Here is a 48,870-nt window from a genome sequence, read left to right as displayed (position 1 = left end):
GAACAGCCGGATCAGCGAGCTATTACCCTACGCCGAAAACAGCTTCAGTTAATGTCTGCTAGCTTATTACATTATTTTAATCACACAACGCGAGTTCGCCGTTCGGTTACGACGATGCCGGTTCATCATGCAATCTGGCGGGTTGGGGAGAATCCCCAACCGCTAACTATCAGCAAACTCGCCAGCGAGCAACTGCTGGAGAAGATGATTTTAAACGACCCCACTATCCTCTCTGACCAGTGGATGATCATCGGCCATCAGGAAAATACCCTCGATAAAGGGCGTATCGATCTGCTGGCGATTGCGCCGGATGCCTCACTGATCCTGATTGAGCTTAAGCGCGACCGCACGCCGCGCGAGGTGGTCGCGCAGGCGCTGGATTACGCCTCCTGGGTGGATGACTTAACCGCCGATCGCCTGTCGCAGATTTACGAAAAATTCTCCGGCGGTGGCAATTTGGGTGAGGCATTTAAACAACGCTTTAATACCGAACTGGAAGAAGAGTCTCTCAACAAGTCGCATCAAATCATTATCGTGGCGGCGGAGCTGGATCCCTCCACCGAGCGTATCGTCGATTATCTGAGCAAGAACGGCATCTCGATTAACGTCCTGTTCTTTAAGGTATTCCAGCACGGTGATGAGCAATTCTTAAGCCGCGCCTGGCTGATCGACCCGAGTGAGACGCAAACCAATGCCGCACAGGCCACCGCAAGCACAAGCGCCAATGCAAAAGAACCCTGGAACGGTGAGTTTTATGTCTCGTTTGGCGACCCGCACAGCCGCAATTGGGAAGAGGCTCGCCGCTACGATTTTATTAGCGCCGGTGGTGGTAGTTGGTACAGCCAAACGTTAAAACAACTTCAGCCTGGCGATCGTGTGTGGGTAAAAATCCCGGCAACGGGTTACGTCGGCGTCGGGATAGTGCAGAGCGCCATTGAGCCTGCTAGTAGCTTCACCATTAACACCGAACAAGGGGAAAAGTTGGCGATGGAGGTGCTTAAGTACGGTGATCTTTATCAGGAGAATGCGGATGACCCCGATAAGTCGGAGTATTTTGTCTCGGTGAAATGGCTGGAAACCCGCAGTGAACAAGAAGCAGTTAACGAAGTCGGTTTCTTCGGCAACCAAAATACGGTCTGTAAGCCTACAACCCCGAAATGGCGGCACACTGTAGATAAATTAAAGCGTTATTTCGGAAATTGGAACACAGAATTGTAATGCCCTGGTGATGATTTTTTCCATATATACAAGAGACTGCATAAAAAAATACACACCCCAAGTAAAGTGCAAAAAAAGAAAAGGAGAGATAAAGCTCAGCCCTTGACGGGCCGAGCACTTATTTCGTTGTGTTTACACTTTCCAGGCTGTCGATATAGTTGGCATACCACTGCATCATCTCCCGCCTACCTTCCAGATACTGCGCATGGTTGTAGGCCCCGCGAATCGCATTCTTATCCACATGGGCAAGCTGAGTCTCAATCCAAGCCGAGTTATAGCCCTTTTCATGTAAAATCGTGCTCATCGTGTGGCGGAAGCCGTGTCCCGTCAGCCTTCCCTTATACCCAAGCAGCTCAATCACCTGGTTAACACTTTCCTTTGAAATCGGCTTCGTCCGGTCATTTCGCCCAATGAACACCAATGGATACGCACCCGTAATAGGTTTCAGTGACAAAAACAGATTCACCACCTGCTCAGACAACGGAACTATGTGGGGCCGCTTCATCTTCATCACTTCGGGGGGAATTTCCCAAAGCCTTTTCTCAAAGTCGATATCCTGCCAACGAGCAAAACGCAGCTCCTGGGTACGAACCGCTGTCAGCATGATGATTTGCGTTGCGGTTTTGGTGATGATGCTGCCGGTATAGCCTGCCAGATCTCGCAAAAAGTAAGGCAGTTCTTCAACGCTAAGAAAAGGGAAATGTACTTTTGTCGGTGTAGCCAATGCTGTCGCCAAATCAGGCGCGGGATTGTATTCAGCACGCCCGGTAACAATGGCATAGCGGAAAACCTCCCCACAGCGTTGCCGTACCTTACGCATTTTCTCCAGTGCCCCACGTTTTTCCATGCGTCGTAAGGTTTCCAGCAACTCCATCGGCTTGATTTCCGCAATAGGGCGTTTGCCGATATACGGGAAAACGTCTTTCTCAAAGGTGTCGATGATTTCCTCACGGTAGCGCAACGACCAACGGTCGGCCTTATGCTGATGCCACTCGCGTGCGATGGCTTCGAATGTGTTCGCGATAGAAAGCTTTTGTGACAGCTTTTCAGTCTTCTTTACTTCACCAGGGTCACCACCTGAGGCTAACGTTTTGCGTGCCTCATCTCTGATTTGTCGCGCATCGGCCAATGAAATATCGGGATACACGCCGATAGAAAGCATCTTTTCTTTACCAACAAAGCGGTATTTCAAACGCCAGTATTTTGAACCATTGGGTTTAACCAGCAGATACATACCACCGCCGTCAGTCAACTTGTAGGCCTTCTCCATCGGTTTGGCTGTTTTCACTTTTATGTCCGTTAGCGGCATAGCATCTCCATTGATAAATATGAGCAGCATCTTCAAGCAAGGTACTGCCAGACCAGATAGAACGGGGTTACAACATAGCTCAGGGGGTGCCAAAAAATAGCATACATTTTGGAACCCCCTAAAGCACCCCCATTTATCACTTGATATGGGTTGAGCTCTGTTGAATCCTGTAGACAGAGTTGTGGCTTAAAGCCAGTATACACGGGGTTTTAGTTGAGTTCAGGAGAGTTTAACAGACATCGAATGGCGGAAGATCACAGGAGTCGAACCTGCCCAGGACCGCTGGCGGCCCCAACTGGATTTGAAGTCCAGCCGCCCCACCGGGGACGATGATCTTCCTCTAAAAAACGGAAGCAAGTGGCGGATTATAGCGCGAATCCCCCCTGGTGCTAAGCGCGAAATCGTGTTTCCGCGATCCTCTTCTTACACTTGGCCTCCCGGCCAAGATTTCCGCCGCTTATCTGCTAACCTGATAGGGCCCGGGTTATTCACCCGTCCATTGCTGGAGATGCTATGACCAAGAAAGTTGCCGTCCTGCTAAGCGAAGGATTTGAAGAGGCTGAGGCGGTTATTGTGATCGACGTATTGCGTCGTCTGAAGATTGATGTGGAACTGCTGTCCTGTCAGGATCGGCTGGAACTCCGCAGCTATAACAAGATGCGTATGTTCGCCGATGCTCTGTTGGAGCGCCGTATGGATGTCCTGTACGACGCCGTGGTAATCCCTGGTGGGCCGCAGGCAACTGCCAACATGGCGGATAATTCGATGGCCGTGGAGTTTATCCGCCGTCACGATGAAGCCGACAAGTTGATTTGCCCACAGTGTTCCGCTGCTGCTCGCGTGCTGGCCGTCAACCGGTTGCTACAAGGGCGCCGTTATGTCTGCTCTGGTGAACTGCATCGCGAAGTGGCAGATGGCACCTATGTGGCAGAAAAAGTGGTTGAAGACGGTAACCTGATCAGTGGCAAAGGGCCGGGGGCTGCATTTGATTTTGCTTTCACCGTCGCCTATCGCCTCACCGGCGATTATGCCACCACGCAAGAGCAGGCTGAGCACATCTATCACGAAAACTGGCAAGTACCACAACAAGCAGTGCCTGCATAAACGCTGAACACTGCTGCTATCTGGGCGCGGCACAGCTAGCGCTTTCTGGCCTGACGCCGGGAGTGAGACTGTTACCGCGCTTTCTGTTGTTAAACCCTCAGTCATGCCTGCATATTCAGCAAAGTAAACGCGTCCCCCTACCGTATTGCCTATCGACGTTCGCAAACTGTTCACCTTCCCAATAAGCAGTTTTAAAGGTCTCAATACCCCACCTCCCCATAGCGATCGCGATGCTCTTTGGGCGTCATGTCATAGCCTTTCTTAAACACCGAATAGAAGTACTGTAGCGACGGGTAGCCGCACATCTGTGAGATCTCATTGATCGACAGCGACGTGGCGGTGAGCAGGTTGCGGGCGCGATCGAGCTTCTCTTCGTGGATCACGTTATGGATGGTCTGGCCGGTTTCGTCTTTAAAGCGTTTTTCCAGGTTGGAGCGGGACATGCCGATCGCGTCCAGCACCTGTTCCACCTTGATCCCTTTGCAGGCATGGTGGCGAATGTAATGCATGGCCTGAATCACCGCCGGGTCGCGCAGCGAGCGGAAATCGGTCGAGCGGCGCTCAATCACCTTCACCGGCGGCACCAGAATGCGTTGCAGCGGCAACTCACGCCGATCGAGCAACTGGTGCAGCAGCTTGGCGGCGCGATAGCCCATCTGGCGCGTGCCCTGCGCCACCGAGGATAATGCAACGCGTGAAAGATAGCGGGTTAACTCTTCGTTATCGATACCGATCACGCACAGCTTTTCAGGCACCGGGATATCCAGGTGCTCGCACACCTGCAACAGGTGGCGCGCCCGCGCGTCGGTCACGGCAATAATCCCGGTCTGCTGCGGCAGCGTCTGTATCCAATCCGCCAAGCGGTTTTGCGCGTATTGCCAGTTTTCCGGCGCGGTGGCCATCCCTTGGTACACCACGCCCTGATACTGCTCCTCGGCCACCAGTTGGCGGAAGGCCTGCTCGCGCTCCTGCGCCCAACGTTTACCGCCTTCCACCGGCAGGCCATAAAACGCAAAACGGTTCAGCCCCTTTTCCTTCAGGTGCATAAACGCCGCCTCCACCAGCGCGTGGTTATCGGTGGCGATGTAATGCACCGGTGGGTAATCTTCTTCGCGGTGGTAGGAACCGCCGACGCCGACAATCGGTACGTTGACGTTATGCAGCAAGCGTTCAATGTCCCGATCGTCGAAATCGGCAATCACGCCATCGCCCAGCCAGTCTTTGATGTTATCGATACGGCAGCGGAAATCCTCTTCAATAAAGATGTCCCAGTCACTCTGCGAAGCCTGCAGATACTCACCCACGCCTTCCACCACCTGGCGGTCATACACTTTATTGGCGTTGAACAGCAAGGTAATACGGTAGCGCTTTTCGAACATGGGGGGCCTCCTGAATAAAAACCGCTCTGTGGATTTTGCGTCGCCGCCAGGCTCCCCCATCAGCATGGTTACACCCGGCGCTTGGTGGCGGAATCCATCCACACCGCCAGCAGCAGAATGGCACCTTTGACGATGTACTGCCAGAAGGTCGGCACGTCCAGCATGCTCATGCCGTTATCCAACGACGCCATGATAAACGCCCCCATCACCGCCCCGGCCACGCTGCCGACCCCACCTGCCAGGCTGGTGCCGCCGATCAAGCAGGCGGCGATGGCGTCCAGTTCGGCAATGTTCCCCGCCGAAGGTGAACCCGCCCCCAGGCGCGAACTGAGGATCAGCCCGGCAATCGCCACCATCAGGCCGTTGATGGCAAACACCGCCAGCTTGGTGCGCTCCACGTTCACCCCGGAAAGCCGCGCAGCGTCAATGTTACCGCCGATCGCATAGATACGGCGGCCAAAAGCGGTGCGCGTCGCCATAAAAATCCCCGCCAGCATCAGCGCAGTGAGGATCAATACCGGCGTCGGCACGCCACGGTAATCATTCAGCAAGTAAATAGCACCCAGCACCAGAATAGCCAGAATACTTTGTCGGGTAACGTCCCCGCCCGGTGCCGCCACCGGCAAGCCAAGCTGGGCGCGCTTGCTGCGCTGCCGCCACTGCCAGGCCACAAACAGCATCAGGCCAACGGCACCCATGCCAAAACCCAGCCCGTTCGGCAGGTAGCTCTGGCCAATCTGCGACATGGCGCTGCTGGTGGGTGACACCGTGGTGCCGTTGGTCATGCCGATCAGGATGCCGCGAAACGCCAGCATGCCCGCCAGCGTTACGATAAACGAAGGCACTTTGCGATACGCCACCCACCAGCCGTTCCAGGCCCCGAGCAGCAGCCCCGCCAGCAGCGTGACCACGATGGTCAGCGGCAGCGGCCAGCCGAGCCAGACGTCGAATATCGCCGCCGCGCCGCCCAGCAAGCCCATCATCGAACCCACGGAAAGGTCGATCTCCGCCGAAATAATCACGAACACCATGCCCACCGCCAGAATGCCGGTGATCGCCGTCTGGCGCAGCAGGTTGGAGATATTACGGGCGCTGAGATAGGCCCCTTCGGTGGTAAAGGTGAAGAACAGCATGATGACGACGATCGCCGCCAACATCACGAACACCTGCAAGTTGACGGATTTTAGCCCCGGCAACGGCTTTTTCTGCACCACGGGCGGCAGGCTTACTTCAGATTGCGTGTTTTTCAACATGGGTTTCACTCCTCAATGCCGCTTCCATTACCTGTTCCTGGGTCAGACCACGGTTGATTAAATCGGCCTTGATGCGCCCCTGATGCATCACCAGCACCCGATCGCTCAGCCCCAGCACTTCCGGCAGTTCGGAAGACACCACAATCACCGCAATCCCTTGCTGCACCAGTTGGTTAATTAACTTGTAGATTTCATGTTTGGCACCGATATCGATCCCGCGCGTGGGTTCATCCAGGATCAGGATTTTCGGGTTCAGCAGCAGGCACTTCGCCAGAATCGCTTTCTGCTGGTTGCCGCCGCTCAACCGGCCAATCGCCAGCTCCGGCGAAGAGGTTTTCACCTTCAGGCGCGCCAGCGATTGCTGAATGGTCGCCTGCTCCTGCGCGCTATCCAGCACCGTCAGCGGGCCGCTGAAATCCCCCAGCGCCGCCAGCGTCATGTTCGAACCAACGCTCATTACCGGCACAATGCCGTCGCGCTTGCGGTCTTCCGGCACCATGGCGATGCCATACTGCATCGCTTGGCGGCAGGTGGTGATGGTGGCGGGCTGCCCGTCGATGCGGATGCTGCCTTGCCAGCGCCCGGCATAAGCGCCGAACAGGCACTGCATGGTTTCGGTGCGCCCGGAACCCACCAGCCCGGCCACGCCAAGGATCTCGCCGCGCCGTAGCCGGAAGGAAACATCGTCCACCCGGCGAATATGCCGGTTAACCGGGTGCCAGGCGGTGAGGTTTTCCACCTGCAGGATCACCTCGCCGATAGCGTGCTGTTCCTGCGGATACAGCTCGGTCAGTTCACGCCCCACCATCATGGCGATAATGTCGTCTTCGCTCATGCCCGCCGCTGGCTGGGTGCCGATGTGCTTGCCGTCGCGGATCACGCAGATCAGATCCGAGATCGCTTTCACCTCGTTCAGCTTGTGCGAAATGTAGATGCAGGCAATGCCGTGATCGCGCAGATCCGCGATGATCGCCAGCAGCGTGGCGGTTTCACTCTCCGTCAGCGAAGCGGTGGGTTCATCCAGCACCAGCAGACGCACCTGCTTGTTTAAGGCTTTGGCGATCTCCACCAGTTGCTGCTGGCCCAGCCCCAGTTCACCGACGCGAGTATGCGGATCCACCTCCAGTTTGACCTGCGCCAGCATGCGCTGGCAGCGCAGGTACATATTGTCGTAATCCATCAGCCCAAAGCGGCCCCACTCGTTGCCGAGAAACATGTTCTCCAGCACCGTCATCTGCTTCACCAGCGCCAGTTCCTGGTGAATGATGGCAATGCCCTTCTGTTCAGTATCACGAATGGTTTTTGCCGTAATAAGGTCGCCAGAAAAATAGATCTCCCCCTGATAACTGCCGTGCGGATATATTCCGCACAGCACTTTCATCAGCGTTGATTTCCCTGAACCATTTTCACCGCACAAGGATAATACCTGCCCAGCCTCTAATTGCAGGCTGACATTATCCACGGCTTTTACCACGCCGAATTGTTTAGTGATATTTCTCATTTCTAACAGGCAGGGCATTATTCCCTCCAAAGAGCTTCGCGAGAATTAATTAAGATCGGATTTCTTATGGAAGCCATCGGCAATAATGGTGCTGTCGATATTCGATTTATCCACCTGAACCGGGGTTAATAACCAGGCAGAGACCTCTTTACTGCCGTTATTTAATTTGGCATTGGATTTTGGCTGTTCGCCTTTACCCAGCTGCACTGCAATATCTGCCGCTTCATCGGCCAATTTGCTGATCGGTTTATACACCGTCATGGTTTGGGTGCCCGCCACAATGCGTTTCACCGCCGCCAAGTCGGCATCCTGGCCGGAGATCGCCACTTTGCCCGCCAACCCTTGCGCCGCCAGCGCCTGGATCGCCCCACCGGCGGTGGCATCGTTGGAAGCGACGACCGCATCGATATGGTTGTTATTGGCCGTAAGGGCGTTTTCCATAATCTTCAGCGCGTTTTCCGGCAGCCAGCCATCGGCCCACTGATCGCCCACCACTTTAATCTTGCCGCTGTTGATCAACGGCTGCAGCACGGTCATCTGCCCTTTGCGGAACAGCTTGGCGTTGTTGTCCACCGGTGAGCCGCCCATCAGGAAGTAATTACCCTGCGGCACACGCTCTACCAGGCTTTGCGCCTGCATTTCGCCCACTTTTTCGTTATCGAACGAGATGTAGAAATCAATGTCGGCGTTGTTGATCATGCGGTCATAGGCCAGCACCTTAATGCCTTCACGTTTCGCTTCGCTGATCACGTTGCTCAGCACCTGGCCGTTATAAGGAATAATCACCAGCACATCGACGCCGCGGTTGATCATATTTTCAATCTGCGACATCTGGGTTTCTTCATTACCGTTGGCAGACTGCACAAACACGTTCGCCCCCAGCGATTCGGCTTTTTTCACAAAAATATCGCGATCTTTCTGCCAGCGCTCTAAACGCAGGTCGTCGATAGCCATACCGATTTTAATTTCTTTACTGAACCCTGATTGGCTGGCCAGCAGCAAAAGGGCGCAGGCGGAGAGGAGAATAGGTTTAATTTTCATCTTATAACCCTTTTCAGTGTAGTGTATATGGGTAATATGAATCACGAAACGTCCAGCCGATTGTTGACACTTATTTTTCATTCGGCAATTGCAGATTTTTACCGGCGAATTATGATTTTTGGTTTAATGTTAATTTTATGATAGCGATCATGTTTTATAACCATGCCGCTAATGAGGTTGAATAAACGTTAATATGAGATCCCGCGCACATTTAATAATTCTGTGAATTTAAGTGTGAAATAACGTAATTGAGCATCAGCCCGCTAACTCCGAAGATAAATCTAACCCACTATCCCCAGTTATTCAGGAGTTCGCTAATGCAATCCTATTTTGATCAGATCGAGCAGGTTCGCTATGAAGGCACCGGTAGCAATAATCCGCTGGCCTTCCGCCATTACAATCCCGATGAAATCATTCTTGGTAAACGGATGGCCGATCACCTGCGCTTTGCCGCCTGCTACTGGCATACCTTCTGCTGGAACGGTGCAGACATGTTTGGCGTGGGGGCTTTCGATCGCCCATGGCAGCAGCCGGGTGATGCGTTGGCGTTGGCCAAACGCAAGGCCGACGTGGCCTTTGAGTTTTTCCACAAGCTGAACGTGCCTTATTACTGCTTCCACGACATCGACGTCGCGCCAGAAGGTGCAACGCTGAAAGAGTATCTGAACAATTTCGCCGCCATGGCCGAGGTGCTGGCCGAGAAACAGCAGAGCAGCGGCGTAAAGCTGCTGTGGGGCACCGCCAACTGCTTTACCAATCCGCGCTATGCCGCCGGTGCGGCCACCAACCCGAACCCGGAAGTGTTCAGTTGGGCCGCCACCCAAGTGTTTACCGCCATGAATGCCACACACCAGTTGGGCGGTGAAAACTATGTGCTGTGGGGCGGGCGCGAGGGTTATGAAACCCTGCTCAATACCGATCTGCGCCAGGAGCGCGAGCAGATTGGCCGCTTTATGCAGATGGTGGTGGAGCACAAGCACAAAATCGGTTTCCAGGGCACGCTGCTGATCGAACCTAAACCGCAGGAACCCACCAAGCACCAGTATGATTACGACGTTGCCACCGTGTACGGCTTCCTCAAGCAGTTCGGGCTGGAAAAAGAGATCAAGGTGAATATCGAAGCCAACCACGCGACGCTGGCCGGGCATTCGTTCCATCACGAAATCGCCACCGCCATTGCGCTGGGTATTTTCGGTTCGGTCGACGCCAACCGTGGCGATCCGCAACTGGGCTGGGATACCGATCAGTTCCCGAACAGCGTGGAGGAGAACGCACTGGTAATGTTCGAAATACTCAAAGCGGGCGGTTTCACCACCGGCGGCCTGAACTTTGATGCCAAAGTGCGCCGCCAGAGCACCGATAAATATGACCTGTTCTACGGCCATATTGGCGCGATGGATACCATGGCACTGGCGCTGAAAGTGGCGGCGCGCATGATCGAGGATGGCAAGCTGCATCAGCAGGTGGCCAAGCGTTACGCCGGGTGGAACGGCGAGCTGGGCCAGCAAATCCTGCAAGGGAAGCTGTCGCTCGAAGCGCTGGCACAGTACGCTGAGCAGCAGGCTTTGGCTCCGCAACATGCGAGCGGGCATCAGGAGCATGTTGAAAATCTGGTTAACCGTTATCTATTTGGCTAACTCCGCCTCTGGCTCCTTTGGGGGAAAGTTGAGTGAGGGGTACATTGGCGAAGGCCCCTCACCCCGGCCCTCTCCCACAGGGAGAGGGGGCGATACGCCGAGCATGCTGCTCGATTGAACAGCATCGCGGCTGCCTGCAAGTTTGCACCGTACCTCCCTTCTCCCTTAGGGTGAAGGCTAGGACGAGGAGATACCGCTCACCAATGCCCTCACCCCGGCCCTCTCCCACAGGGAGAGGGGGCGATACGCCGAGCATTATGCTCGATTGAACAGCATCGCGGCTGCCTGCAAGTTTGCACCGTACCTCCCTTCTCCCTTAGGGAGAAGGCTAGGATGAGGGGAAAAAACCTCCCCTCAGGTGAAGGGGCTATATGACATATTAAAGGAACTGCACCCATGTACATCGGTATCGATCTTGGCACTTCCGGCGTAAAGGTCATCCTGCTCGGCGAACAGGGCCAACTGCTCGCCAGCCACGGTGAACCTTTGCCCATCTCGCGCCCACACCCTTTGTGGTCTGAACAAGCGCCTCAGGACTGGTGGCAGGCCACCGATCGCGCCATGCTGGCCTTGGGCAAGCAGCACGATCTGCAAGCGGTGAAAGCCATCGGCCTCACCGGCCAGATGCACGGCGCAACGCTGCTGGATAAGCAGCAACGAGTGCTGCGTCCGGCAATTTTGTGGAACGACGGCCGCAGCTTTGCGCAGTGCCAGGCATTGGAGCAAAGCGTACCCAACTCGCGGGAAATCACCGGCAACCTGATGATGCCGGGCTTTACCGCCCCCAAACTGCTGTGGGTTCAACAGCATGAACCGCAGGTTTTCCGCCAAATCGACAAGGTGTTATTACCAAAAGATTATCTGCGCTGGTGCATTACCGGCGAGTTCGCCAGCGATATGTCCGATGCGGCAGGCACCCTATGGCTGAACGTGGCGCAGCGTGACTGGAGCGACGCGATGCTGGCCGCCTGCGGGCTAACGCGCGATCAGATGCCTGCGCTGTTTGAGGGGAATCAGATCACCGGGCAGGTGCAGGCTGAACTGGCCAAGCTCTGGGGTATCGCCCCGGTGCCGGTGGTGGCCGGTGGCGGCGACAACGCGGCGGGAGCCATCGGCGTGGGTTTGTATCAGGCCGGGCAGGCGATGCTCTCCCTTGGCACCTCCGGTGTGTACTTCGCGGTCAGCGACGGCTTTCTCAGCAACCCAACCAGCGCGGTGCACAGCTTCTGCCATGCGCTGCCGCACACCTGGCACCTGATGTCGGTGATGCTCAGTGCCGCCTCCTGCCTGGACTGGGCCTGCCAGTTGACCAACGTCGACAGCGTTGCCACCCTGCTGCGCAATGTCGAACAGGCCACACCGGCGGATGCTCCGTTATGGTTCTTGCCTTATCTTTCCGGCGAGCGCACGCCGCACAATAACCCGAATGCCAAAGGCGCTTTCTGGGGCTTTACCCATCAGCATGGGCCGAACGAACTGGCACGCGCGGTGTTGGAAGGGGTCGGCTTCGCACTGGCAGACGGCATGGATGTGCTGCACGCCAGCGGCCTGCAACCTTCTGCCATTACGCTGATTGGCGGCGGCGCACGTAGCGCGTTCTGGCGCCAGATGCTGGCAGACATCAGCGGCCAGCGGCTGGAATACCGCACCGGTGGCGACGTCGGCCCGGCGCTGGGAGCGGCACGGTTGGCGCAGATTGCGTTGAACCCTGGCCAGCCGCTAAGCGATTTACTGCCCGCATTGCCGCTGGAGCAGGTGCACGAGCCAGATGCCGAGCGACATCAGCAGTACGCCGAACGGCGCAGCACCTTCCGCGAGCTATATCGTTGCCTGCGGCCGCTGATGTGATTCCCCCTTTAAAGACGGGTTAACAGGTTATTTCAACGCTACAATCAGACCTGTTAATCAGTCTTTTTATTAGGTAAATATGACCAACATTATTTTGAGTGACACGAGCGCCAGCGTCAGCGAGCTGAAAAAAAACCGATGACACCGGTCAATGCGGGGCGGGCATCGCAGCAGCCTGATCCCTGAAGCGCCCCAGCGGCAGCAGGCCCAACACGGTAAGTTCCAGATGTTGATTGCCAAGAGTAACAATTGGCGGCAAAATAACCGCTTCGACTCGCTCAGATTGCGCTTCCCGCCCCTGGCAGTTCCTTATTTTTCTTTGCTATCAGTAGTATAAATATGAAAACAACATTACCCCCTGTGGCACGCTTGGGCCGACAGGCGCTGTTATTCCCGCTTTGTCTGGTGCTGTTCGAATTTGCCACCTATATCGGCAACGATATGATCCAACCCGGTATGCTGGCTGTGGTAGCTGATTTTAACGCTGGCGAGGAGTGGGTGCCGACCTCAATGACCGCCTATCTGGCTGGCGGTATCTTTCTGCAGTGGCTGCTGGGCCCGCTGTCGGATCGGCGCGGCCGCCGCCCGGTGATGCTGGCCGGGGTTGCCTTCTTTATCGTCGCCTGTCTGGCAATCTTGCTGGTGACCAGCATTGAGCAGTTTATCTTTATGCGCTTCCTGCAAGGGATCGGCCTGTGCTTTATCGGCGCAGTAGGCTATGCCACCATTCAGGAGTCTTTTGAAGAGTCGGTGTGTATCAAAATCACCGCGCTGATGGCCAACGTGGCGCTGATCGCCCCACTGCTCGGGCCGCTGGCTGGTGCTGCCCTGATCCAGATTGCGCCATGGCAAAGCATGTTCGTGATCTTTGCCGCTCTGGCAGCCATTGCCTTCGTCGGCCTGTGGAAAGCGATGCCGGAAACCGCCACGCTGCAGGGGGAAGCCTTTTCCGCAGCCAACCTGCGGCGCGACTATCGCCAGGTACTGATTAACCGCCGCTTTATCTGCGGGGCACTGGCGATCGGCTTTGCCAGCCTGCCTCTGCTGGCGTGGATTGCTCAGTCGCCGGTGATCCTGATCAGCGGCGAGTCGCTCTCCACCATGGATTATGGCCTGCTGCAAATCCCGGTATTCGGTGCGCTGATCCTCGGCAACCTGACGCTGGCCCGTCTGACCGGTAAAAACAGCGTTGAGCGCCTGATCAAGCTAGGTGCTGGCCCCATGATTGTGGGGTTGCTGATCGCTGCGCTGGCAACGGTGTTCTCCGAGCATGCTTATCTGTGGATGACCGCCGGGCTGAGCCTGTATGCCTTCGGTATCGGGCTGGCGAACGCTGGGTTATATCGTTTGACGCTGTTTTCCAGCGATGTCAGTAAAGGCACCGTTTCTGCCACCATGGGGATGTTGAGCATGGCGGTATTCACCGTAGGTATCGAGCTGGCTAAAGTCGCCTATGTTTGGGGCGGGAGCGGATGGTTTAACCTGTTCAACCTGCTAAGCGGCCTGTGCTGGCTGGCGCTGGTGGCGGTGTTCCTCGCCAAACGCGGTGGCGTAGCCTCAACGCCGACGGAAGCAGTCTAAGGTTCGGGCACCATTTTAAATCGGGTGCGCAGATGGCACCCGATTCTTCAACCACCAAACAGCCCGCTGTCGCGCAGCAGATGATGGTTGCCCTTGCGGCGGGTGAAACCACTGCGATCGAAAAACTCCAACACCTGAATCGCCAGTTTGCGGCCAACGCCCAGCCGATCGCGGAAATCACCGGCATTGGTGCTGCCTTGCGTGGCGTCTAACTCACGGATCAGCGCCGCAAACTGCTCAATGCGCTGGCTGCGATAGTAACGATCCACCACCACCGCGGTCACATGGCCAAGCTGGGCGGCTTTGCGCAGCGTGGCACGAACGTTGCCTTCGTCTTCGCCCAATGCTGTTGCCAGATCGCGCACCCACCAGGCTTCATCACCCAGTTGCGGTTCAATACGCGCCCACAGCACCTGCTGCTCGGCGCTGAACGCCAGACCATGCTCGGGCAGATGCAGCCAGCCGCGCGTATTGCGCAGCACACCGGCCGCCAGCAGCCGATCGATCATCATAAACACCAGCGCTTCATCCAGCACCGGCAACGCCATGCGCCGCAAACGCGCGCGCCCCAGCCCCAGCTGATCGCCATGCTGTTGGTGATACTCGGCCAGCACCTGCAGTAAACGCTGTTCGCCCTGTTGCACGTTGGCCTGCGCCAGCGCCACTTCACCCGCAATCAGCAGATCGCGCCCGGCCAGCAGCTGCGCCAGCCCGCTGTGGGTCAACTGCCGTGCCCAGGCAAAGGCCGCCAGATCCAGCGCCCCGCCAGGCAAGCGTAAATCGAGCACCTGTTCGTCACTCTGCGCCTCGGCCAGCGCCGCCAGCCAGGCCAGATAGTCTGGCTGACGCTTACCGCGCTTCGGTGCAGCCAACACCAGCACACGCGCAGCGCCCAAGGTGTGGCGCGCGCCGATATCCCGCAGCACCAGGCGATCGTTTTCCGCCAACCACAGCGGGCGATCGAGAATTAACTCCGCCAAGTTGCCGGTTAACAGCGCAATACGGCCGGTAATATGGCTGGCAGCGTGGTGCAGGTGCAGCGGTTGCCAGTGCTGCAACGGCGCATCCGCCTCTATCGCCACCAGAATACGCTCCGCAGCCAGCGGCGGTTGCCGTTCCAGCAGCCAGTCACCGCGCGCCAGTTGTTCCTTGCTGACGTCGCCACTGATGTTCAGCGCAATACGTTGCCCGGCAAACGCCTGCTCTGCGGGTTGGTTTTGGGCATGCAGGCCGCGCACCCGCACCGGTGCATCGGCACCGGTCAGCCACAGGGTATCCCCCACCTTAACGCTGCCACCCAATGCGGTGCCGGTCACCACCAGCCCCGCGCCTTTTACGCTGAAGGCGCGATCCACCGCCAGCCGGAAGCAGCGCATCTGTGCATGCTCGCCAGGCTGCAGCGCCAGAAGATGCTGGCGCAAAGCGTCAATCCCCCCTCCCTGCGCCGCTGCCGTAACAAACAACGGCGTATCACGCCAACCCTGTTGCGCCAACTCGGCCACCACCTGTGCACGTACTTCGGCAACGCGCGCTTCATCCACGCGATCGGCCTTGGTCAGCGCCACCGTCAGTTGCGGGTGCCCACTCAGGCGCAAAATCGCCAGGTGCTCGCGGGTTTGCGCCATCACGCCGTCGTCGCACGCCACTACCAGCAAGGCATGATCGATACCGCCGATCCCCGCCAGCATGTTGCCAAGGAATTTCTCATGGCCGGGAACGTCAATAAAGCCCAGCACGCCCCCGTCCGGCTGCGGCCAATAGGCGTAGCCGAGATCGATAGTCATGCCACGGCGTTTTTCCTCCGGCAGGCGATCGGCATTGATGCCGGTAAGCGCTTGCAACAGCGTGGTTTTGCCGTGATCGACGTGGCCAGCGGTGGCAATAATCATGGGTTCAGCACCTCAAGCAGTGCACTCTCTTGCTCCAGGCAGCGCAGATCGAGCCACAGCCGCCCATCGTGGATCCGGCCAATCACCGGCTGTGGCAAACTGCGCCAATGTTGCGCCAGTAACTCCAGCGTGGCACCGCGGCCATCGAGCGGGGCAAAGGTCAGGGCATAGCTTGGCAGACGATCAACCGGCAGCGAGCCGCTGCCAATCTGCGACCAACAGGGCTCAGCACGCAGCGCGAAACGATCGGCAAAACGCGCCGCCAACTGGCTCAATAACCGTTCGGCGGCCTGCTGCATCGCCTGCTGTGGGCGCGTCAGCAAGCGCAACGTCGGCAAATGTTCTGCCAACAGTTCCGGCTGCTGATACAGCCGCAGCGTGGCTTCGAGCGCCGCCAGCGTCATTTTGCCAACGCGCAGCGCACGTTTCAGCGGGTGCTGCTGCAGGCGGGCGATCAGATCTTTTTTACCGACAATAATGCCTGCCTGCGGCCCGCCCAGCAGTTTATCGCCGGAGAAGGTCACCAAATCCACCCCTGCGGCAATCAAGCGCTGTGGCATCGGCTCTGCCGGCAAGCCGTATTGCGTCATGTCGATCAGCGCACCGCTGCCCAGATCGGTGGCGGTCGGGATGCCCTGTTCGCGGCCCAGCATCGCCAACTCCGCTTCATCCACCGCAGCAGTAAACCCTTGAATACAGTAATTACTGGTATGCACCTTCATCAACAGACCGGTCTGCTCGTTGATGGCGGCACGATAATCTTTCAGATGAGTACGGTTGGTGGTGCCCACTTCCACCAGTTCACAACCGGCCTGGCGCATCACGTCGGGGATGCGGAACGCGCCGCCAATCTCCACCAGTTCACCACGCGAGACCACCACCTGCCGGCCCGGAGCCACCGCCGCCAGCATCAGCAAAACCGCTGCGGCGTTGTTGTTGACGATGCAGGCGTCCTCTGCCCCAGTGAGCTGGCACAGCAAATCCGCAATGGCCCGATCGCGGTGGCCACGCCCGGCACCGTCCAGATCGTATTCCAGCGTGACGGCGCTGCCCATTGCCTGCACCACCGCGTCGATCGCCGGTTGCGCCAGCAGCGCGCGGCCAAGATTGGTGTGCAGCACGGTGCCGCTGAGGTTGAACACCGGTTGCAGCGCCGGGCGTTGCTGCTGGCTCAGGCGCTCAAGCAGCGCCTGCGGCCAATCGTGGCACCACGGCGGCAATTGCTGGCAGGTTTTAATCGCTTCACGCGCCTGTGCCTGCATCTGGCGCAGCAGATCGCTAATCAACGTCTGCCCGTGCTTTGCCACCAACGGTTCAACGGCGGGATCGCGCAGCAAACGGTCGATGGCGGGTAGCTGGCTGTAAAGTTGCTGAGATTCAGTGCTCATGAGCGCTCGGTTTTCAATTTTTAATGGTATCGGCAGAGTGGGGCGGCATGGTACGGGTAAAGCTTTCGCGGGCGAACAAGCGTTCCGCCAGTTTGATCAGCGCAGGGCGATCAACACACCAGTTGGGCACAATGCGGCGGAAATTCAGGTAGCCCAACGCACAACCGGTGGCGATATCCGCCAGAGTCAGTTGTTCCGCGTTCAGTAACGCCCGTTGCTGTGCCAGCTTCTCCAGTGCGTCTAAACCATGCAGCACCTTTTGGCGCTGGCGCAGTATCCAGGCTTCGTCCTGCTTTTCCGGCGCGCGTTTGCTTTCGCGAAACAGCGTAGCCGCGGCTTCGGTCACACCATCCGCCAGCGCTTCAACCTGGCGGATACGCAGCGCGGCCTGGCGATCTGCCGGCAAAAAGGCCGGGGCCAGCGCCTGTAATTCGAGATATTCGGCAATCACCCGCGAATCGTAAAACACCTCGCCGTCATCGGCGATCAGCACCGGCACTTTACCGAGCGGATTGTATTCCACCACCCGGCTGCCTGGCTCAAACGGCGGGTCGTTGACAAACTCAAACTCCCGCCCTTTTTCCAGCAGCATCACCGCAATCTTGCGTACAAAAGGGCTGGTCTCACTGCCAATCAGCTTCATCAATCATTCCCCCTTAGCGCCGCTATTTCACCGCCAGCGTATCGATAATCCGCTGCACCAGTGCCTGATGCGCTTCCGGCGTTTTACCCGGTGACAACATCTGCAATGTCACCACCCGTTTATTGAACACCGTCAGCACAATAGTGGAAACCACTTTCTGCCCATTTACCGTTTGCTCGGTATCCAAACGATGAAATTTCTGTTTACCGACGGTGAAATTCTGTTCTTTGGTTTTCTTGATGTTCTGATAACGATCGCCCAATTCGGTCATCATGCTTTGCGTCAGATCTTTCAGCATCGCATCGCTGGTATTGAGCTTCATGCCGGCTGGCGGGATCACTTCAGATGTTACGGTACGCTGGCGCGCTTTACCGTCGAGGAACAGTTGGATAATGGATTTATCGTCGTTGACGATGCCGCTCAGCTTGGTTTGATCGCTAAACCCCGCAGGCAATTCGAAGGTGATTTTGCCCTTTTGCAGCGCAACGCGTAAACCGGGCGGAGGGGAAGGTTTGGTTTCTGCCGCGGGCGGAGGGGCTGGGGGAGCAGGCTGGGTGACAACCGGCTTCGGCTGCGGCTTGGGGACTTCCGGCTTTTTGGTATCCTGGTTATCGCAGGCCACCAGCCCGGTCAGTAAAGCAGCAAATACTATCAATCTGACAATCATCTTCAGCATCATCCCTTTCCCTATACTCGTCGTGGCGTAACCGTAGCAACTCACTCCCGCGTTTGCTAGATGCCCAAGCCAAAATTAGCGGTTCGCCCCAGCTCTCCCACAGGGAGAGGGAGCCAACCGGTGCTCTCAATGAGTCATGGGTATCAGCAATGTTCCCTCTCTTTCGGGGAGAGAGTTAGGGTGAGGGGGAGCAACTGACATCGCGTTAAAGCCTCTCACCCCCACTCCCGAGAAGAACGCCGCGGGTGTTACTCGCCAGGGAACAGGAACGGGTTGATACTGCTGCGGGCAAAGCCTTCCTCTTCCATCTTGGCATCAAGCACTAATGACGCCAGATCGTCGGCCACCGCTTCCACCTGCGGGTCTTTTTCCTGATAGAGAAGCTTCAGGTAAGTGCCGCAATCGCCACAGCTTTCCGCTTTGATCGCCGCCTGCTCACTGTCCAGTGACCAGTAGTTGAGATCGCGCGTTTGCTCGCAGTTAGTGCATTTCACCCGCACCACGTGCCATTCGCTTTCACACAGGTTGCAATGCAGATAACGCAGGCCGTTCACCGTGCCGATGTGCACCATACCGGATACCGGCATACTGCCGCACACCGGGCAAAACTGGCGGTGCTCACCGTATTCGGCTCGCGCCTTACCGGGGATCTGGCTAGCCATCTGCGCCCAATACAGCGACAGGGCAGCCCAGATAAACGGCGCTTTATCGCTGCCCACTTTGGCAAACTCATGGTTCAGCAACGCACTGGCCATCAGCTCCAGCTCATGGGCGGAGGCTTTTTCCAGGTTTTCCAGCACCGGAACCACGTGTTCTGGTGCCTGTGGGCGCAATTCGGCGATCAGCGATGCCAGCAGTTTGTGCCAGTGTTCACTGCGCGGGTAAACGCTCACATCCAGCGGCGGTTTGCCGTTGGCGGCCCCCTGCACCAAGGCGGCAGTGAGATCGAGCACCAGCGGATTATCGTGGCACGCATTGTTCTGCGCGGCCGCGATACTGGCAGCAAAGTTAAGGTAATCGCCCAGCGGATGGTCTGTGGCCAATTGGCGCAGACGTTCAGCTCGGCGGGTATACAGGCTTTTCAGATTAGCGAAAAGTAACGGCGGAATGGTTTCCGCCGTTGTGGACTTCTCGCGCTGTGCCCCTAACTGCTCTTTAGGAACGATGCGGATACTCATCAGGGTTTATCTTCCTGTTGTTTCTCGCGGACCTCACGGTACCAGCGCGGATGGTGTTTCTTGGCCCAGGCCGCCGGAACAGTGCCTTCCACCATCGCGGTAATGGTGCCTTTTATCCACAGAGCGGCATAAATGTGCACCATAATCGTGATGATCAAGCCCACCGCAGCCAGCGAATGCACCAGCAACGCCAAACGGATCAGCGGGATAGGGAAGGCATGGGCGAAGTACGGCCGCCAGATGACGATGCCGCTGGCCAGCAACAGCACCAGACTGATGATCGCCACCCAGAATACGCATTTCTGCCCGAAATTATAACGCCCGGTGTCATCCCCCTCCACTTCCTCATTCAACGTGATTCTGTGGATGTTTTTGGCCCAAACCAGATCGTTGCGGTTGAACAGGTTATATTTCCAGTAGCGCAGGAACATGATCATGAACGCAGCGAACATAATCACCCCGGCAAAGGGGTGCAGAATGCGCGCCAGCTGTGGCGTTCCGAAAATGTTCATCAGCCAGTTGAAGGAGGGGAAGAAGAACCCCAGCCCGCTGATGGCTGCCAGAATAAAGCAGAACGCTACAACCCAGTGGTTCATCCGCTCCAGCGCGTTATAACGCTGAATTGGCTTTTCCTTCCTCATTTGCGCGTCTCCTCATCGTGTGGCTTGTCGTCATCTTCCTCTTCTTCGACGCGGTTTGGACCGACACCGATGTAGTGGAACACGCTAGCCGCAAAGGTGGCAGCAAAACCGACGGCTGCCAGCGGTTTCCAGATCCCTTTCCAGAAGGTCACCGCCGGGCTGATGGTCGGGTTGTCCGGCAAACCGTGATAAAGCTGCGGTTTGTCGGCGTGATGCAGCACGTACATCACGTGGGTACCGCCCACGCCCGCCGGATCGTACAGACCGGCGTTCTCGTAGCCACGGGTTTTCAGTTCACCGACACGCTCCGCGGCGATATCCTTCATCGCCTCTTTGGTGCCAAAGTGGATCGCCCCGGTCGGGCAGGTTTTCACACAGGCCGGTTCTTGGCCGACATCAACGCGGTCAACGCACAGGGTGCATTTGTACACCCGGTTGTCTTCCTTGTTCATGCGCGGCACGTCGAACGGGCAACCGGCGATGCAGTAACCGCAGCCGATACAGTGCTCAGACTGGAAATCGACGATGCCGTTGGCGTACTGGATAATCGCCCCTTCCGCCGGGCAGGACTTCAGGCAGCCAGGATCGGCGCAGTGCATGCAGCCGTCTTTGCGGATCAGCCACTCCAGTTTGCCGTGCTCCTCCACTTCAGAGAAGCGCATCACCGTCCAGGATTTGGCGGTCAGATCGGCGGGGTTATCATAAACCCCGACGTTGTACCCCACTTCATCGCGGATGTCGTTCCATTCAGAACACGCCACCTGACAGGCCTTGCAGCCGATACAGGTGGTCACATCAATCAGCTTGGCCACTTCTTCCTGGTGGTCACGGGCACGCGGGGCCGGTGTTAAACCATTGGTCGCGGATTTACGAATGATGTCTTGAGATTGCATTGCCATAACTCGTCTCCGTTACACCTTTTCCACGTTAACCAGGAACGCCTTGAACTCTGGCGTTTGCGTATTGGCATCGCCAACAAACGGCGTCAACGTATTGGCGATAAAGCCTTTCCGCGCCACACCCAGGTAACCCCAGTGGATCGGGATACCGATGGTGTCGACATCCTGCCCGTTCACCTGCAACGTGCGGATACGCTTGGTGACTACCGCCTTCGCCTTGATAAAGCCACGGTTGGAACTGACTTTCACCAGATCGCCGTTCTTGATGCCTTTCTTCTCGGCCAGCTTTTCACCGATCTCCACGAACTGCTGCGGCTGCGTGATCGCGTTAATCAGCGAGTGCTTGGTCCAGTAGTGGAAATGCTCGGTCAGACGATAAGTGGTGCCGACATACGGGAACTTGTCAGCTTTGCCCATCGCGGCCAGATCGTCTTTAAACACGCGCGCCGCCGGGTTGGACACCACGTTCGGGTGCAGTGGGTTAGTGCCAAGCGGCGTTTCAAACGGCTCGTAGTGCTCAGGGAACGGCCCTTCCGCCATTTTATCAATGGCAAACAGGCGGCCCATGCCTTCCGGCTGCATGATAAACGGCCCAACGTCGCTGCCTGGCGGTGCGGCGCTGTAGTCCGGGATATCAATCCCACTCCACTTGGTGCCATCCCACTCGATCAACTGACGTTTGGCATCCCACGGTTTACCGGCAGGATCGGCAGAAGCACGGTTATACAGAATGCGGCGGTTGAGCGGCCACGCCCAGGCCCAGCCCAGCGTGTTGCCAAGGCCGGATGGATCGGCGTTATCACGGCGCGCCATCTGGTTACCCGCAGGCGTCCAGCTACCGGCAAAGATCCAGCAACCGCTCGCCGTCGTACCGTCATCACGCAGATGCGCGAAGGTGCTGAGCTGTTCGCCTTTTTTCGCCAGCACTTTGCCTTCCGGATCGAGCACGTCCGCCAGCGCTTTGCCGTTGTTTTCCATCGCCACTTCTTCTGGTGCCGGAGCATCTGGAATCAGGTAGTTCCAGCTCATGTTCAGCACCTGCTCAGGCAATGCACCGCCTTCACGGCCGTACATCTCGCGCAGGCGCAAGAACAGCCCAGACAGAATTTCACCGTCTCCCAGCGCTTCGCCCGGAGCATCAGCCCCTTTCCAGTGCCATTGCAGCCAGCGGCCGGAGTTGACGATCGAACCGTTCTCTTCGGCAAAGCAGGTGGATGGCAGGCGGAACACTTCGGTCATAATCTTCGAAGGATCAACGTCATTCGATTCGCCGTGGTTCTGCCAGAAAGTGGCCGTCTCGGTATTCAACGGATCGATGGTCACCAGGAATTTCAGCTTGGAGAGCGCATCGACCACTTTGTGCTTGTTCGGGAACGATGCAACCGGGTTGAAGCCCTGGCAGAGGTAGCCGTTAACCTTGCCCTGCGACATCATTTCGAAGTACTGCAGCACGTCGTAGCCTTTGTCCCACTTCGGCAACCAGTCAAAGCCCCAGTTGTTTTCTTTCTGTGCTTTGTCGCCGTAGAAGCTCTTCATCAGGCTGACGAAGAATTTCGGGTAGTTGCTCCAGTAGTTCACCTGGCCCGGCAACAGCGTTTTCGGCGTGTTGGCCTTCAGGTAGGTGTCCAGATCCGGCTGTTTCTCGGAAGGCAGCGTCAGGTAGCCCGGCAGGCTTTGTGACAACAGGCCGAGATCGGTCAGGCCCTGGATGTTGGAGTGGCCGCGCAGGGCGTTCACACCACCGCCTGCCATCCCCATATTGCCGAGCAGCAACTGGATCATCGCCATGGTACGGATGTTCTGTGCGCCGACCGTGTGCTGTGTCCAGCCCAGGGCGTACAGGAACGAGGCGGTTTTGTCGTTGGCGCTGGTTTCGGCGATATATTCGCAAACCTTGATAAAGTCTTCGGTTGGCGTACCACAGATATTGTTTACCACTTCTGGCGTATAGCGGCTAACGTGCTGTTTCAGCAGGTTCCACACGCAACGCGGATCTTGCAGGGTGACGTCACGCTTGGCAAAGCCGTTCTCATCAAGCTGGTAGTTCCAGGTGGTTTTATCGTACTTGTGGTTTTCCGCGTCGTAGCCGCTGAACAGGCCATCGTCAAAGCTGAAGTCTTCGCGCACCAGCAGGCTGGCGTTGGTATAGGCTTCAACGTATTCACGGTTGATCTTGTTGTTGGTGATCAGGTACAGCAAGACGCCCGACAAGAAGGCAATGTCGGTGCCAGAACGGATAGGCGTGTAAAAATCCGCCACCGATGCGGTACGGGTAAAGCGCGGATCGATGACGATCAGCTTGGCTTTATTATGAATTTTTGCTTCCATCGCCCAGCGGAAACCCACTGGATGCGCTTCTGCCGCATTACCGCCCATGACGATAATTAAGTTCGCGTTCTTGATATCAACCCAGTGGTTGGTCATCGCACCGCGACCAAATGTTGGAGCAAGACTTGCTACCGTTGGTCCGTGTCAGACACGCGCCTGGTTGTCTACGGCAAGCATGCCGAGAGCGCGACTAAATTTTTGTGTCAGGTATCCGGTTTCGTTGCTGGAGGCCGAGGCACACAGCATACCGGTGGTCAGCCAACGGTTGACGGTGACGCCTTTATCGTTGGTTTTTACAAAGTTGGCATCGCGGTCTTCTTTCATCAGCTTGGCGATGCGGGTAAAGGCATCATCCCAACTGATTCTCTGCCATTTGTCAGAACCTGGCGCGCGATATTCCGGGTATTGCAGGCGGCTTTCGCTGTGGATGAAATCCACCAGACCGGCGCCTTTCGGGCAAAGCGCACCGCGGTTTACCGGATGATCCGGATCCCCTTCGATGTGGAAAATGCTCTCTTTGGCGTTTTTCGCGCCATCTCCAAGGCTGTACATCAACAGCCCACAGCCGACTGAGCAATACGTACAGGTATTACGGGTTTCACGGGCGCGCAGCAGCTTGTACTGCCGGGTTTCCGCTAACGCCACTTCCGGGGCAAAGCCCAGAGCAGCTACCGTCGTCCCTGCCATACCGCCAGCGCAGATCTTAAAGAACTGCCTTCTGCTGACCTGCATGGGGGTCTCCTTTCACTCGTGTTGTCACATTGTTTCAAATGGCGCTTTCCCCGATAAAGCTGGAAGCGCTAAAATCACTGTTCTTATGTTGGTTTGGCCAGAAGGCCGCAACGACGCCGCGATGATATCATAGCGGACTTGGGGTTGTTACAAACAGGTACCACTAAAGTGAACAAAATAGACCCAAAGCAACCTACAAACGCGACTGCGATCACAGGCATGATCCAGGCCCCGGTTTTTCAGCGCGGGCAACTGTCTGCTGCGCAGCAAGACTGGCTGGCGCAAGAGGTTCCGGTCGCGCTGGTCTATAACGGCATTTCCCACGTGGTGATGATGTGCACCCCTAAAGATCTGGAGGCCTTCGCCCTGGGTTTTTCCCTGTCGGAAGGTATTATCGACTCACCGCGCGATATCTACAGTATAGAGGTAAATCCCACCTGCAACGGCCTTGAGGTGCAGATTGAGCTTTCCAGCCGCCGTTTTAGCGGGCTAAAAGAGCGCCGCCGCGCGATGGCGGGCCGCACCGGCTGCGGCGTCTGCGGTATTGAGCAACTGGCGGATATCTTCCGCCCGGTCACTCCGCTGCCGTTCAGCCAAACCTTCTCGCTCGCCAATCTCGATCGCGCACTGGGGCAACTGCGTCAGGTACAGGAAGTCGGCCAGCATACCGGCTGCACTCATGCCGCCAGTTGGATCTCGCCGGAAGGTGAGTTGCTCGGCGGCTGTGAAGACGTGGGCCGCCACGTGGCGCTGGACAAAATGCTCGGCCTGCGCGCCAAACAGGGCTGGCAGCAGGGGGCGATCCTGGTTTCCAGCCGCGCCAGCTATGAGATGGTGCAAAAATCAGCAATGTGCGGTGCCGAGATCCTGTTCGTGGTCTCTGCCGCCACCTCGCTGGCGGTGGAGATCGCCGAGCGCAGTAACTTAACGTTAGTCGGTTTCAGCAAACCGGGCCGGGCAACGGTGTTTACGCATCCACAGCGCATTGTCGATTAGCACAGAAACCACACAACCCATACGGCATTGATAATCATTTTCAATCTCATTTAATACCCTATAATGGGACCCGATTGCTTATGCGGTGCTCATGCCTTGCGCCGCCCAACACCCATTGGAGACGATGATTATGAGTTATTCACTGCCATCCCTGCCTTATGCTTACGACGCACTGGAACCGCATTTCGATCAGCAAACGATGGAAATCCATCACACCAAACACCACCAGACCTATGTCAACAACGCCAACACCGTGCTGGAAGCTTACCCTGAGCTGGCTCCGCTGAGCGTTGAAGCGCTGATCCAGGATCTGGATAAAGTCCCTGCCGACAAACGCACCTTTATGCGTAACAACGCGGGCGGCCACGCTAACCATAGCCTGTTCTGGAAAGGCCTGAAAACCGGCACTACGCTGAGTGGCGATCTGAAAACCGCCATCGAGCGTGATTTCGGCAGCGTGGAGAAGTTCCAGGAAGAGTTCGAGAAAGCCGCAGCCACCCGTTTCGGTTCCGGCTGGGCCTGGCTGGTGCTGAAAGGCGACAAGCTGGCCGTGGTTTCCACCGCTAACCAGGACAGCCCGCTGATGGGCGAAGCCGTTTCTGGCGCCTCTGGTTTCCCGATTATCGGCCTGGACGTGTGGGAACACGCTTACTACCTGAAATTCCAGAACCGCCGCCCGGATTACATCAAGGCCTTCTGGAACGTGGTGAACTGGGACGAAGCGGCGAAACGCTTTACCGAAGCGAAAAAGTAACCGACGCGTTTCCAACACTGCCCGCACCGATGCGGGCATTTTTTTGTCTGCCTGTCACTAAAGCCTGGTCATTTATTGCCGATATTTTGTTCACTTAACGATCGCCTTGAATAGGAAAATCTTATGGCGGCACTGAAAACATTGGCAGGAAAGTTCACCCATCTCACCGTAGGTAAAAAGCTTTCGTTGGGATTTGCCTTGATTTTATTACTGGCCATCATTATCGCCAGCACCGGGGGATATTATCTTCGTCTTATTGAATCGCGTACCGAACGCATCGATTTCAGCGCCCAGATAACCAATGAAATCAGCCAGGCGAAATACGCCCGTGCCATGTTCGGCCAAACGTATAAAGTTGATTATCTGAACAGCAACCGCACGCATATCGAGAATGTGGTCAAGCTGATCGCTCATGCGCAGGAGCTGGATTGGGATCCGCATAGCCGCCAAGAGCTGGAGTCGCTGAAAGGGCTGATGAACAAATATCAGCAGCAGCGAGATAGCTTCCAGCAGGCGGTGGCGAAGAAAGATAGGATACGCGCCACCTGGAATATGTCCGAGCTGCAGGAGAGTCTGAGCCAGGTTGAACAACAGTTAGCCCAGGGCGAACTGCAGTTGGCTTTTGCCCAGCTCAACCAGAAGCTGACCCTGATCCGCTACTATGCCCGTGGCCTGCTGCTGAGCCCAACCAAGGAGGCAGAAACTCCGTTGTTGCTCGCCATCGACGACGCCCACAGCGCGGCCGATGCGATCAGCCAACGTTTACAGGACACCGACCGGCCATTGCTGCAACCGCTGTTGACGGCGCTGGATGAGTACAAAGACCGTATTGCGGTTTACCTACCGGCTTATGAAAACGAACAACAGCTCAGCCAGCAATTAGGCGACACCGCGCAGAAAGTCGATGCGCTGATCGGCGTCTTTATGAAAGACGAGCTGGCGCAAACCAATCAGAATATTGATACCGCACAGCTACAGATGGCGATCATTGCCGTGATTGCGATTCTCATGGGCCTGCTGGTGTCATGGCGCATCACATTACAGATTACCCGCCCGTTGCACACCACGCTGGCGCTGGCAGAGCGCATTGCAACCGGCGATTTGCGCCAGGCGCAAACCAGCACCCGCCGCGATGAGCTGGGCCAATTGCTGAATGCCGTGGCGGCCATGAGCCAGAATCTGCGCGATATGATCGAGAAAATCCAGATGGGCGTCAGCCAGGTGTCCACTGCCGCCACGGAAATTGCCGCAGGCAATACCGATCTCTCCTCACGTACCGAACAGCAGGCGGCGGCAGTGGAACAAACCGCCGCCAGTATGGAGCAGCTCACCGCAACGGTGAAACAGAATGCCGAAAACGCGCATCATGCCAATCAGTTGGCCACCGATGCCTCACAAACCGCACAGCAGGGCGGCCAGTTGGTGAGCCAGGTGGTCAGCACGATGCGTGACATTTCCGGCAGTTCACAGCGTATTGCCGAAATTACCACCCTGATTAACGGCATTGCTTTCCAGACCAACATTCTGGCGCTGAATGCGGCGGTGGAAGCGGCTCGAGCCGGTGAGCAGGGGCGCGGTTTCTCGGTGGTGGCCAGTGAGGTGCGCAATCTGGCCCAGCGCAGTGCGCAGGCGGCGAAGGAGATCGAAGGGTTGATTGCCGAGTCCGTCAGCCGCGTACAGACCGGCACCACCTTGGTGGAAAACACCGGCAACACCATGGAGCAGATCGTCCGTTCGGTGACGCACGTGCGCGATATCATGGCAGAGATTGCGGCCGCCTCCGATGAGCAAACGCGCGGCATCGCGCAGATCGGCCAGGCCATTGTGGAAATGGACCACACCACCCAGCAGAACGCCGCGCTGGTGGAAGAATCCGCTGCCGCCGCCGATTCGCTGGAGGAACAGGCGGAAATGCTGTTGCAGAGCGTTTCGGTCTTCCGCTTAGCCGATCGCCATGAGCCCAGTGAGGTGAAAACGGCAACGCTCAAAGCCCCTCCGGCCGGCAAACCGCGGGAAACCAGCACCACAGCAGAAAACAACTGGACCACTTTCTGACACGGTCCCGCCTGGTGATACCAGGCGGGTTGTGCTGTTGCTCACCGCCGACTCAGGGTATTCTGGGCTGTACCCCTGGTTTGCACTATGAAAGTGGAGGCAATGATGCAGCACCCCGAGGTTTATACCGGCAGCATCCAACCCTATGCAGGCATGCGGCCCAGCGCCATAGCCAAACGCCGGGTCGATGGCGCAGTGATACTCACCCCGCTAGGCTTGGTAGGAGATGAACAGGCAGAAAAGGTCCACCATGGCGGGCCGGATCGCGCGCTCTGCCACTACCCTCGTGAACATTATACCCACTGGCGCAAGCAGTTCCCGGCGCAGGCCGAGCTGTTCGAGGCCCCGGCGTTTGGTGAAAACCTTTCCACCCTCGGCCTGACCGAAGACAACGTGTTTATGGGCGATATCTACCGTTGGGGGGATGCGCTGATCCAGGTCACTCAGCCACGTTCACCGTGCTTTAAACTTAACGCACATTTCGCGATTGACGATCTCTCGGTGCTGATGCAACAAAGCGGCCGCTGCGGCTGGCTCTATCGCGTTATTGCAGCCGGTATGGTCAGCGGCGATCGGCCGCTTGAGCTGGTCACCCGCAGCAGCGACGTTTCTGTCGCCGAAGCCATTGGCATTGCCTGGCACCTGCCGTTCGACGCAGAGCAGTATCACCGCCTGCTGGCGGTAGCCGGGCTTTCTGCCAGTTGGAGCAAAACCATGCTGACGCGCATCACGTCCAGCAGAATTGAGGACTTCAATCGCCGCTTGCTTGGCCACTGAAGCAGGGGAAGAGCGTCTGGGGCGAGCCCTTGTGCCCCAGCATCGCAGTCAGAAGGCTTTTTTCGCGTAACCGGTCACCACTTTCAGGCCCATCTCACGGCCTAGCGCCGTCATTGGGTGCACTACGATCAGGCCGCGCACATTTTTCTTCAGCGAACCCATATCCGCCTGCTCTTTTTTGGTGATCTCACGGCTGAACGGCAGTTGGCTCAGCTTCTGGGCTTCTGCACTCAGCTTCTCTACGCGCACGTGCTTCAGGCGTTCAATTTCTGCCGCCAGCTTCTCTTTTTCTTTGGTGTGCTGCGCGATCAGGTCGACATTGCCCTGTTGGATCACCGCGGTATCTTTATGCTTCAGTGCGTCCAGCAGGTCGCTAAGGCGCTTAATCTCTGCCTTTTCTATCTCTTTCATGGTCTTTGGCCTGTGTATGCCGCTATTGGCACGCTAAAAATGATGCAGGCAGTATAGCAAAACGCCGATCGTTCGTCTTACGCAATTCCCGCTGACAGCCCGCTCATTTCGCAGGCTTTGGCCCCCACGCGCGCCAGCGCCTGGGTGTAGCGCGCATCAAACGGATAACAGCAGGAAAGCCGCAGCCCATTACGATAACGCCCGCTGGGGGAATACAGCGTGCCCGGCGTCAGGCAGATCTGTTCTTCAAGCAACTGGTGGAACAGCGCTACCGCATCCACCGCCGGCGGGAACTCAACCCAGAACACAAATCCCCCTGCGGGCTGCGTCGCCCGCGTGCCGCGCGGGAAATGGCGGGCGATCAGCGCTCTGGCCTCTTCCACCTGTGCGGCATAGCGTTTGCGCAGGTTGCGCAAATGATGATCGTAGCCACCGGCTTCCAGAAACGTCGCCAGCGTTTCCGACAGCAGCAGTGACTCCGACATGGAAGAGACCGCCTTCAGCTTATGCAGCGCTTCGCTAAAACGCCCACCGGCCACCCAGCCAATGCGGAAATCCGGTGCCAACGTTTTGGTAAAGCTGGAGCAGAACAACACCCAGCCATCGCGATCGAACGATTTCACCGCCGGGCTGAGCGCACTGCCGAATTGCAGTTCGGCGTACAGACCATCTTCGATCAGTGGCACCTGGTGATCGTTCATCAGCCGTGCCAGCCGTTTTTTCGCCGCCAGCGGCATGGTGCATCCGAGCGGGTTTTGCACCGTCGGCATGGCGATCACCGCATTAAGGCGTTTTTCTTGCAGCAACAGTTCCAGTGCGTCCAAAGAGAGGCCATGCTGCGAGTCGGTCGGGATCTCCAAGGCTTTCAGCCCCAGGCTGGCGAGCAGCGGCAGCAGGTAAAAGTAGGTTGGCGATTCCAGGCCCACGCAATCGCCCGGTTTGGTGGTGGCGCGCAGCGCCAGTTGCAGCGCCTCCATGCAGCCGTGCGTCAGGGTGATATCTCCTGGCTCCAGCAACATACCCAAGGTCATTGAGCGCCGGGCGACCTGCTGGCGCAGCCGCAGGCTGCCGGGGGGCAATGCGTATTGCCCGATCAGGTTCGGCTGGCGGCGCAGTTGTGAAGCAAGCATACGCCCCAGCTTGCTGCCGGGATAAAAATCGCTGGTTTGTGGGCAAGCCAGCGACAGATTGGTAAACGCCGGATTCTGCTGGGCGGCAAACACGGTATCGATCAACGCCAGCACGTCATCCGCCGGTTTTTCTATGCGGTTACTGGGGGCCGAGGCGGTTTTCAGCGCCGGTAGCGTGGCACGCACATAGAAGCCGGACTGGGGCCGCGCTTCGATCAGCCCACGGTCTTCCAACTGGCGGTAAGCCGCCACCACGGTATTGATGCTGACGTTATGGGTCTGCGCGCAGCGCCGTACCGAAGGCAGGCGGCTGCCGGGCAACAGGGTGCCACGGCGAATCGCCACCGCCAGCGTATCAGCCAGTTGTCGGTAACGAATGTCCGGGGTCTCATCAAGCAGGGTCACAGTTTGGCTCCAATTAATGGTTACAGTTTTAAAATAGCGTAACTGTAACCATAACAATACTGCATTTCTGGTTCTGTCACCATTCCCCTTCGGCCCTTATGCTGATAACCAACCCGCATCTCTACCCTTTAGGAGCTTTTCTATGCTGGATTCAGCCTTTGTCAGTTACGTTACCGTGATGTCAATTACCCCCGGCCCCAACAACCTGTTGCTGGCATCGTCCGGCGTCAACTTCGGCATCCGCCGTACCTTACCGATGGTGTTCGGTATCAGTGCCGGTTGTGCGGTTCAGCTTGCGCTGACCACCACGCTGCTGGCCGTGATCATCAACTGGGCTAGTGCCATCCGCTTCCCATTGGCCGCGTTAGGTTGTACCTATCTGCTGTGGCTATCGTGGAAACTGTTCAAAGCCGCGTCACCGGATGCCACACAGCAGGCGCAGCCAATGCGCTTTATCGGCGGTGCATTGTTCCAAGCGGTCAACCCGAAAGCCTGGCTGATGGTGATTAATGTGGCGATCCTGTTCACCCCGCGCGAAGGGGCCACCCTTAGCCACACGCTGCTGACTATTGCCGGTTTTACAGCGGTAAATATCCCTTGCGTTCTGGTGTGGGCATTGATGGGCGATCGGCTGCGCCACGCGCTGCGCGTGACCTGGAAGCTGAGATTATTTAACGCGCTGATGGCAGGTTTGATGGCCACAACCGCATTGTGGCTGCTGTTTGATGAATGGCGTACTGCCTTCGCTTAAGGCTTTTGCGCACCCAGCGGAGAGAGGCGGGAGGGTTGTTTGGCTCCGATACCGGCCAGCAGTTCGGTCACCGACAGCACCATGGTGGAACGCACCATCTGCTGGTAACGCTGGTGCTGCATGGCAATCAGCGATTCATCGGCTTCGCCGGGCTGCAGAAAGGTCGGCACCGGCGGCAAGGCGCTGACACAGTGCAATTCGCTAAAAGGGCCAAGGATTTCGTCATCGATAAAGCGGTATTCCGAGCCATCGTGATTCAGTTCTTCACGCATCGCCATCAGCAGTTCAGCATCTTCATACTCGTGGCGTGAAATCACGCCCAAGCCGTACATCAGCTTGAGACGGACCGAAAGTTCGCCCAGCGGCCCTTCGCCGGACAATAGCGGTTCGACGGCATATTTCACCGCGTAGTCGTCTTTGCGGAACACTTGAACCACCAGTACGTTAAGCGCTTCTGCCAGCAGATCGACCGCTGCAATCAGAAAACTGCGCACCGTCTTACCTGCGTTCAGTTTTTCCAGAACTTTATTTTCAAATGCCTGTGCTTGTTCCATCATCGCTTTTCGCATGGCGTGGGGACTGTACTTTAACACTCTATTGTTCATCAATCGTTGCCACTAACCAGGCTTCGTTGACGCGATCCGTTGGCAAACGGACTGCGCAGCGTACACGGAGTCAGTACAGAGGTCGAGCATACTCTTATGCCAGGCTCCCCCGTTCCCTCACCCCGGCCCTCTCCCACAGGGAGAGGGGGGGCACATGCCCAACCTGCTTAGCGCTGCTGCATGGCGTTATAGGCAGCGACCGCTTCGCTCACTACGGCACTGTCAGCCGGTAAACCGGAGATTTGCGCCAGCGCGGCCTGTGGCCCGAGCGTTGCCAGCAGTTCCACCAGCTCTTTGGCCTGCGGATCTTGCTCACTGCGATAGCTCATGGCGGCAGCAATGCCCTGGATCAGATTGGCGTGCGGCAGGCCGTATTCCAGCGTGCCCAACAGCGGTTTGATCAGGCGATCGCCCGCGCTCAGCTTACGCAGCGGCTGGCGGCCAACGCGCTCTACGTCATCGTGCAAGTACGGGTTTTCAAAGCGTGACAGGATTTTGTTGATGTACGCCGCATGCTTGTCGGCCTCAAAACCGTAACGCTTGATCAGCACCGCACCGCTCTCTTCCATCGCACCTTTCACGGTCTGGCGAATCGCCGGATCGAGGATGGCATCGCGGATGGTCAGTAAGTTAGCCTGCTGGCCAAGATAAGCGGTGATCGCATGGCCGGTGTTGAGGGTAAACAGCTTACGCTCAACGAACGCCATCAGGTTGTCGGTCAGTTCCATGCCAGCAATTGCCGGCGGCTGGCCCTTAAACTGGGTTTGATCGACAATCCATTCGCTGAAGGTTTCAACCGTGACTTCCAGCGGATCGTTGCTGCCCGCTTCTGCAGGCGGCACGATGCGGTCTACGGCGGAATCGACAAAGCCGACATGCTGCTCAACCCAGGCCTGCTCATCCTGCGGCAGCGCATCGAACACGTGCTGCTTCAGTTGGCTGGTGCCGCGCACCATGTTCTCGCAGGCGATGATGTTCAGCGGCTGGGTATTCCCTTGCTGATGGCGTTTAACCAGCCCTTTGGCGATCGTCCCGGCGATCCTCGCCAGGATCTGCGGGCCCACGGCGGTGGTCACGATATCCGCAGTCGCGATCAACGCCACCACCTCTTCGCTGCCGCTGTTGACGGCGCTGACGTTGTTCACGTTCTCAACCCGCGCCTGCTCACCCACCACATGCACCTGGTAGCTTTTGCGTTTGTTCAGCTCATCCAGCACCGTCTGGTTAACGTCAGCAAAAGTCAGTTCGGCATGTGCATCGGCGAGCAGTTTGCCGATAAAACCACGGCCGATATTCCCGGCTCCGAAGTGTAATGCTTTCATAGTCCTACCTTATTAATGTAGAAGGGTGCAGCAAGCTGCACCCTTTAAAATGATTCTGTTTTATCAGGCTTTCTTGCCGCCAAGCAGATCCAGCACTTCCTGCACGCTAGTGGTGTTCGCCAGCCGCTCAATCACGCTTTCGTCATCCAGTGCATTGGTCAGACTGGTGATCACCTGGATATGCTCGTTATTGCGGGCGGCGATACCAATCACCAGGCGCGCCACTTCATCTTCTTCGTCACCGAAGCGCACGCCGTGCGGATACTGGCAGAACACCACGCCGGTGCGCAGCACGCGGTCTTTGGCTTCGATGGTGCCATGCGGCACGGCAATCGACTCGCCCAGGTAGGTGGAAGTCAGCTTCTCACGCTCCAGCATCGCCGGAACATACTCAGGCTCCACGTAGCCGCCTTTCACCAGTTGCTCACCCGCAAAGCGGATTGCCTGCTCTTTGTCGGTCGCATGCAGATTGAGGAACACGTTGCTTTCGCTCAGTTTGAACAGGTTCTGTTCGCTGGCTTCAAAGCTGTCGTCCAACGTGGCGATCACTTTCTGCTCGGTTTCGCTGGTTTTGTTTGCCGCCACCAAACGCGCGGTCAAATCGTTATACAGCTGGCTGTCAAGGAAGTTGGTCAGCGAGATGTGCTGGGCCTGCGGCGCATGGCGCATCGCACGCTCGGTGAGATCGCGGTGGGTAATCACCAGATCCACATCGTCCGGCAGGCTGTTAATCGCGCAGTTGGTCACGGAGATCTGTTTCAACCCGGCGTCTGCCACTTTCTTACGCAGCACACCGGCCCCCATGGCGCTGGAACCCATACCGGCGTCGCAAGCCACGATGATTTTACGCACGGTGCTCAGATCGCCATCTACCGCAGCGTTAACCGCCGCCTGGCCACCTTTGGACTGAGCTTTCATGTCCTGCATACGACGGGTTGCTTCTTCCAGATCGTCTTCTTCTTTCACTTTTGACGTTTTCAGCAGGAAAGAAGAAACCACGAAGGAAACCAGGAAGGCCGCGAAGATCGCCGTCAGGTTGGCAAAGTAGGCACCTTTTGGCGTCATGGCCAATACCGCCAGGATAGAACCGGGAGACGCTGGGGACACCAGGCCGCCGTTCAGCACGGTCAGGGTGAACACACCGGTCATGCCGCCCAGAATAACCGCCAGGAGCAGACGTGGGTTCATCAGCACATAGGGGAAGTAAATCTCGTGAATACCGCCCAGGAAGTGGATGATCGCCGCACCGCCCGCAGACTGCTTGGCGCTGCCGCGGCCGAAGAACAGGTAGGCCATCAGCACGCCCATACCTGGGCCTGGGTTGGCTTCGATCAGGAAGAAGATCGACTTACCGGCTTCGGTTGCCTGCTGGATGCCCAGCGGCGAGAAGATGCCGTGGTTGATGGCGTTGTTCAGGAACAGGATTTTCGCTGGTTCGACGAAGATCGAGGTCAATGGCAGCAGGTTGTTAACCACCATGATATGCACGCCAGCCGACAGAATCTTGGACAGAGCTTCGACCAACGGGCCAATGGCGAGGAAGGCGAGGATCGCCAGCAGCATACCGATGATACCGGCGGAGAAGTTGTTCACCAGCATCTCGAAGCCGCTTTTGATCTTGCCGTCTACCCAGCGGTCAAAATGTTTGATCGCCCAGCCGCCCAGCGGACCAACAATCATCGCACCGAGGAACATCGGCATATCGGCCCCGACGATCACCCCCATGGTGGTGATCGCCCCCACCACACCACCACGCTCGCCGCCCACCAGCTTACCGCCGGTGTAGCCGATCAGCAGTGGCAGCAGATAGGTGATCATTGGGCCGACCAGCTTGGCTAGCGTTTCGTTAGGTAACCAGCCGGTAGGAATGAATAGCGCGGTGATGATACCCCAGGCGATGAATGCGCCAATGTTGGGCATCACCATATTACTCAGGAAGCGGCCAAAGTTTTGCACTTTAACCTTGATATCTGGTGAAAACATAAAACACACCCCTATTGTTACGCGCTGACAATAAGAGCGCGTGATAATTGTTGTAACGTTCCAGCCATGTTGATGCTGTCTGCGAAACGGACTCTACCACGCTCTTTTTACTGCGCGAACCTCCCGGAAAAATTGTGACACATATCACAAATAGCACCCCAACAACTGGGCATTTATCGTGATTTAAGTCACATTTATCCAGTGTAAAAAAAGCACAGCAGGTTGTTAATCGCACAAAACACAGTAAAAACGAGATATAAATCACACTTTATCTTCGGGTATTTGTTCTTAAATTGTGACATTAATCACAATTTATTTTACATACGCTAACCAAGGCATAACCAGAAAGCGCATCTTCCCTGTGGGCATGCACTCCGCCAGCCGTTAACCGTGGAGCGCATGAAAGAAAACTACATTAAAAGAAGTGATGAATCGGTGGTATTCCACCTAGTTGAAGTGTAGTACTGAGTGGCAGTGTGGCAAGTGATGAGAACAACACAGGATAAAGGCCGGGGGGCCAATCTGCTTGGCCCCACCTGCATCGCTCAAGTTACAGCGTCGTTTATGCCTTAATGCATTACCGCCTGCACGGCTTTTTGTGCATTCAGAAAATCGGGCTGCTTGGCCACCAGGCTCGCCATCATGCTGTTGTACTCCGTTGCCTGCTGCTGGGTACGGAACTGCACGCCACCATTGTTGAAACTGACCTGATTACCCTGCGCCTGGAGGAAATCGCCGACCTGCACCAGATCCTGCACAAAGCTGGTGGTGGTTGGAATGGCTGGCATCAAGGCATTGGCCGGTGCGGTGACAATCTTGTCATACACCTGGCCGTAAACCGCTTTCAGATCGTCCGGCTGTTTCAATGCCGCACGCGCGCTATCCGCCTGCGACTTCGCCGACTGAATCTGCTGCCCCAGCAGATTCAGCGCCCCTGTCGACTGCTTCAGGGTATCGCGCTTGATCATGTAATCCTGCGCGGTGTGGATCTGGTTAATCTGATCCAGCACCGGAGTCAGGCTCGCTTCAACCGACTTCGACAACTGCTGGGAAAAACCGACCAAAATGGCGTAATCACCGGCATAGTTACCGAATTTCTGTTTCTGATCTTCGCTCAACGTCGGGATGCTCACGCCGCTGCGCATAACCGTATTCTGCAAGTAATCAACGAATGCCTTGCGCTGCTCTGGCTCTTTATCGCCGCAGGCGGTCAGTTGCATAACCACCAACAATGCCAACACCGGTGCCAACCAACGCGCGAAACCTCTGCTCTGGATCCCTACCGCCATGTGACATAACTCCTGTTGATAAACGTACCTATATAGACTCCATACCTGTTACTGCTTTCCCTGCGCCCCACCTTATCGTCGCTAACCGCAAATTCTTCAGGGGGCTATAAGAATAGATCAACTGAATGCGATGCGATACGCGATTCGGCTTTCTGGGCACATTCAGGCGCTAAAAGCATCGTTTTAATGGGCAACGGCGGATAAAAGGATGTTGCGATGAAGATGAAACAGGGCCAGATCTCTCCGGCCCTGATAACTGCTAAAACACCAGCGCCTGCCCGTCTTTACGGCTTTCGGTGGCCGCAATATAGAACCCCTGCGGATCGCGGATAATCGCCTGCGCCCCGCCGAAGCTGTAGGTCTGCAGCGGATCTTCCAGCACCACGTTATGGCCCATGGCCCGCAGCGCCGCCAGCGTATTACGATCCATCGAAGGCTCGACGATCACCTCACGCCCGGCGACGATCCGCCAGCGCGGTGCGTCGATCGCCGCCTGCGGGTTCTGCTTATGCAGCATAATACGCAGCGCCATCTGCAAGTGCCCCTGCGCCTGCATCGGCCCGCCCATCACGCCGAACGACATCAGCGGCTGCCCATGGCCATCCAGGGCGAACGCCGGAATAATGGTATGGAACGGGCGCTTGTTGCCCGCCACCACGTTCGGGTGTTGTTTATCCAAGGAAAAACCGGCGCCACGGTTTTGCAGGCTGATACCGGTGCCCGGCACCACCACGCCTGAACCAAAGCCCATGTAGTTCGACTGAATAAACGACACCATCATGCCGTTCGCATCGGCGGTAGAAAGATACACCGTGCCGCTCTGCGTCGGCGCGCCGAAGGTGAAGTCACCGGCTTTTTGCGGATCGATCAGCGCCGCACGCGTTTTCAGGTAGCTGTCGCTCAGCAAACGCTCGGCAGGGAATTCCATGTGTTCTTCGTCGGCCACATAGCGATCCAGATCGGCCAGCGCCAGCTTCATGGCCTCGATCGACAAATGCAGCCACGCCACGGAATCCGGCTGATAGCGGCCGATATCCCACTGTTCAAGAATGCCCAACGCAATCAGCGTGGCGATCCCTTGGCCGTTAGGCGGCAACTCATGCACCGAGCCACCGGCAAACGGGCGCGAAATCAGCTCAACCCAATCGGCCCGATGATTTCTCAGATCGTCCATACTCAGCGCCGCGTTATGCTCGCGGGCAAACGCCACCATTCTTTCCGCCAATTCGCCACGGTAAAACGCCTCGCCCCGAGTAGCGGCAATTTTTTCCAGCGAAGTAGCCTGATCGGGGTTACGGAACGGCTCACCGGCGCGCGGCGGCTGGCCGTTAGGCGCAAAGCAGGCGCTAAAACCCGGCTGATCGCGCAGCTTGCTGTAGCCCCGCTGCCACAGCGCACCGATCAACGGAGAAACCGGGAAACCGTTACGCGCGTAATCGATGGCTGGCTGCGCCAGCGTGGTGAGCGGCAGAGTCGCGAAGCGTTCCGCCAACGCCACCCAGGCGGAAACCGCACCCGGCACCGTTACCGCATCCCAACCCAGCTCCGGCATCGCCTGCCGCCCGGCAAAGGTTTCTGGCGACCAGGCACCCGGCGCACGGCCGGACGCATTTAACCCATGCAGCTTTTTGCCGTCCCAAACGATGGCAAACGCATCGCTGCCGATACCGCAACCGGTAGGTTCCACTACGGTTAAGGCGATGGCGGTGGCGATCGCCGCATCCACCGCATTGCCGCCTTGCTGCAGCATACGCAACCCGGCCTGCGCCGCCAGCGGCTGCGAGGTGGCTACCGCATTGGCTCCCATCATCGGCACGCGCCAGGATGGATAACCCTGGCTAAAATCCCATTCTCCACTCATCACTCTTCCTTTTTGTCAGTCGTTACGCGGATCGAGCGCGTCACGCAGCCCGTCACCCAGCAAATTGAAGCCCTGCACGGTGAGAAAAATGGCGATCCCTGGGAAAATCGACATCCAGGGCGCCTGTTCCAGATAACCTTTTGCCGTATTCAGCATCGCCCCCCACGAAGGATTAGGCGGCTGCTGGCCCAGCCCGAGAAACGACAGACTGGCTTCGGTAATAATCGCGGCGGCAATCGCCAGCGTGGCCTGCACCAGGATCGGCGACATCACGTTGGGCAACACATAGCGCAGCACAATCCAGCGGTCCGGCAGGCCGATGGCGCGCGCGCCGTCGATATACTCCTCATGGCGGATCGCCAACACTTGGCCACGGGTCAGTCGGGCGAAAATCGGCATCGCCGACAGGCCAATGGCGATCATCGCATTGCCTAGGCTCGGGCCGAGAAAGGCCCCCAGCGCAATCGCCAGGATCAGGAACGGGCAAGCCAGCAGCGCCTCGATAACGCGTGAAATCACGCCGTCCCAAATTCCCTGCCAGTAACCGGCAATCAGGCCGAGCGGCACGCCAATCACGATGGCAATCAGCACCGAAACACAGCCCGCCAGCAGCGAAGTGCGCGCCCCCCAGATAAGACGAGATAAGATATCCCGCCCCAGTTCGTCGGTGCCGAGCCAGTACAGCTCCGACGGTGGCTTACGCACCGCCAGAAAGTTGGCTTTCACCGGGTCGAACGGGGCCAGCCAGGGTGCCAGCAGCGCCAGCGCCACAAACAGCAGCACGATCGCCGCCCCTATCATCGCGCTTTTATTGGCGAGAAACTTTTTCAGCACCCGATTTTTCGGCGCGCGCAGCGGCGCGGCCGTGACCGCCCCAGAAACCAAAACGTCACTCATGGTCAGCCTCGCATTTTCGGGTTAATCAGCACGTAGAGCACGTCCGCCAACAGGTTCAGCAGCAGGAAACCGATCGCCACTACCAGCACCACGCCCTGCACCACCGCGTAATCACGGTTAAACACCGAATCGACAATCATCTTGCCAAAACCGGGCAGCGTGAATACCTGTTCGGTCAGCACCGCGCCCCCCAGCAGTTCGCCAAACAGCAGCGTGGTCAGGGTGACGATCGGCACCAGCGCGTTGCGAAAGGCGTGTTTGAGGATCACCCGTAGCGGCAACAGCCCTTTAGCCCGCGCGGTGCGGATATAGTCGGCCTTCAGGACGGTAATCATCGAAGCGCGGGTATGGCGCATCAGCGTGGCTGCCAAGCCGGTGCCCAGCACCAGCGCAGGCAGCAGCAGCGTTTTGAGATTCTGCGGAATGCTCTCACTGAGCGGCACATAGCCAGAGGCGGGAAACCACTGTAAATGCACCGAAAACAGCAGAATCAGTAATATCCCCAGCCAGAAATGCGGCACCGAAATCCCCGAAAGTGCCACAAAGTTGGTGGTGTGATCGACCCAACTGCCCTTACGCACCGCCGCAATAATCCCCATGCCGATCCCCACCAACAGCGCCACAATCATCGCCAACAGCGACAGCTCCAGCGTGACCGGCAGTTTGCTGATAATCAGCTGCGTAACCGGCTCTTTGGTGCGCAGTGAAATCCCTAAATCACCGCGCAGCGCGTTGCTTACCCAGTAAAAATACTGTGCCGGGATCGGATCGTTGAGGTGATATTCCTCGCGCAGTTGCGCAATTACCTCCGGATCGCGCTCTTCGCCCGCCATGGCTAACACCGGGTCACCGGGCAGCAGCTTTTGCAGCGAGAACACCATAATGCTCACCAGCAGCAGCGTGGGGATGGCCAGCAGCAGGCGTTTGCAGATCAATTCAACCATCAGTGCTTCTCCGCTTGCCTTCAGGGCGCCATTTTCACGTCGGCAAGGCGCACCAGGCCGTCCGGCCAGGCCTTAAAGCCTTCCAGCTTTTTATTCAGGCCAAAGATGCGCGGTTCAAAATAGAGGTAGGCAATCGGCATATCGATATTCAACTGCTTCACCACTTTGTCATACAGCGCCTGGCGCGCCGCCGGATCGTTGGTCTGGCGCGCCTGCGTCAGCCATTCATCGACCTGCGGATTGCTGTAGCCACCGTCGTTAAGCGTGCCTTTGCTGTGAACAAACGAGAAAATGCTGCCATCGGGATCCGGCCGCCCGGACCAGCCTGACAGGCTGAGCTGGTATTCGCCGCGCTGTTGACGATCGAGCAAGGTAGCGAACTCATTCATCTGCAGGTTGAGGTTAAAACCAGCCTCGCCCACCATCGCCTGAAGCACCTGGCCCACCTGCTGTGAAGCCGGGTTATTGGTTACCAGCAGCGTCACGTCGAGCGGCGTCTTTACCCCCGCCGCAGCCAGCAAGGCTTTGGCCTTCTCAACATCGCGTGGCGCAATCGGCATGTTGACGTGGTAAGGGCTGACGGTGGAAATTCCCTGATTGGCCGGGGTAAACAGCCCTTCAAACGCCACCTGATTCAGCGCATCGCGATCGATCGCCAGCGAGAAGGCTTCGCGCACCCGCGCATCTTTGGCGAACAGATTGTTAGGGTCGACTTTGCCATTGCCAATATTGAAAGTAATGCCCTGATAACCCAGGCCGGTCACCTTGGCCAGGCTCAGTTTGGGATCGGCTTCCACGGTTTTCACATCGCTGGCGGCAATCCCTTCCGTCAGATCGAGATCGCCAGAGCGCAGATTCGCTAAGCGCACCGAGGCGTCGGGGATGGGCAGGAACACCACCTTATCGAAGTGGTAGGCAGACTTGTTCCAGTAGTTTTCGAAGCGCTTGAGTACGATGCGATCCTGCTGCACGCGGCTGTCAAACTGGTACGGACCGGAACACACCGGGTGGGCAGTGAAATCCGCTTTGGCAGCGGCTTTCGGTGCCAACATCGCTCCAGCACGATCGGTAAATTGGCTGAGCAGCGCCGCGTCGGCGGTTTTCAGGTGCAACACCACCTGATAAGGCCCGCTCACCTCGATGGACTCAATGGAAGAGATTTCGCTTTTGCGCAGCGATCCCGGCAGGGTTAATGCCCGTTCGAGATTGAATTTCACCGCCTGGGCGTCGAATTTTTCCCCATCGTGGAAAGTGACCCCTTGGCGCAGATTCATGGTGAGGGTCTTGCCCTCATCGCTCCACGCCCAGTCGGTGGCCAACCCCGGCACAATCTTCAGGTTTTCATCAATATCCACCAGCCGGTCGCACATCGCCGCAAACACGAAGCGGCCATAGTAGGTGCGCGCCAGGTGCGGATCCAGCATGTCTGGATCGGCCCCTAAGCCAATACGTATCGTGCTTTCTGCCTGTGCCTGAACGCAGGCTCCTGTCAGCAGCAGGCCACCGAGCGCACTCAATACAATATGACGTCCTTTCATCGCTTCACTTCTCCATAGGGGTTGATGATTTTTGATTAACTGCCTGCTCAAACAGCGCGCGGCGGCGTAAAAAGGCGGATGACGGTGGGGCAATTTCAATCACGCTGCGGTCGCGATTAATCTCTTGCCAGCGATGGCAAGCCACCTGGCGCCCCCCTGCTAAAACCTGATTAATCGGCTCATGTTGACGGCATTCCTCGCGAACGTGCGGGCAACGGGTGTGAAAACGGCATCCGCTGGGCGGTGCGGCCGGGTTCGGCAAATCGCCCAGCAGCATCGGTATGTCGCGCTCCACGCCGGGCTTTAGCTGCGGCGCACAGGCGATCAGCGCCTGGGTATAGGGGTGCAGCGGCGCGTCGAAAATCTCATCGACGCTGGCCAGTTCGACGATCTGCCCGAGGTACATCACCGCCACGCGATCGCTCATATGGCGGATCACCGCCAAACCGTGCGCCACGATCACCATGGTCAGGCCAAACTGTGATTTCAGGTTCTCCAGCAGATTAACCACCTGCGCCTGCACCGACACATCCAGCGCAGAAACCGGCTCATCCCCCAGCAGCAGTTTGGGGCCACTGGCCAGCGCGCGGGCAATGCCGATGCGCTGGCGCTGGCCGCCGGAAAACTCGTGCGGATAGCGCTGAGCCCAGGCAGCGGGCAGGCCGACGGTGCGCAGCAGTTGATGCACTTTTTCCTGGCGATCGCGGCTCGACAGCGACTCATGCAGCCAGATCGGCTCACCCACGATGTTTTCTACCGTCATGCGCGGGTTCAACGAAGCAAACGGATCCTGAAAAATAATCTGTAGCTCCCGGCGCAGCTGATTCAGCCGGGTGCCGCTGGCGTGGGTAATCTCTTCCCCCTGATAAAACACCTGCCCGTGGCTGGCCGCGAGCAGACGCAGCAGCAGGCGGCCGAGCGTCGATTTACCGGAACCGGACTCACCGACGATCGCCAAGGTTTCGCCGGGCATCACTTGCAGCGAGACGCGATCAACGGCGGTTACCTGTTTGTTACGTTTAAACAGCGACGTGGGGCCGCTAAAGGTTTTGCTCAAATCGGTACAGGCAAGAATAGGCGTTGTCATATTGATGCTCCCTGAGCCACGGAATGTTCCAGCGGGGCGCGGAAACAGGCCACCTGATGCTGCGGATTCAGCACTTGCAACAGCGGTTTTTGCTGATGGCAACGTACTTCGGCAAACGGGCAACGGGTGGCAAAACGGCAGCCTGCGGGCATCTGTTCCGGCAGCGGCACGTTGCCAGGAATGGTCGCCAGCTTGGCGCTGCGGGCACCGAGGCTGGGGATCGACCCCATCAAACCGATGGTGTAAGGGTGTTGCGGATCGTTAAACACCTCTGCCACTTCGCCGCTTTCCACCACCTGCCCGGCGTACATCACCGCCACCCGCTGCGCCACTTCGGCCACCACGCCCAAGTCGTGGGTGATCATCAGCACCGCGGTGCCGGTTTCCTGCTTCAGCCGGTTGAGCAACACCAGGATTTGCGCCTGGATAGTGACGTCGAGCGCGGTGGTCGGTTCATCGGCAATCAGCAGCTGCGGGTGGTTGATCAACGCCATGGCGATCATCACGCGCTGACGCATGCCGCCGGAAAGCTGGTGTGGGTAAGATTTCAAGCGCATTTCCGCTGCCGGGATCTGCACCTTTTCCAAAATCTCCAGCGCCACATCCATCGCTTCGCGGCGGCTGCAATTACGATGGCGCATCACCGCTTCGCTGAGCTGATCGCCGAGCGTGAACGCCGGATTGAGCGAGGTCATCGGCTCCTGAAAAATCATCGCCATCTGGTTGCCGCGCAGATCGGCGTATTCGCGAGGGCTTAACTGACGCAGATCGTGATGATTGAAATACATCTCACCACCGTTGACCTGAGCGCTGCTGGGCAATAATCCCATCAGCGCCAGCGAGGTAATGCTCTTGCCACAGCCGGACTCCCCCACCAGTGCCAGCGTTTCCCCCGCGTGGACGGTGAGTGAAATATTATCCAGCACCGTGACCGGTGAACCGCTGAACTGAACGTTAAGATCCTGCAGGCGCAGCACCGGAGCGCTGGCGGAAGAAAGGCTCATGGCAGCTCCTCGTCACCTTGGTTGATCGCTTCAAGCAGCGCCTGCTGCAGCGCCAACAGGTGCTCACGCATCGCCTGCGCGGCCTCCACCGGCTGGCGCGCCGCAATGTGCTGAACCAAGCGAACGTGGTGATGGTCATAATTTTCCAGCCGCGCTGGCGTGCGCGCCTGCACGCGCAGATGCTGCCAGGCGGGTTCACGACGCACGGCGTCAATAGCATCAAACAGGCTGAGCATCAGGCGGTTACCTGCGGCTTCGGCAATGGCGCGGTGAAAGGCGCTGTCCCACAGCTCATGTTGATCGCTATCGTTCAGCGTGATGTTATGCATACGCTCTAATAAGCGCTGCATCAGGGCGATCTGCTCCTTGCTGGCACGCAGTGCCGCTAAACGCGCCAAACCTGGCTCCAGTTGGATCCTCGCTTCCATCACCTCCAGCAGGTTGGACTGCTGCGGCAAATCCTGTAATTGCAGCGGCTGCACCGGCGCTGCCGGGCCGACAAAGGTTCCCTTACCCTGCTTGCGCCAGATCCGCCCTTCCTCTTCCAGCACGTTCAGCGCCCGGCGAATCTCACGCCGCCCCACGGCAAAACGTTCCGCCAGCTCGCGTTCGGTGGGCAGGGCCAGATCGGGTTGAATGTCGTCTTGCTGCAGCAATTGACGAAGTTTTTCCAATGCGGAACTGGAGTTTGCGGTATGGCCAGCCATCTCATCCATTTATTGGTTCGCCTATAAATTAATCAAAAAAAGAGATTAAAAAAGGTTTTTGTTACGTATAAGTTAAAATTAAGTTATCACAAGGCTATTAATCGCACAACATGCGTTATTAATACATAAGCAAGAAAAGAACCAATTTTTATTGGTTCAAGATGGAAAACGTAGATTTCCAGTTAATGCATTGAATTAAATGATAATTATATTCAGGAGTAAGCAGAGCAAAGAGAGAGGCTCTTGAGGCAAAGCGGCCAACTGCGCACCAATCAAGGGCATGGATGCTGCATTAACGTGCGCGGCTGCTCTGTTTTATGGCATGAGAAATAGATGTAACAAAGGCGCCATAAGGCGCCTTTGGTTCATTTAAACAATACGTTATACCCGTCATACTTCAATTCAGGGTAATTACTGCAGCACCGAAATATCCGCCACTTGCAGGAACAGCTCGCGCAGCTTGCTCAGCAGCGTCAGGCGGTTCACGCGCACCGCATCATCTTCTGCCATCACCATCACGCCATCAAAGAAGGCATCGACGGTTTCGCGCAACGCAGCCAGTTCCACCAACGCTTCCTGATAACGGCCTGCGGCGAAGTCTGGTTGCAGCTTGTCGCGCAGCACCACCAGGTGAGTCGCCAGCTTGAGTTCGGCCGGTTCTTTCAGCACGGAAGCACGCACCTGATCCAGCAGAGTATCGGTGGATTTCGCCAGAATATTAGAGACACGCTTGTTGGCCGCCGCCAGTGCCGCCGCCTCTTCCAAGGTGCGGAAGTGGGTGACCGCCTTCACGCGCGCGTCAAAATCCGCCGGTTTGGTTGGGCGACGCGCCAATACCGCCTGAATGGTGTCTACCGCGTGGCCTTCTTCCTGATACCAGGCGCGGAAACGGCCCAGCATAAAGTCGACAACCTCGTCCACCGCCTTGGCGTTGGTCAGCTTGCTGCCGTACAGGCGCACGGCCTCTTCGGTCAGGGTTTGCAGATCCAGCGGCAGGTTTTTCTCAACGATGATACGCAACACGCCCAGCGCGGCGCGGCGCAGAGCAAACGGGTCTTTATCGCCTTTCGGATGTTGCCCGATGCCGAAGATACCGGCCAGGGTGTCCATCTTGTCGGCAATCGCCAAGGAACAGGCCACCAGCGACTGCGGCAGTTCGTCACCGGCAAAGCGCGGCTGATACTGTTCGTTCAGCGCAACGGCAACGTCTTCTGCTTCACCGTCGTGGCGCGCGTAGTGCATGCCCATCACGCCCTGAGTGTCGGTGAATTCGAACACCATGTTGGTCATCAGATCGCACTTCGACAGCAGCCCGGCACGCGTGGCATGGTTGACGTCCGCGCCAATCTGCCCGGCAATCCAGCCAGCCAGCGCCTGAATGCGGTCGGTTTTGTCGCGCAGGGTACCCAACTGCTGTTGGAACAGCACGGTTTCCAGACGCGGCAGGTGGTCTTCCAGGCGTTTTTTGCGATCGGTATTGAAGAAGAACTCGGCATCGGCCAAGCGCGGGCGCACCACCTTCTCGTTACCAGAGATGATTTGCTGCGGATCTTTCGATTCGATGTTAGCCACGAAGATAAAGTTCGGCAGCAGCTTGCCCGCAGCGTCATACACTGGGAAATACTTCTGGTCGCCCTTCATGGTGTACACCAGCGCTTCTGCCGGTACCGCCAGGAATTTTTCTTCGAACTTGGCGGTCAGCACCACTGGCCATTCCACCAGCGAGGCCACTTCTTCCAGCAGGCTTTCGCTCAGATCGGCTTTGCCGCCGATCTTCTGTGCTGCCAGCTCGGCGTCACGCTTGATCAGCGCTTTACGAACTTCGTAATCGGCAATCACTTTACCGCGCTCTTGCAGGATCTGCGGGTATTGATCGGCGTTGTCGATGGTGAATTCCGGCTCACCCATAAAGCGGTGGCCGCGCAGCGTGCGCGCAGAATCAATGCCCAGCACGGTGCCAGGGATCAGCTCCGCCCCCAGCAGCAGGGTGACCGTGTGCACCGGGCGCACGAACTGGGTCTCTTTATCGCCCCAGCGCATCAGTTTCGGGATCGGCAATTTGGCCAGCGCGGTGCTCACCATGCCTGCCAGCAGTTGCTGCGCAGACTGGCCCGGCACATGAGCGCGATACAGCAGCCATTCGCCTTTGTCGGTTACCAGGCGTTCCGCCTGATCGACGGTGATCCCGCAACCGCGCGCCCAGCCTTCGGCCGCTTTGCTCGGTTGGCCGCTGGCGTCGAAGGCCTGAGCAATCGCCGGGCCGCGTTTTTCAACTTCGCGATCGGCCTGCGCAGCGCTCAGGTTGGCCACTTTCAGCGCCAGGCGGCGCGGCGCGGCGAACCAGCTCACGGCACCGTGTTCGAGGCCAGCGTTATCCAGCTCGGCGGTAAAATTGGCGGCAAACGCTTCTGCCAGTGAACGAAGAGCCTTCGGCGGCAGCTCTTCCGTGCCGATTTCCACCAGGAAAGTCTGTTGAGTCATGGCTGCCTCTGTTATTTCTTATGACACATTGGGAAGCCCAGCGCTTCACGGGAAGCGTAGTAGGCCTCGGCAACGGCTTTAGTCAGCGTGCGGATACGCAGAATATAGCGCTGGCGCTCGGTCACCGAGATCGCCTTGCGTGCATCCAGCAGGTTGAAGGTGTGGGCAGCCTTCAGGATACGTTCGTAAGCCGGCAGCGGCAGGGGTTTCTCCAGCGCCAGCAGGGTTTGCGCTTCCTTTTCATACTGCTCAAAGCAGGTGAACAGGAAATCGACATCGGCGTATTCGAAGTTATAGGTGGACTGCTCCACTTCGTTCTGGTGGAACACATCGCCGTAGGTGGTGATGCCCAACGGGCCGTTGCTCCACACCAGATCGTAAACGCTGTCCACGCCCTGGATATACATCGCCAGGCGTTCCAGGCCGTAGGTGATCTCGCCGGTTACCGGTTTGCACTCCAGGCCGCCGACCTGCTGGAAGTAGGTGAACTGCGTCACTTCCATGCCGTTCAGCCACACTTCCCAGCCCAGGCCCCAGGCGCCGAGCGTCGGGTTTTCCCAGTTGTCTTCTACGAAGCGGATATCGTGAATGGTCGGGTCCAGACCCAGCTCTTTCAGCGAGCCCAGGTACAGCTCCTGAATGTTTTCCGGCGATGGCTTAATCACCACCTGGAATTGGTAATAGTGTTGCAGGCGGTTCGGGTTTTCCCCGTAGCGGCCGTCGGTCGGGCGGCGTGATGGCTGCACGTAGGCAGCAGCCATCGGCTCCGGCCCCAGTGCGCGCAGGCACGTCATCGGGTGAGAGGTTCCCGCGCCGACTTCCATGTCCAGTGGTTGAACAATGGTGCAGCCTTGGCGCGCCCAATAGTCCTGCAGTGTCAGGATCAGGCCCTGAAAGGTCTTGGTATCAAACTTTTGCATGTTGAATTCGCACGCGATACAAGTGGATTTAGATGGAATGCGTCAGTATACCCGTTGACCGTAAGATATACAGCCCGAATCCCGCAACAAGTGTGAATCATTGATCAAGCGGCGGCGGGATCAGGCCGCTTTAGGAGCCGGCATCCGGGAGCACCGGCCTGATCAGTTGTAACTCCGTCCCCAGCCTGATGGAGCGATAAGAACCGGATCGATAAACTGATAGTTGTTTGCTTTATAAACGTCAAACCATTCTTCTTTATTAGAAATCACGGCAAGATTCGCAGGGTTTCTTTTATTCATTATGGCATAGACGAAATTTATGTTTTTATACTCAGTCAGCTTTCTTTCTAAATAGTTCTTTATGGTGGCATTAATAAAGTCATTATTGAAAAATAAATCAGACACTGGCTGATAAAAGTGGGAGGAGTTAGAACGTGATACATCTGCCGAACATAAACCAGTGCCTACCCTGGACCCAACGGCAAGGGTTCCGCACCGTAGTTCATCAGCACTACGATCTCCGTAGCCGTGCCACAAGCTCTACGATACGGGCTGCCCGCTCAGGCAGCCCGCATTTTATTCTCCTCGTATGGCCCCTAGAAGCTGTATTTCACCCCCAGCATCGCCGCCTTGTCATCATAGCCTTTCTGCCCTATCTGCTGCGTCAGGTTGCCCCACAGGCTCAGGTTGTTGTTCAGCTTGCCTTCC

At 57.3% G+C, this 48,870-nt stretch carries 40 protein-coding genes and 1 tRNA gene; 10 read left to right on the top strand and 31 right to left on the bottom strand.

What is annotated here, in order from left to right:
* The first annotated feature begins 114 nt into the window (after positions 1–114).
* Complete coding sequence (locus tag WG891_RS23795; protein ID WP_337264755.1) at positions 115–1,218, top strand: nuclease; 1,104 nt, start codon at positions 115–117, stop codon at positions 1,216–1,218.
* A gap of 118 nt (positions 1,219–1,336) precedes the next feature.
* On the opposite strand, the gene WG891_RS23790 is transcribed toward WG891_RS23795, so the two are convergent.
* A complete protein-coding gene (locus tag WG891_RS23790) occupies positions 1,337–2,527 on the bottom strand; it encodes a tyrosine-type recombinase/integrase (RefSeq protein WP_337264754.1) in 1,191 nt (396 codons plus the stop codon).
* 244 nt (positions 2,528–2,771) lie between these two features.
* Positions 2,772–2,866, bottom strand: a tRNA-Sec gene (locus WG891_RS23785).
* Between the two features lie 174 nt (positions 2,867–3,040).
* Here WG891_RS23785 and WG891_RS23780 point away from each other — a divergent pair.
* Positions 3,041–3,631, top strand: coding sequence for a DJ-1/PfpI family protein (locus WG891_RS23780; protein ID WP_076943753.1), 591 nt, complete (start codon positions 3,041–3,043; stop codon positions 3,629–3,631).
* 200 nt (positions 3,632–3,831) lie between these two features.
* Here WG891_RS23780 and xylR read toward each other — a convergent pair whose 3' ends face one another.
* From xylR to xylF, 4 genes are all read right to left on the bottom strand, one after another.
* Positions 3,832–5,010 carry a D-xylose utilization transcriptional activator XylR gene (gene xylR / locus WG891_RS23775; protein WP_337264753.1) on the bottom strand — a complete coding sequence of 393 codons (1,179 nt, stop codon included), beginning with the start codon at positions 5,008–5,010 and terminating at the stop codon, positions 3,832–3,834.
* A gap of 68 nt (positions 5,011–5,078) precedes the next feature.
* Positions 5,079–6,263 (bottom strand): xylose ABC transporter permease XylH, encoded by a 1,185-nt coding sequence (xylH, locus tag WG891_RS23770; protein WP_337264752.1) that lies wholly within the window; start codon positions 6,261–6,263, stop codon positions 5,079–5,081.
* On the bottom strand, positions 6,241–7,782 hold the full coding sequence (locus tag WG891_RS23765; RefSeq protein ID WP_337264751.1) for a xylose ABC transporter ATP-binding protein: 1,542 nt from the start codon (positions 7,780–7,782) through the stop codon (positions 6,241–6,243). The genes xylH and WG891_RS23765 overlap by 23 nt, the downstream gene beginning before the upstream one ends.
* Positions 7,783–7,809: 27 nt before the next feature.
* Positions 7,810–8,805, bottom strand: a complete 996-nt coding sequence (gene xylF, locus WG891_RS23760; RefSeq protein WP_337264750.1) for a D-xylose ABC transporter substrate-binding protein — start codon at positions 8,803–8,805, stop codon at positions 7,810–7,812.
* 317 nt (positions 8,806–9,122) lie between these two features.
* Between xylF and xylA the strand changes: the two genes are divergently transcribed.
* The 3 genes from xylA to WG891_RS23745 all read left to right on the top strand — a co-directional run bounded on the left by xylA (position 9,123) and on the right by WG891_RS23745 (position 13,871).
* Positions 9,123–10,442, top strand: a complete 1,320-nt coding sequence (gene xylA / locus WG891_RS23755) for a xylose isomerase (RefSeq protein WP_337264749.1) — start codon at positions 9,123–9,125, stop codon at positions 10,440–10,442.
* A gap of 396 nt (positions 10,443–10,838) precedes the next feature.
* Positions 10,839–12,290, top strand: coding sequence for a xylulokinase (gene xylB / locus WG891_RS23750; RefSeq protein ID WP_337264748.1), 1,452 nt, complete (start codon positions 10,839–10,841; stop codon positions 12,288–12,290).
* 339 nt (positions 12,291–12,629) lie between these two features.
* Positions 12,630–13,871 carry an MFS transporter gene (locus WG891_RS23745; protein ID WP_337264747.1) on the top strand — a complete coding sequence of 414 codons (1,242 nt, stop codon included), beginning with the start codon at positions 12,630–12,632 and terminating at the stop codon, positions 13,869–13,871.
* Between the two features lie 47 nt (positions 13,872–13,918).
* On the opposite strand, the gene selB is transcribed toward WG891_RS23745, so the two are convergent.
* The 8 genes from selB to fdnG form a co-directional block, all read right to left on the bottom strand.
* On the bottom strand, positions 13,919–15,760 hold the full coding sequence (gene selB, locus WG891_RS23740) for a selenocysteine-specific translation elongation factor (protein ID WP_337264746.1): 1,842 nt from the start codon (positions 15,758–15,760) through the stop codon (positions 13,919–13,921).
* Positions 15,757–17,148, bottom strand: a complete 1,392-nt coding sequence (selA, locus tag WG891_RS23735; protein ID WP_337264745.1) for an L-seryl-tRNA(Sec) selenium transferase — start codon at positions 17,146–17,148, stop codon at positions 15,757–15,759. Before selA ends, selB begins: the two co-directional genes overlap by 4 nt.
* Before the next feature lie 13 nt (positions 17,149–17,161).
* Complete coding sequence (locus WG891_RS23730; protein ID WP_337264757.1) at positions 17,162–17,791, bottom strand: glutathione S-transferase; 630 nt, start codon at positions 17,789–17,791, stop codon at positions 17,162–17,164.
* Between the two features lie 22 nt (positions 17,792–17,813).
* On the bottom strand, positions 17,814–18,467 hold the full coding sequence (locus WG891_RS23725) for a DcrB-related protein (RefSeq protein WP_337264744.1): 654 nt from the start codon (positions 18,465–18,467) through the stop codon (positions 17,814–17,816).
* A gap of 248 nt (positions 18,468–18,715) precedes the next feature.
* Positions 18,716–19,645, bottom strand: coding sequence for a formate dehydrogenase accessory protein FdhE (gene fdhE / locus WG891_RS23720; RefSeq protein WP_337264743.1), 930 nt, complete (start codon positions 19,643–19,645; stop codon positions 18,716–18,718).
* Positions 19,645–20,286 carry a formate dehydrogenase cytochrome b556 subunit gene (gene fdoI, locus WG891_RS23715; protein ID WP_076943770.1) on the bottom strand — a complete coding sequence of 214 codons (642 nt, stop codon included), beginning with the start codon at positions 20,284–20,286 and terminating at the stop codon, positions 19,645–19,647. Before fdoI ends, fdhE begins: the two co-directional genes overlap by 1 nt.
* Positions 20,283–21,185, bottom strand: coding sequence for a formate dehydrogenase subunit beta (fdxH, locus tag WG891_RS23710; RefSeq protein WP_337264742.1), 903 nt, complete (start codon positions 21,183–21,185; stop codon positions 20,283–20,285). The genes fdoI and fdxH overlap by 4 nt, the downstream gene beginning before the upstream one ends.
* A gap of 12 nt (positions 21,186–21,197) precedes the next feature.
* Positions 21,198–24,245, bottom strand: a complete 3,048-nt coding sequence (fdnG, locus tag WG891_RS23705) for a formate dehydrogenase-N subunit alpha (RefSeq protein WP_095996161.1) — start codon at positions 24,243–24,245, stop codon at positions 21,198–21,200.
* A gap of 219 nt (positions 24,246–24,464) precedes the next feature.
* Between fdnG and fdhD the strand changes: the two genes are divergently transcribed.
* The 4 genes from fdhD (at position 24,465) to yiiM (ending at position 28,827) form a co-directional block, all read left to right on the top strand.
* Positions 24,465–25,241, top strand: a complete 777-nt coding sequence (gene fdhD, locus WG891_RS23700) for a formate dehydrogenase accessory sulfurtransferase FdhD (RefSeq protein ID WP_241680017.1) — start codon at positions 24,465–24,467, stop codon at positions 25,239–25,241.
* A 130-nt stretch (positions 25,242–25,371) separates the two neighbouring features.
* Positions 25,372–25,995 carry a superoxide dismutase [Mn] gene (gene sodA / locus WG891_RS23695; RefSeq protein ID WP_337264740.1) on the top strand — a complete coding sequence of 208 codons (624 nt, stop codon included), beginning with the start codon at positions 25,372–25,374 and terminating at the stop codon, positions 25,993–25,995.
* 123 nt (positions 25,996–26,118) lie between these two features.
* Positions 26,119–28,050: a methyl-accepting chemotaxis protein gene (locus WG891_RS23690; protein ID WP_337264739.1), complete on the top strand. Its 1,932-nt coding sequence runs from the start codon at positions 26,119–26,121 to the stop codon at positions 28,048–28,050.
* Between the two features lie 105 nt (positions 28,051–28,155).
* A complete protein-coding gene (yiiM, locus tag WG891_RS23685) occupies positions 28,156–28,827 on the top strand; it encodes a 6-hydroxyaminopurine reductase (RefSeq protein WP_337264756.1) in 672 nt (223 codons plus the stop codon).
* 48 nt (positions 28,828–28,875) lie between these two features.
* Here the strand turns inward: yiiM and WG891_RS23680 are convergent, their stop codons facing one another.
* Positions 28,876–29,238, bottom strand: coding sequence for a YibL family ribosome-associated protein (locus WG891_RS23680; protein ID WP_337264738.1), 363 nt, complete (start codon positions 29,236–29,238; stop codon positions 28,876–28,878).
* A gap of 77 nt (positions 29,239–29,315) precedes the next feature.
* Entirely contained in the window at positions 29,316–30,773 is a 1,458-nt protein-coding gene (locus tag WG891_RS23675; RefSeq protein ID WP_337264737.1) for an aminotransferase-like domain-containing protein, read from the bottom strand.
* Between the two features lie 142 nt (positions 30,774–30,915).
* On the opposite strand from WG891_RS23675, the gene WG891_RS23670 reads away from it, so the two are divergent.
* Entirely contained in the window at positions 30,916–31,524 is a 609-nt protein-coding gene (locus WG891_RS23670) for a LysE family translocator (RefSeq protein ID WP_337264736.1), read from the top strand.
* On the opposite strand, the gene WG891_RS23665 is transcribed toward WG891_RS23670, so the two are convergent.
* From WG891_RS23665 to WG891_RS23600, 15 genes are all read right to left on the bottom strand, one after another.
* Positions 31,521–32,081, bottom strand: coding sequence for an MltR family transcriptional regulator (locus WG891_RS23665; protein ID WP_156293496.1), 561 nt, complete (start codon positions 32,079–32,081; stop codon positions 31,521–31,523). The two genes, WG891_RS23670 and WG891_RS23665, sit on opposite strands and share 4 nt — an antisense overlap.
* 215 nt (positions 32,082–32,296) lie before the next feature.
* On the bottom strand, positions 32,297–33,451 hold the full coding sequence (locus WG891_RS23660; protein ID WP_076943785.1) for a mannitol-1-phosphate 5-dehydrogenase: 1,155 nt from the start codon (positions 33,449–33,451) through the stop codon (positions 32,297–32,299).
* A gap of 63 nt (positions 33,452–33,514) precedes the next feature.
* Positions 33,515–35,434, bottom strand: a complete 1,920-nt coding sequence (locus WG891_RS23655) for a PTS mannitol transporter subunit IICBA (RefSeq protein WP_337264735.1) — start codon at positions 35,432–35,434, stop codon at positions 33,515–33,517.
* 569 nt (positions 35,435–36,003) lie between these two features.
* Positions 36,004–36,723, bottom strand: a complete 720-nt coding sequence (locus WG891_RS23650) for a DUF3053 domain-containing protein (protein WP_337264734.1) — start codon at positions 36,721–36,723, stop codon at positions 36,004–36,006.
* 259 nt (positions 36,724–36,982) lie between these two features.
* Entirely contained in the window at positions 36,983–38,584 is a 1,602-nt protein-coding gene (locus WG891_RS23645; protein ID WP_337264733.1) for a gamma-glutamyltransferase family protein, read from the bottom strand.
* A gap of 15 nt (positions 38,585–38,599) precedes the next feature.
* Positions 38,600–39,481: an ABC transporter permease gene (locus WG891_RS23640; protein ID WP_337264732.1), complete on the bottom strand. Its 882-nt coding sequence runs from the start codon at positions 39,479–39,481 to the stop codon at positions 38,600–38,602.
* Positions 39,482–39,483: 2 nt separating this feature from the next.
* Positions 39,484–40,425, bottom strand: coding sequence for an ABC transporter permease (locus tag WG891_RS23635; RefSeq protein ID WP_337264731.1), 942 nt, complete (start codon positions 40,423–40,425; stop codon positions 39,484–39,486).
* 20 nt (positions 40,426–40,445) lie between these two features.
* A complete protein-coding gene (locus WG891_RS23630) occupies positions 40,446–41,963 on the bottom strand; it encodes an ABC transporter substrate-binding protein (protein WP_337264730.1) in 1,518 nt (505 codons plus the stop codon).
* A gap of 4 nt (positions 41,964–41,967) precedes the next feature.
* Positions 41,968–43,050 (bottom strand): ABC transporter ATP-binding protein, encoded by a 1,083-nt coding sequence (locus tag WG891_RS23625; protein ID WP_337264729.1) that lies wholly within the window; start codon positions 43,048–43,050, stop codon positions 41,968–41,970.
* Positions 43,047–44,054 (bottom strand): ABC transporter ATP-binding protein, encoded by a 1,008-nt coding sequence (locus tag WG891_RS23620; protein ID WP_076943797.1) that lies wholly within the window; start codon positions 44,052–44,054, stop codon positions 43,047–43,049. Before WG891_RS23620 ends, WG891_RS23625 begins: the two co-directional genes overlap by 4 nt.
* Positions 44,051–44,770: a FadR/GntR family transcriptional regulator gene (locus WG891_RS23615; RefSeq protein WP_337264728.1), complete on the bottom strand. Its 720-nt coding sequence runs from the start codon at positions 44,768–44,770 to the stop codon at positions 44,051–44,053. Before WG891_RS23615 ends, WG891_RS23620 begins: the two co-directional genes overlap by 4 nt.
* 402 nt (positions 44,771–45,172) lie before the next feature.
* A complete protein-coding gene (gene glyS / locus WG891_RS23610) occupies positions 45,173–47,242 on the bottom strand; it encodes a glycine--tRNA ligase subunit beta (RefSeq protein ID WP_337264727.1) in 2,070 nt (689 codons plus the stop codon).
* 11 nt (positions 47,243–47,253) lie between these two features.
* Entirely contained in the window at positions 47,254–48,162 is a 909-nt protein-coding gene (gene glyQ, locus WG891_RS23605; RefSeq protein ID WP_076943801.1) for a glycine--tRNA ligase subunit alpha, read from the bottom strand.
* A 162-nt stretch (positions 48,163–48,324) separates the two neighbouring features.
* On the bottom strand, positions 48,325–48,567 hold the full coding sequence (locus tag WG891_RS27140) for an autoinducer binding domain-containing protein (protein ID WP_443006297.1): 243 nt from the start codon (positions 48,565–48,567) through the stop codon (positions 48,325–48,327).
* Positions 48,568–48,758: 191 nt separating this feature from the next.
* Positions 48,759–48,860 carry an autotransporter outer membrane beta-barrel domain-containing protein gene (locus WG891_RS23600; protein ID WP_337262842.1) on the bottom strand — a complete coding sequence of 34 codons (102 nt, stop codon included), beginning with the start codon at positions 48,858–48,860 and terminating at the stop codon, positions 48,759–48,761.
* Positions 48,861–48,870 lie beyond the last annotated feature (10 nt).

This window comes from Serratia sp. MMO-28, from assembly GCF_037199905.1.
GTDB lineage: Bacteria > Pseudomonadota > Gammaproteobacteria > Enterobacterales > Enterobacteriaceae > Chania > Chania oryzae.
This window is presented reverse-complemented; position numbering and strand designations above follow the sequence as displayed.

Excerpts from the sequence above, each read along its gene's own strand:
- WG891_RS23725 (WP_337264744.1), bottom strand. The coding sequence starts at position 18,467 with ATGCTGAAGATGATTGTCAGATTGATAGTATTTGCTGCTTTACTGACC.
- WG891_RS23645 (WP_337264733.1), bottom strand. The coding sequence starts at position 38,584 with ATGAGTGGAGAATGGGATTTTAGCCAGGGTTATCCATCCTGGCGCGTG.
- WG891_RS23795 (WP_337264755.1), top strand. The coding sequence starts at position 115 with ATGCCGGTTCATCATGCAATCTGGCGGGTTGGGGAGAATCCCCAACCG.
- xylF (WP_337264750.1), bottom strand. The coding sequence starts at position 8,805 with ATGAAAATTAAACCTATTCTCCTCTCCGCCTGCGCCCTTTTGCTGCTG.
- WG891_RS23680 (WP_337264738.1), bottom strand. The coding sequence starts at position 29,238 with ATGAAAGAGATAGAAAAGGCAGAGATTAAGCGCCTTAGCGACCTGCTG.
- WG891_RS23765 (WP_337264751.1), bottom strand. The coding sequence starts at position 7,782 with ATGCCCTGCCTGTTAGAAATGAGAAATATCACTAAACAATTCGGCGTG.
- WG891_RS23665 (WP_156293496.1), bottom strand. The coding sequence starts at position 32,081 with ATGATGGAACAAGCACAGGCATTTGAAAATAAAGTTCTGGAAAAACTG.
- WG891_RS23780 (WP_076943753.1), top strand. The coding sequence starts at position 3,041 with ATGACCAAGAAAGTTGCCGTCCTGCTAAGCGAAGGATTTGAAGAGGCT.
- WG891_RS23620 (WP_076943797.1), bottom strand. The coding sequence starts at position 44,054 with ATGAGCCTTTCTTCCGCCAGCGCTCCGGTGCTGCGCCTGCAGGATCTT.
- WG891_RS23625 (WP_337264729.1), bottom strand. The coding sequence starts at position 43,050 with ATGACAACGCCTATTCTTGCCTGTACCGATTTGAGCAAAACCTTTAGC.
- WG891_RS23630 (WP_337264730.1), bottom strand. The coding sequence starts at position 41,963 with ATGAAAGGACGTCATATTGTATTGAGTGCGCTCGGTGGCCTGCTGCTG.
- fdhD (WP_241680017.1), top strand. The coding sequence starts at position 24,465 with ATGATCCAGGCCCCGGTTTTTCAGCGCGGGCAACTGTCTGCTGCGCAG.
- WG891_RS23690 (WP_337264739.1), top strand. The coding sequence starts at position 26,119 with ATGGCGGCACTGAAAACATTGGCAGGAAAGTTCACCCATCTCACCGTA.
- xylH (WP_337264752.1), bottom strand. The coding sequence starts at position 6,263 with ATGTTGAAAAACACGCAATCTGAAGTAAGCCTGCCGCCCGTGGTGCAG.
- glyQ (WP_076943801.1), bottom strand. The coding sequence starts at position 48,162 with ATGCAAAAGTTTGATACCAAGACCTTTCAGGGCCTGATCCTGACACTG.
- WG891_RS23790 (WP_337264754.1), bottom strand. The coding sequence starts at position 2,527 with ATGCCGCTAACGGACATAAAAGTGAAAACAGCCAAACCGATGGAGAAG.
- fdoI (WP_076943770.1), bottom strand. The coding sequence starts at position 20,286 with ATGAGGAAGGAAAAGCCAATTCAGCGTTATAACGCGCTGGAGCGGATG.
- fdhE (WP_337264743.1), bottom strand. The coding sequence starts at position 19,645 with ATGAGTATCCGCATCGTTCCTAAAGAGCAGTTAGGGGCACAGCGCGAG.
- fdxH (WP_337264742.1), bottom strand. The coding sequence starts at position 21,185 with ATGGCAATGCAATCTCAAGACATCATTCGTAAATCCGCGACCAATGGT.
- WG891_RS23640 (WP_337264732.1), bottom strand. The coding sequence starts at position 39,481 with ATGAGTGACGTTTTGGTTTCTGGGGCGGTCACGGCCGCGCCGCTGCGC.
- yiiM (WP_337264756.1), top strand. The coding sequence starts at position 28,156 with ATGCAGCACCCCGAGGTTTATACCGGCAGCATCCAACCCTATGCAGGC.
- WG891_RS23745 (WP_337264747.1), top strand. The coding sequence starts at position 12,630 with ATGAAAACAACATTACCCCCTGTGGCACGCTTGGGCCGACAGGCGCTG.
- WG891_RS23635 (WP_337264731.1), bottom strand. The coding sequence starts at position 40,425 with ATGGTTGAATTGATCTGCAAACGCCTGCTGCTGGCCATCCCCACGCTG.
- WG891_RS23655 (WP_337264735.1), bottom strand. The coding sequence starts at position 35,434 with ATGTTTTCACCAGATATCAAGGTTAAAGTGCAAAACTTTGGCCGCTTC.
- WG891_RS23730 (WP_337264757.1), bottom strand. The coding sequence starts at position 17,791 with ATGAAGCTGATTGGCAGTGAGACCAGCCCTTTTGTACGCAAGATTGCG.
- selA (WP_337264745.1), bottom strand. The coding sequence starts at position 17,148 with ATGAGCACTGAATCTCAGCAACTTTACAGCCAGCTACCCGCCATCGAC.
- selB (WP_337264746.1), bottom strand. The coding sequence starts at position 15,760 with ATGATTATTGCCACCGCTGGCCACGTCGATCACGGCAAAACCACGCTG.
- WG891_RS23650 (WP_337264734.1), bottom strand. The coding sequence starts at position 36,723 with ATGGCGGTAGGGATCCAGAGCAGAGGTTTCGCGCGTTGGTTGGCACCG.
- xylB (WP_337264748.1), top strand. The coding sequence starts at position 10,839 with ATGTACATCGGTATCGATCTTGGCACTTCCGGCGTAAAGGTCATCCTG.
- sodA (WP_337264740.1), top strand. The coding sequence starts at position 25,372 with ATGAGTTATTCACTGCCATCCCTGCCTTATGCTTACGACGCACTGGAA.
- WG891_RS23615 (WP_337264728.1), bottom strand. The coding sequence starts at position 44,770 with ATGGATGAGATGGCTGGCCATACCGCAAACTCCAGTTCCGCATTGGAA.
- WG891_RS23660 (WP_076943785.1), bottom strand. The coding sequence starts at position 33,451 with ATGAAAGCATTACACTTCGGAGCCGGGAATATCGGCCGTGGTTTTATC.
- WG891_RS23670 (WP_337264736.1), top strand. The coding sequence starts at position 30,916 with ATGCTGGATTCAGCCTTTGTCAGTTACGTTACCGTGATGTCAATTACC.
- xylA (WP_337264749.1), top strand. The coding sequence starts at position 9,123 with ATGCAATCCTATTTTGATCAGATCGAGCAGGTTCGCTATGAAGGCACC.
- glyS (WP_337264727.1), bottom strand. The coding sequence starts at position 47,242 with ATGACTCAACAGACTTTCCTGGTGGAAATCGGCACGGAAGAGCTGCCG.
- xylR (WP_337264753.1), bottom strand. The coding sequence starts at position 5,010 with ATGTTCGAAAAGCGCTACCGTATTACCTTGCTGTTCAACGCCAATAAA.